Below are 53,089 nucleotides of genomic sequence, written 5' to 3'. Positions count from 1 at the left end.
GTCGGCATCCTGCACGACGGCGTCGTGGTCACCGTGCAGATCGTGGACGGCACGCGCGCGGTCCGGATGCATTCCGCCGTGGGCAAGCGCAGCCCCGCCCATGCCAGCGCGCTGGGCAAGGTGCTGATGGCCTATCTGCCGGACGGCGAGGTGGATGCCGTGATCGCTGCCCAGGGCATGGCGCGCTTCACCGAGCGCACCCTCACCACGCCCGGGGGGCTGCGCGAGGCGCTGCACCGCGCGCGGCTGGACGGCTACGCGCAGGACGAGGAGGAGATCGAGGCCGGGCTGCGCTGCCTCGCCGCGCCAATCACCGACCATTCGGGCCGGCCCACCGCCGCGCTCGCCATCTCCGCCCCCGCCTCCCGCATGGATCCCGCGCGCGTCGCCGCGCTCGTCCCGCAGGTGAAGGCGACGGCGCTGCGCATCTCGCGCATGCTCGGCAGCCCCTCCATGGCGGCCGCCTGAACCAAGACCATCAACGGGAGACGACACGTCCATGGACGGCAGCAACAAGCAGGCGCTGATGAACGGCGCCGACATCATTCTCGACCATCTGGTGAAGCAGAAGGTGCCCTATCTCTTCGGCCTCTGCGGCCATGGCATCACCGGCTTCATGGACGCCGCCTTCAAGGCGCAGAACCGCATCAGGACCATCTCCACGCATCACGAGCAGACGGCGGGCCACATGGCGGACGCCTACTACAAGGTGCGCGGCGAGCCGGTGGCGACCTTCACCTCCTGCGGGCCGGGCTCGGCGAATATCGTGATGGCCGTCGCGGCGGCGGCGGCGGATTCCTCGGCCTTCCTGGCCATCACCGGCAATGTGCCGACCGGCCAGTTCAACCGGGGACCGTTCCAGGAGACGGGCCGGCACTTCCAGGGCGATTTCCCCGCCGTCATGCGGCCCTACGTGAAGCGCTCCTTCCAGCCGACGCGGGCGGACATGGTGCCGCTGGCCGTGACCCAGGCCTGGGACCTGCTGACCTCGGGCCGGCCGGGGCCGGTCCATCTCGACGTGCCGCTCAATGTCTTCGTCGAGGAGACGGCGGTGCGCCCGGCCGCCGCGCCCAGCCGCGTGGTCAATGGCGCGCCCGGCAATCCGCGCGAGCTCTCGGCCGCGCTCGACCTGCTGCTGGGCGCGCGCCAGCCCGTGATCATCGCGGGGCAGGGGGTGATCCTCGGCGGCGCCTGCGACGAGCTGGTGTCCTTCGCCGAGCTGACCGGCATTCCGGTCGTCACCAGCCCCAACGGCAAGGGCGCGATCCCCGACCGCCACGCGCTGGCCTTCGGCGCGACCGGGCGCAACGGCGCCTATGCGGCCAATGACGCCACGAAGAACGCCGACGTCATCCTCGCCATCGGCTTCTCCTTCGACGACCGGGCGACCAGCGCCTGGCTCGACGGCTACACGCTCTCGGTCCCGCCCTCGCGGCTGATCCAGATCGACATCGACCCCAGCGAGATCGGCCGCAACTACCCGGCCGAATACGGCATCCTGGGCGATGCGAAGGCGAGCCTGGAATTCCTCATCGGGGCCGCCCGGCCGCGCCTGGACGACGGGCGCGACCTCGCGGGTTGGATCGCGCGGCTGGAGAAGGGCCGCACGGTCTGGCGCGAGTACCAGGACGGGCTGGCCGCGAGCGACCAGATGCCGCTGCGCCCCGAGCGGCTGATGCGGGCCCTGTCCCGCGCCATCCCCGAGAATGCGATCGTGGCCTCCGATGTGGGCGTGCACCACAACTGGATCGTCCAGCTCATGGACACCATGCGCCCGCGGCATCTGATCCACTCCTGGGGCTTCGCGGCGATGGGCTTCGCCACCTCGGGCATCCTGGGCGCCAAGCTCGCCGCGCCGGACCGGCCCTGCGTCGCGGTGGTCGGCGACGGCTCCTTCCTCATGACGCCGCATGCACTGGCGACGGCCGTGGAATACGACATCCCCGTGGTCTGGGTGGTCTGGAACAACAACGGCTTCTGCTCGATCCGCGACATTCAGCACGGCATGTTCGGCGGGCGCGAGCTGGCCACGGGCTTCGAGATCCAGCGCACCGGCGAGCTCTACAGCCCGGATTTCGCGATGCTGGCCAAGTCCTTCGGCGTGGCCTCGCACCGCGTGACCCATGCCGGCGAGGTGGAGGATGCGATCCAGGCTGCTATCCGCGCGAACCGCCCCTATCTGGTCGAGGTGCCGGTGGACCGGGACATCCGCCCGATCGGCACCGGCTCCTGGGATCTGCCGCCGCTGCCCCATCCCGAGCCGAACTTCCTCAAGGCAATGGCGGCACGCGGCCTGTCGATCTGAGCGCGGGGCGGGACCGCGCCCCGCTCGTTTCCCCGGCGATCGCTTTCGGCTAGACACGAGGGCGACGCAGAGAGGGCCCGCCGGCTATGGAAGCGCAGTATTTCGAGGACCTGTCGGTCGGCCAGACCGCCAGCTTCGCCAAGACGATCACCGAGGCCGACATCCTCCTCTTCTCGGCCGTGACGGGCGACACCAATCCGGTCCACATCAATGCCGAGTTCGCCGCCACCACCATGTTCAAGGAGCGCATCGCGCACGGGATGCTCTCGGCCGGGCTGATCTCCACCGTGCTCGGCACCAGGCTGCCCGGGCCGGGCTCCATCTATCTGGACCAGAGCCTGCGCTTCCGCGCGCCGGTGCGGATCGGCGCGACCGTCACGGCCACCGTCACCGTCACCGCGCTGGACCCGGAGAAGAAGCGCGCGACGCTGGCCACCGTCTGCACCGTCGCGGGCAAGAAGGTCGTGGAAGGCGAGGCGGTCATGCTCGTGCAGGGGCGCCCCGCATGAAGCGCGTCTGCGTCTTCTGCGGCGCCCAGCCCGGACACGACGAGGGGCACGCCCGGCTCGCCGACGCGCTCGGCACGGCCATCGCGAAGCGCGGCCTGGGCCTCGTCTATGGCGGCGGCAAGGTCGGGCTGATGGGCGTGGTCGCCGATGCGGCGATCCGCGGCGGAGCCGAGGTGATCGGCGTCATCCCGGAGGCGCTGATGGAGCGCGAGCTCGGCCATGGCGAAGTCACCGACCTGCGGGTGGTGCCCTCCATGCACGTCCGCAAGGCGATGATGAACGACCTCTCCGACGGCTTCATCGTGCTGCCGGGCGGCATCGGGACGCTGGAGGAGGCGGTGGAGATCCAGTCCTGGTCGCAGCTCGGCATCCATCGGAAGGGCCTCGTCTTCCTGGACACCCATGGCTACTGGGCGCCGTATTTCGCGCTGCTCGAGCGCATGGAGGGCGAGGGCTTCATCCGGCCGCAGCATGCCGGCCTCGCGCTGCAGGCGCGCAGGCCGGAGCAGGCGCTGGACATGCTGGCGAGCTGGGAGCCGCCCAAGGTCACGCGCTGGATGACGCAGACCGAGGCATGATGGCGTCCGGTGATCGGAGCGCCGACAGGCGCGGAGAGCTGAACCGGCCGCCCGGCGGTCGCGTGCAGGTCCATACCGATTGGCACGGCCTCCCCGAAGCCGCGCGGGGCGCCACGCTGGCGCTGGGCAATCTCGACGGCGTGCATCTCGGCCATCTCGCCGTGCTGGCCGCCGCGCATCAGGCGCGGCCGGACCTCACGCTGGGCGCGCTGACCTTCGAGCCGCATCCGCGCGAGCATTTCCGCCCCGACGATCCGCCGTTCCGGCTGGCCCTGCTGCCCGCCAAGGCCGCCATCCTCGGCGCCCATGGCGCCCGGCACGTCATCGCGCTGCCCTTCGGCGCCGAGCTCGCCGCCATGTCGGCCGAGGATTTCTGCCAGTCGGTGCTGGTGGAGGCGCTGGGCGTGCGCCACTTGGCCTGCGGGCCCGACTTCGCCTTCGGCCACCGCCGCGGCGGCGACGTGACCCTCCTCGGGCAGTTCGCCGAGGCGCATGGCATCGGCCTTTCCATCGTCCCGCATGTGAAGGACGCGCAGGGCGCCATCAGCTCCACCCGCATCCGCCGCCTGCTGCAGGACGGCTATCCCGAGCGCGCCGCCGCCATGCTGGGCCGGGACTTCGCGATCACCGGCGCCGTGACCCATGGCGACGCGCGAGGCCGCACCATCGGCTTCCCCACGGCCAATATCCCGCTCGGCCGGCATCTGGAGCCGGCGCGCGGGGTCTATGCCGTGCTGGTGACGCTCCCGGACGGGCGGGTGGTGAAGGGCGTCGCCAATCTCGGCCGCCGTCCGACGCTGGGGGGCGACCCCATCTCGCGGCTCGAGGCGCATCTCTTCGACTTCGCCGAGGACCTCTACGGCCAGGAACTCGGCGTGGCCCTGGTTCACTTCCTCCGCGAGGAACGGAAGTTCCCGGATTTCTCGGCGCTGGTCGCCCAGATCCAGGCCGATGCCGCCGAGGCGCGAACCCTCTTGGGTTGACGCAGCCGCACAAATTTCCTGCGCCCGCTGCATCCGGGGCCGCCCGCCGCGCGTTCCGCTTCTACAGCCCGGAGGCGAAGCGGATGAAAGTCTACGTAAGTCTCGAGGACGGCCTGGAGCTGGTCGGGCGCACCAGCCTGCGGGAGGAGATGGCCGACGACTACGTCGTGGACCTCGACATCCCCGGAACCGGCGCGGCCCTGCGCCTCACCTATGCCGTCCATTCGGTGCCCTGGCTGACGCCCCAACTGACCCTCGGCACGGAACGTGCCGTGGTCCTCTCCCTCGGCCAGACGCCCGATTTCCTGCCGGGCTGGCAGCGCGTGGACCCGGACGCCATCTGATCGTCAGGCCCGGGCCGGCCTGCCGCCGAGCTTGGCCCCGCAGGCCGGGCAGGCCTCCGCGATCACCGCCTCGCCTTCCGGCGAGGTCAGCACCAGCAGCCTGCTCGTCTGGCGCAGCCGCAGGTCGTCGAAGGTGCCGATCCGCGCCGCCGGCGTGGCCAGCAGCGCCCGCAGCCCGGCGCAGGGGCGCAGATCCCGCCCGAAGCTCCGATTGACCTGCATCACGCAGCTGCTCCCCTGTTCCGGCGCTTGACCGCCACCCCCCGACATCCGCATATCTCCCGCATGAGCGCGACCCGGACGTTCCGAGTTTCTGGCCGAATTCCCGGCCCGGCCTTCTCCTGAAGGCCGGGATCAGACCCGTACGTCCCCTATTCACGCGCCGCATTCTCCGAGAACCGGCCGCGCACGAGAACCCCGATGAACGACGCTCCCGTGGACGAGACCAAGACCGCAGCGCGCGATTACCGCAAGACGGTCTTCCTGCCCGCCACTGTCTTCCCCATGAAGGCCGACCTGCCGAAGCGCGAGCCCGCGCTGCTGAAGAAGTGGGCCGATTCCGACAGCTGGACCAGGCTCCGCGCCAAATCCGCCGGCAAGCCGAAATTCGTGCTGCATGATGGCCCGCCCTATGCGAACGGCCCGCTGCACATCGGCCACGCGCTCAACAAGATCCTGAAGGACGTCATCAACCGCGCCGCCCAGATGGCCGGCAAGGACGCCAACTACATCCCCGGCTGGGACTGCCACGGCCTGCCCATCGAATGGAAGGTCGAGGAGGAGTACCGCAACCCCAAGGGCAAGTATCAGGGCGGCCGCAAGAAGGACGACGTGCCGGTGCTGGAGTTCCGCGCCGAGTGCCGCGCCTATGCGGCCCATTGGCTCGGCGTTCAGCGCGAGGAGTTCGAGCGGCTCGGCGTCGCCGGCGACTGGCCCGACCGCTACGCCACCATGGATTTCCCCTCGGAAGCGGTCATCGCCGGGGAAATCGGCAAGTTCCTGATGAACGGCTCGCTCTATCGCGGGCTGCGGCCGGTGATGTGGAGCCCTGTCGAGAAGACCGCGCTGGCCGAGGCGGAGATCGAGTATCACGACCATGTGAGCCCGACGCTCTGGGCCCGCCTCCCGCTGGTCTCGGGCAAGTTCGCCGGCGCCTCCATCGTCATCTGGACGACGACGCCCTGGACCATCCCGGGCAATCGCGCGGTCGCCTACGGTCCCGAGATCGACTACGCGGTCGTGCACGTTGCCGATACCCGCGAGGGCAGCCACCTGAAGGTGGGCGAGACGGTGATCGTCGCGCTGCCGCTGCTGCCGAAATTTTCGGAGGATGCGGGCCTCGTCGCGCATGTCATCAAGCAGGTCGTGAAGGGCACGGCGCTGGAAGGCGCCATCGCGGCCCATCCGCTGCGCGGGCATGGCTACGACTTCGACGTTCCCGTCCTGGCCGGCGACTTCGTCACGACCGAGGCCGGCACGGGCTTCGTCCACATCGCGCCGGGTCATGGCGAGGACGACTTCAACCTCGGCCGCATCCACGGCCTGCCCATCCCCGAGACCGTGAACGACGACGGCACCTTCACCCATCACGCGCCGGGCTTCGAGGGGCTGCACGTCTTCAAGGCGCACGATGCCGTCTATGCGGCCGTCGAGGCGGCCGGCAACATGGTCGCCAAATCGAAGATGACGCACAGCTACCCGCATAGCTGGCGCTCCAAGAAGCCGGTGATCTTCCGCGCGACGCCGCAATGGTTCATCGCCATGGACGACAGCAACGAGATCCGCCGCAAGGCGCTGGACGCCATCGCCGCCACGCATTTCGTGCCCGATGCCGGCCGCAACCGCATCGGCAGCATGGTCGCCGGCCGGCCGGACTGGTGCATCTCGCGCCAGCGCGCCTGGGGCGTGCCGATCGCCGTCTTCGTGGACAGGAAGACGGGCGAGGTGCTGCGCGACCAGTCCGTGATGGACGGCATCGTCGAGGCTTTTCGGACCGAGGGCGCCGACGCCTGGTACCAGCCCGGCGCGGCCGCCCGCTTCCTGAATCCTGGTGCCGGCTCCGCGGGCGGGGGCAACCACCGCAACCCCGACGACTACGAGCAGGTGATGGACATCGTGGACGTGTGGTTCGAGAGCGGCAGCACGCACGCCTTCGTCCTGCCGCCGCGCGGCCTGCCTTTCCCGGCCGACCTCTACCTCGAAGGCTCCGACCAGCATCGCGGCTGGTTCCAGTCCTCGCTGCTGGAATCCGTGGGCAGCCGCGGCGTGGCGCCCTTCAAGGCCATCCTCACCCACGGCTTCGTCCTGGACGAGGGCGGCCGCAAGATGTCCAAATCGCTCGGCAACGTCACCGCGCCGCAGGAGGTGATCGCCAAGTACGGCGCCGACATCCTGCGCCTGTGGGTGATGAACTCCGACACGGCGGAAGATCTCCGCATCGGCAAGAACATCCTGGAGCAGCAGGCCGAGCTCTACCGCCGCATGCGCAACACGCTGCGCTGGCTGCTCGGCAACATCGCCGGCTTCGACGAGGCCGAGAAGGTCCCGGTGGCCGAGATGCCGGAACTGGAGCGCTGGGTCCTGCATCGCCTGACGGAGCTCGACGCGCGCATCCGCAAGGCCGTCGCCGATTACGACTGGAGCGGCGTGCTGCCGGAGATCCACGCCTTCTGCTCGACGGATCTGAGCGCCTTCTACTTCGACATCCGCAAGGACAGCCTCTATTGCGATGCGGCCTCCTCGCCGCGCCGCCGCGCCGCGCGCACGGTGATCGACCAGCTGCACCGCTGCCTCTGCGCCTGGCTCGCCCCCGTGCTGTGCTTCACGGCGGAGGAGGCCTGGCTGTCCCGCTTCGGAGAGGGCGCCGAGAGCGTCCACTTCCAGGAATTCCCGCAGCTTCCGGCCGAGTGGCGCGACGAGGCCGTGGCGGCGCGCTGGAACGACATCCGCCGCACCCGCCGCCTCGTCACGGCGAGCCTGGAGGACCAGCGGCGCGACGGCGCCATCGGCTCCTCGCTGCAGGCCGCCGTCTCGCTCACCGTGCCCGAGGGCGACGCCGCCGGGACGCTCGCCGCCGAGGACTGGGCGGAGATCCTCATCGTCTCCCAGGCCGCGATCGCCGCCGGACCCGAGGTCGCCCTCGAAGTATCCGCGGCGCCGGGCGCGAAATGCGAGCGCTGCTGGCGCGTGCTGCCGGAGGTGGGCCGGTCCGCCGCCCATCCGACCCTCTGCCTGCGCTGCGAATCCGTCGTGGAGGCCCTGCCGGCATGACGCCCGCGCTCAGGACCGGAATCCTCTTCGCCCTGCTGCTGCTGGCCGCCGACCAGGCGAGCAAGTGGTGGATCCTGGAGGTCGTGCGCCTGCCGGAAGTCCGCAACATCCCGGTCGTGATGCTGGGCCCGCTGGGGCTCGACCTGACCATGGTCTGGAACCGCGGCGTGACCTTCGGGCTCTTCTCGGGCGAGGGGAGCTGGAACCACCTGATCCTCGCGGCCCTGGCCCTGGTCGTGGCGGGCTTCCTCCTGCGCTGGCTGGCCCGGGCCGAGACCCGGCTCGTCACCTATGCTCTCGGCGCCGTCATCGGCGGGGCCGTCGCCAACGTGATCGACCGCGTGCGCTTCGGCGCCGTGGTGGACTTCGTGGACGCCCACGCCTGGGGCTGGCATTGGTACGTCTTCAACCTCGCCGACGCGGCCATCGTCTGCGGCGTCCTGGCCCTCGTGGCCGACGCCTTGATCCGGCCCGAAACCCAGCGCAAAGAGGCGCCATGATGAAGTCCCCAGCTCCGTTCGCGGCTCTTCCCCTGCTTGCCGCCGGCATCCTCCTGGTCGGCTGTGGGGGCGACACCATGCGCAGCTTCGGCCTGACCCGCGACGCTCCGGACGAGTTCCAGGTGACGACGCGCGCGCCGCTCTCCATGCCGCCGAGCCTGGGCAACCTGCCGACGCCGCGCCCGGGCGCGGCCCGCCCGCAGGAGATGACGACCCAGCAGCAGGCTGAATCGGCGCTGGTGCCGGGGGCCGTGACCGCCGGGCCGCGATCCGGGGGGCCGAGCTCGGGCGAGCAGGCGCTGCTCGCCCAGGGCGGGCGCTCCGTTCCGGACAATATCCGCAACCGGGTGGACGAGGAGAGCCTGCGCCTCGAGCGCACCGATCGCACCGTGGTGGACCGCGTGCTGTTCTGGCGCGACGCGCCGCCGCCGGGCACGCCGGTCGACCCCTCGCGCGAGGCCCAGCGCCTGCGCGAGAACGCGGCGCTCGGACGGCCGGTGTCGGAAGGGCAGACGCCGGTGATCCAGCCGCAGCGGCAGGGCTGGTTCACGGGCTGGCGTCTCTGGTAGCGGCCAGGGCTTCCGCCCGGTCATCGCCGAGAGGGCGCCGATCGCCGGCGCCGTCCTCGATGTCTTCGACCAGGAGCCGCCGCCTACCGACGATCCGGCGCTCAGGCTGCCCGACGTCGTCCTGACTCCGCTCACGCGGGCCAGCGCGTGGCGGGGGAGAAGCCGCTCCCGTCATCCCGGAGCCGTCGTTGGGCCAGGGAGCTCACCCGCTTCGGCCGGCGGCCCCCGGGCGGGCCCGATGATGACAGACGGGCCACCCCGATGATGACGCCTTCATCAGAAACCGGCGGAACGCTGGCGCCGGGCCGCATCCCGTCGCATCTTGCGGCCATGGACCCTGTCACCCGCCGTTGCGCCCTGAAAGGCGCCGCCGCCGCCACCCTCGCCGCGCCCGCGATCCCCGCTCCGGCCCCGGCCTTCGGGCAGACCCTCGCCCCGCCGCGCCGAATCGACCAGCCGCTCTTCGGCGCCGTCTCCTGGACGCTGGGGAACGGGCTGCGGGTGGTCCTCGCCGAGAACCGCCGCGCCCCCGTCGCCGCGCACTACCTCTTCGTCGCGGCCGGCGCCGGCGAGGATCCGGCCGGCAAGTCGGGCGTGGCGCATTTCCTCGAGCACATGATGTTCAAGGGCAGCCCGGACATCCCCTCGGGCGCCTTCAGCCGGACGGTCGCGCGCGAGGGCGGGCAGGACAACGCCTTCACCAGCCGCGACGTGACCGCCTATTACCAGATCGTCGAGGCCTCGCGCCTGCCGCTCATGATGCGGATGGAGGCCGACCGTCTGCGCGCGCCGCTGATCCCCGCCGACGAGGTGGAATCGGAGCGCGGCGTGGTGCTGGAGGAGCGCCGGTCCCGCACCGACGCCGTCCCCCGCGGCCGCTTCCGGGAGGCCTTCGACGCCGCCATGTGGGGCCCGCAGCATTGGCGCGGCCGTCCGCTGATCGGCTGGGAGGACGAGATCCGCGCCATCACCCGGCAGGACATCCTGGACTTCCACCGGCAGCACTACACGCCCTCCAACTCCGTGCTGATCGTGGCCGGGGACGTGCGCGAGGCCGATCTGCGCCGCTGGGCGGAGGAGTTCTACGCGCCCATTCCCGCCCGTGACGCCCCGCCGCGGAACCGCGCGCCGGTCCCCGCCGCCGCGCCCGAATCCCGGCTGGAACGGCGCGACCCGGCGGTGCGCGAATCGACCTTCCTCAAGACCTATGCCGCCCCCTCGGCCACCTGGGGCGAGACCGACCTCGCCGACCCCCTGGAGGTCTTCGCCCATCTGCTGGGCGGTGGCACCGGCTCCCGCCTGCACAAGGCGCTGGTCGAGACCGGCCTCGCGGTGAGCGCCGGGGCCGGCTACGACGGCGATACGGTGGGCGTCGGCAGCTTCGGCGTCTATGCCACGCCGCGCCCGGACATCGAGACGGCGCAGATCGAGACGGCGATCTCGGCCGTCCTGGCGGATCTCCTGCAGGAGGGCGCCTCCGAGGCGGAGGTGCGCCGCGCGGTGCGGCAGGAGACGGCGGGCTCCTTGCTGGCGCTGGACGGGCTGGGGGCCGCGCCGCGCATGCTGGGCGGCGCGCTCGCGATCGGCCTGCCCATCGAGTTCGTGGAGCACTGGCCGAAGCGCATGGCCGAGGTGACGCGCGACCAGGTGAACAAGGCCGCGCGCGCGGTGCTCGCCGAGCCGAGGATCGCCACCGCCGGCTGGCTGCTGCCGGCATGAGGATTTTTGTGCCTTCGAGCGCCGGGCGGCGGCTCCGCCGCCTGGGCTTCGCCGCGCCGCCGTCATGCCGGGCGGGAGAGTCGGTTGTACGGCGCCGGCCGCGGTCGCGGCCGGATTCACGTAGCGCCGACTGGATTTTGCCATGAGCAACAACACCCTGTTCGGCGTCGAGCTGCCGGCCCGCCGCGGCTTCTCCGTGCCCATCCAGATCGTCGAGCAGGGCGGCATCTCCGCCTGGCTGGTCGAGGACCATTCCGTCCCCGTCGTCTCGGTCGCCTGGGCCTGGCCGCAGGGTGCGGCGGCCGATCCGCGCGGCAAGGAGGGGCTCGCCAATATCTCGGCCGCCATGCTGAGCGAGGGCGCGGGCAACCTCTCCAATGTCGGCTTCGCCGATGCGCTGATGGATGCCGGCATCGGCCTCTCCTTCACCGGCGGGCGCGACAGCTTCGAGGGCAGCTTCCGCGCCCTGGCCGATGCGTTGCCCGAGGCCGTGCGCCTCGCGCGCCTCGCCATGACGCAGCCCCGCCTCGACGCCGAGGCCCTGTCCCGCGTGCGCGCCCGCGCGCTGGTGGCCTCGCGCCAGTCACTGGAGACGCCGGCCGGCCTCGCCCGCCGCGCCTTCTGGGAAGCGGGCTTCCCGAACTTCACCGCGGGCCGGCTCTCCACCCCGGAGAGCATCGCCGCCATCGGCCAGGACGACATCCGCGCCTGCCTGGGCGCCCAGCTCACCCGCGGGAACCTGCTGGTCGCGGCCTCGGGCGCGATCGACGTGGCCGGGCTGCGGGCGCTGCTGGCCGAGCTCTTCGGCGCGCTGCCCGGCCATCCCATCCCGGACACGCCCCCCTTGCCCAACCTCGCGGAGTTCGGCGTCGCGCTGCGGCCCAAGGCCGCGCCGCAATCCACCCTGGTCTTCGGCCAGGACGGCCTGCTCCCCACCGATCCGGACTGGGAGGCCTTCCAGGTCGCGCTGCGCATCCTGGCCGGCGGCGGCTTCACGAGCCGGCTGATGAAGTCCGTCCGCGAGGAGCGGGGGCTGACCTACGGCATCGGCGCGGGGCTCGACCTGCTCTTCGGCCGGGCCGTCATCATCGGCAACGTGCAGACCGCCAATGCCAGCGTGGGCGAGGTCTGGGGCCTGATCCGCAGCGCCTGGACGGAGATGGCGGTGGGCGGCCCGACCGAGGCGGAGGTGGCCGATGCGCTGGCCTTCCTCGGCGGCTCGCTGCCGCTGCAATTCACCGACAGCCGCCGCACGGCCAACCTGCTGCTGAACCTGCGGCAGGCGGGGCGCGCGCCGGACTGGCTGGCGGGCCGCCCGGCGCGCCTCGCGGCCATCGACCGGGCCCGCGTGGCCGGGGTGGCGGCGCGGGTGCTGAAGCCCGAGGGGTTGGGCCTGGCCGTGTCGGGCGAGCCGGTCGGGCTGTGACCGCCTCGCGGTCCGGATTTCGTGCCGCGGCCTGGGCCTGTTAACCTCCTTCCATCATCCGGATGGAAGCGGGCATGAGCGATTCGACGTTGGAGACCGCCTGGGCGCGGCTGGAGCGCCTGGCGGCCGCGCCGGGGGCGGAGGAGATCCGCCCGCTCTTCGCCGCCGATCCGGGGCGCTTCGCGGCCTTCTCGCAGCGCGGCGCGGGCCTTTTGCTCGACCGCTCCAAGACCTCGGTCTCGCCGGAGGTTCAGGCCGCGCTGCTCGACCTCGCCGTCGCGGCCGATGTCGAGGGCAAGCGCGAGGTCATGGCCTCGGGCGGCATCGCCAACCCGACCGAGGGGCGCGCCGCCCTGCATATGGCGTTGCGCAGCCAGTTGCCCGGGGCGCCGGCCGAATGCGCCGACGCCCAGGCCACGCTCGCGAGGATGCGCGAGTTCACCGCGACGGTGCATCGCGGCGAGATCCGCGGCGCCACCAACCAGCGCTTCGACACGGTGCTGAACATCGGCATCGGCGGCTCCGACCTGGGGCCGGTGATGGTGGGGCGGGCGCTCTGGCGCGCCGGCGACCCGATGCGGCCGATCCACCTGGGCAATGTGGACGGCCATGGCTGGGAGACGGTGCTGCCGCTGCTCGACGCGCGGCGGACCCTGGTGCTGGTCGCCTCCAAGACCTTCACCACGCAGGAGACCATGGCCAATGCGCGCCTGGTCAAGCAGTGGATGGAGGCGAGCGTGGGCCCGGCGGGCGCCTCGGCGCATTTCGCGGCGCTCTCGACCAATATGAAGGACACCGCCGCCTTCGGCATCGCGCCCGACCGCGTCTTCCCGTTCCAGGACTGGGTGGGCGGGCGGTTCTCGCTCTGGTCGTCGATCGGGCTGTCGCTGGCGCTCTCGCTGGGCTGGGACCGCTTTCAGGCGCTGCTCGACGGCGCGGCCGCCATGGACCGCCACTTCCTCGAGGCGCCGATGGAGGAGAACCTCCCCATCCTGCTGGCGCTGACCGAGATCTGGCACATCAACGGCCTCGGCCTGCGGCGCCGGGCCGTGCTGCCCTATGACGAGCGGCTGCGGCGGCTGCCGGCGCATCTGCAGCAGCTGGAGATGGAGAGCCTCGGCAAGCGGGTGACGGTCGCGGGCATGCCGGTGCGGCGCTCCACCGGCGCGGTGGTCTTCGGCGAGCCGGGCACCTCCGCGCAGCACAGCTTCATGCAGCTGGTCCATCAGGGGGCCAAGCCGGTGCCGGTGGACTTCATCCTGGTCGCGAAGCCCGACCATACCCATGCCGAGAACCACCGCATCCTGCTGGCCAATGGCCTCGCCCAGGCCGAGGCGCTGCTGGCCGGCCGCAACGCGGAGGAGGTGGCGGAGGACATGCGCCGGGCCGGCGCGGACGAGGCCACCATCGCGCGGCTGGTGCCGCACAAGGTCTTCCCGGGCGACCGGCCCTCGGTGACCATCCTGCTGCCGCGCCTCGATCCCTTCACCCTGGGTGCACTGATCGCGCTCTACGAGCACAAGGTGTTCACGCTGGGCGCGCTCTGGGGGATCAATCCCTTCGACCAATGGGGCGTGGAACTCGGCAAGGTGCTGGCCAATCCGCTGGTGCGCGAGCTGGAGGCCGGGGCGCGCGGCCCGACCGGGGAAGGGGGCCACGATGCCTCGACCGCCGGCCTGCTTGCCGAGGTGCTGCGGCTGCAGGCCCAGCCGTGACCGAACGGGAAAAGATGCTGGCGGGCCGGCTCTACAACGCGGCCGATCCCGAGCTGCAGGCCGAGCTCGCGGCGGCCGCCGCCTGGCTCGCCCGCTACAATGCCGCCGGCACCGAGGCCCCGGCCGCGCGCCTCGCCTTGCTGCGCGAGCGGCTGTCGGAGGTGGGAGATGGCGCGGCGATCCGGCCGCCCTTCCATTGCGACTACGGCTGGAACATCCGCCTGGGCGCGGGGGCCTTCCTCAACTTCAACTGCGTGATCCTGGACGTGGCCGAGGTCGCGATCGGCGATCGCGCGCAGATCGGGCCGGGCGTGCAGATCCTGACCGCCGACCATCCGCGCGACGCGGCCACGCGGGCGCTGGGGCTGGAGTCCGGCCGCCCGATCCGCATCGGTGCCGATGTCTGGATCGGCGGCGGCGCGCTGATCCTGCCGGGGGTGACCATCGGCGACGGCGCGGTGATCGGCGCGGGCGCGGTGGTGACGCGCGACGTGCCGGCGGGCGCGACGGCCATGGGCAATCCGGCCCGGGCGAGGGGTTGAGGAAGCCCGCGCCGTTTTCTGCTAGCCTCTGCCGGTGACCATCCGACTCCTCTCCGCCACCACCGCCAACCGCATCGCCGCGGGCGAGGTGGTCGAGCGTCCGGCCGCCGTGGTGAAGGAACTGGTGGAGAACGCGCTCGATGCCGGCGCACGCCACATCCGCGTGGCGCTGGAGGAGGGCGGCATCGGCCGCGTCCTCGTCGAGGATGACGGCCACGGAATCCCTGGGGTGGAGCTGGAACTGGCGGTCGAGCGCCACGCCACCTCCAAGCTGCCCGAGGAGGCGATGCTCTTCGCCATCGGAACCCTGGGCTTCCGGGGCGAGGCGCTGCCCTCCATCGGCGCGGTGGCGCGACTTTCGCTGACCTCGCGCGTCCCGGGCGGCGAGGCCCATCGCGTGACGGTCGAGGGCGGGCGGAAATCCGCGGTGCAGCCGGCCTCGGGCGCGCCCGGCACGCGGGTGGAGGTGCTGGACCTCTTCTTCGCCACGCCCGCCCGGCGGAAGTTCCTGCGCTCGCCCCGCGCCGAGGGCGATGCCGCCATCGACGCGCTGCGCCGCCTGGCGCTGGCCTGGCCAGAGGTGGGCTTCGAGGCGGCGCTGGACGGGCGGTCGCTGCTGAATCTCGCGCCCGCGCACCGCGACGCCCGAATCCGCGATCTGCTTGGCGCCGACTTTGCCGCGGCCGCGCTGCCGGTGGCGGGGGAGTGGGACGGGCTGTCCATCGCGGGCCTCGCGGGCGGTCCGGCCTTCACCCGGGCCAATGCGCTGGAGCAGCACCTCGTGGTGAACCGCCGCCCGGTGCGCGACCCGCTGCTGCGCACCGCCCTGCGCGTCGCCTATCGCGAGGTGATGGCGGCGGGCCGCCACCCCGCGGCCGCGCTCTTCCTGGAGCTGCCGCCGCATGAGGTGGACGTGAACGTGCACCCCATGAAGACGGAGCTGCGCTTCCGGGAGGCCGAGCGGGTGCGCGGCGGGGTGATCTCGGCGCTGCGGCGCGCTTTGGGCTTCGGAGTCGGCCAAGGGGGCGGGAATTCGTCGAGCCGGAGCATGGGCTATGCCGGGCCGGCCCGGCTTTCCTTCCCGCCGCCGCAGCCGCATCGGGGGCAAGGCTTCGCCGAGGCGCCCCTGCCGCTCGCCTTCTCCCCGCCCAGCCCGCTGGAGGCGCCCGCCACCCCCGTGCCGCCGGAGCATCCCCTGGGCCGCGCGCTCGCGCAGGTGCTGGAGACCTATATCCTCGCCGAGGCGCCCGACGGGTCGCTGGTCCTCGTGGACCAGCACGCGGCGCATGAACGCCTGACGCATGAGCGGCTCTCGGCCGAGATGCACGCGGGCGGCATCCGCGCGCAGCCCTTGCTGCTGCCGGCCGTGGTCGAGCTGCCGCAGGCGCACCGCCTGGCCGAGGCGGCCCCGGAGCTGGCCCGGCTCGGCCTGGAGCTGGAAGGCTTCGGCCCCGGCGCGGTGCTGGTGCGGGCCATGCCGGCGGTGCTCGGCGCCCCCGACCCGGCCCCGCTGCTGCGCGACCTGGCCGAGGAGCTGGAGGAGAGCGGCGAGGGCATCGCCCTGGCGCTGCGGCTCGACGCGGCCATCGCGCGGCTGGCCTGCCACGGCAGCATCCGGGCGGGGCGCCGGCTCGCCCCGGCCGAGATGGACGCGCTGCTGCGCGCCATGGAGCGCACGCCGCGCGCCGCCACCTGCAGCCATGGGCGGCCGACCTTCCTGAAACTCGGTCAGGCGGAATTCGCGCGGCTCTTCGGGCGGAGCTGAACCGCCTCCCAGACGACCTCGGCACCGGCGGCGGCGCGGAGGGTCAGGGTGAGGCCCTCGAGCTCCGCCAGGGGCTTCCGGCCGCGCAGCACGGCCAGCACGGGATCCAGGGGGGCGGACATCGGCAGGGGCGGCAGCGTGACCCGGGCCGAGGCGCCGGCGGCCAAGCGCAGCAGGGGGCGGGCGGCGCCGCCGGCCAGGGCGATCGTCGCGCCCTCGCCGAGGATCCGCGCCGCGCGCCAATGGGATTCCGGGATCAGGGGCTCGCCCGCGTCCCAGATGCGGCAGGCAAGGGGCAGCGGTCCTTCACCGAGCGTGCCCGAGAGGCGCAGCGGCATGCCCTCGGCGCGCAGGGCCGCGCCCGGGCCGGCCTGTCCCAGCAGCACCCAGCCGGCGGCCGGTGCCGTGACGCGCGTCGCGCCCAGGACCAGCGTGGAGGAGGGCGCCGCGGCGGGCAGATGCACCGCCGCCAGCCCCGCGACGGGCAGCCCCAGGCCGCGCGGCCGCTCGTCGAGCCAGAGCGAGGTCGTGCCCGGGCGGCGCTGGTGGAGCAGCCTCATCGCGCGGCCGCGACGGCGAGCAGCCAGGCGGTGCGGCGGATCATCGCGGCCTCGTCCCAGTCCGCGACCGCCGCGCGCGCCCGCGCCACCCGCGCCGCCGTGCCGGCCGGGTCGCTCAGCGTCGCGCGGAAGGCGCGCGCGATGTCGTGCGGATCGCGCCGGACGAGGCGCGCCACCTGCTCCGCCTCCGGCCAGGCCTCGAGCGCGGCGCGGGTCGCGAGGATGGGGCGCCCCGCCCAGGCCGCCTCCTGCAGGACGAGCGGCACCCCCTCGTGCTCCGAGGCCAGCAGCACGGCATCGGCGCAGGCCAGCAAAGCTGGGACGTCCTCCACCCAGCCGAGGAGATCCACGCCCGGCGCGCCGGCGAGGGAATCGGCCAGCGGGCCTTCCCCGGCCAGGACCATCCGCGCCGGCGCGATGCGCGCGGCGATGGGCCCCGCCAGATGCGCGCCCTTCCGCTCCTCGATCCGGCCGACCTGCACGAGGAGCGGCACGCCCCCGGGAAGGCCGAAGCGCGCGCGATTGGCCGGGACCGGCGCGCGGGGCGGGAGGCCGTTGGGAATGGCGGCGGCGCGGCCGAAAGGAAGGCCGAACAGCAGCTCCAGCCTCCGCGCCGAGGGTTCGGACACCGCGGCCCAGCCGGGGCTCAGCCCCGTGAGCCAGGCGCGCTCGCTCTCGGCGAGGCGCCAGTCGGTGCGCACGAGATGGGCGACGGCGAGGCACGGGACCGCCGCGTCGCGCAGGGCCCCCAGCGCGCCGAAGGCTTCGGTGGGAAGCGGGCAGCAGACCAGCGCCGCGTCGGGGCGCCAGGCGGCGAGGAAGGGGGCCAGCGCGGCGGCCTGGCACTGGTGCGCCGCCGTGAAGCCGAAGGTGGGCTCCGGAGTCAGGGGGAGGGGAATGCCGTGGCAGCTGCCGAGCCTGGCGCCGGCCGCTTCCAGCACGGCAGGCCCGGCCGCGACCGCGACTTCGGCGCCCATGCCGGCCAGCCCGCGCGCGACCTGGAGCGTCTGCAGCTCGGCGCCGCCGAGGAAGGGCGAGGGGATGACGGCCAGGATCCGCTCCGGCGCGATCATCCGCGCAGGACGAGCAGCCGTGCCTTGCCGTGGCTGCGGTCGGCCAGGAGCTCGAAGCGGGTCTCCGGGACCGGATCCTTGGCGCCGAGCTCGGTGCAGACCAGCGCGCCGGGGCCGATCCAGCCGGCGGCGTCGAGCGCCTCCAGCGCGGGGGCCAGCAGGCCGGAGCCGTAGGGCGGATCCAGGAAGACCAGGCCTGCGGGATGCAGCGGGCGAGGAGGCTTGCCGGCATCGCCCGCGATGACCTGCGTCGCGCCCTCGGCCTCGGCGCCGCAATTGGCGATATTGGCGCGCAGCGCGACCAGCGCGGCCCGGTCCTTCTCGATGAAGGCGGCCCGCGCCGCGCCGCGCGAGAGCGCCTCCAGCCCGAGCGCGCCCGTGCCGGCGAAGGCGTCGAGGACGGTCGCGCCGTCGACCAGCTCCCGGCCGGCCCAGGGCGCGTGCCAGAGCATGTCGAAGAGGGCCTGGCGCGCCCTGTCGGAGGTGGGGCGGGTGGCCTCGCCCGGCGGGGCGACGAGCTTCTTGCCCTTCCACCGGCCCGCGATGATCCTCATTGTTTTGTGTCCTCAGGCGCCGGGCGCGCGCTCTGCGCGCCTGGCTTCGCCGCGTGGCGGGCGTGCCGGGCCGGTAAGTCGGTTGGGCGGCGCCGGCCGCAGTCGCGGCCGGATTCCGGGAATGCGCGCTCGATGTTCATCAGCCGCGCTTCCTGGCCGGCGCAGCGAGGCCCAGCTGCTCGCGCAGCACCTTCGGGTTCACCTCGTCGACGGCGCCGCGCTCCAGCGTGCCGAGCTGGAATGGCCCATAGGCCACGCGCAGCAGCCGCGAGACCTCCAGGCCGAGATGCGCCATCACCCGGCGGACCTCGCGGTTCTTGCCCTCCTGCAGGGCCAGGGTCAGCCAGGCATTGTCGCCCTTGCGGCTGTCGAGCCCGGCCTCGATGCCGCCGTAGCGCACGCCCTGGATGGTGATCCCGTTCTTCAGCCCGGCGAGCACGGCCGGGTCGATATGGCCGAAGACCCGCACGCGGTAGCGCCGCACCCAGGCATTGCTCGGCAGCTCCAGCCGGCGCGCCAGGGCGCCGTCATTGGTGAGGAGCAGCAGGCCCTCGCTGCTGAGGTCGAGCCGGCCGACGGAGATGAGGCGCGGCAGCCCCTCCGGCAGCTTCTCGAAGACGGTGGGCCGTCCCTCCGGATCGCGATGCGTGGTGACCAGGCCGGCCGGCTTGTGGAAGCGGAAGAGCCGCGTGCGCTCGGGCTCGTTCACCGGCTTGCCGTCGACGGAGACGAGGTCGTCGGGCTGCACGAAGGTGGCGGGCTGGGTGACGAGCTTGCCCGAGAGCTTCACGCGTCCCTCGGCGATGATCTTCTCCGCATCGCGCCGGCTGGCGACGCCGGCGCGGGCCAGCCACTTGGCGATGCGCTCGCCGCGCTTGGAGCTGTCCTCCGCGGCCTCGCCGCCCGGCCGGTCCGGCTGTTCGGGCTTCGGCTTGCGGCTGTCCGCCCCGCGGCTGCCCACCCGGCGGCCGTCGCCTCGCCGATCGTCCGACGGGGCGTTCATGCGCAGGCCTCCACGAAGGCGCGCAGGATCAGCGGATCGGCGGCGTCCACCGCGTATTCCGGATGCCACTGCACGCCGAGGGCGAAGCGACGCCCCGGCGCCTCGATCCCCTCGATCAGCCCGTCGGGCGCCGTGGCGTTCACCACCATCCCCGGGCCGATCTGCTTCACCGCCTGGTGATGCGCCGAGTTCACCGCCATCCGCGCGCGGCCGGTGATGCGGGCGAGCAGCGTGCCCGGCGCGATCGCGACCTCGTGGCCCGGCTCGGTGCGCGGGTTGGGCTGCTCGTGCGCGATGTCGCTCGGCAGCTCGTCGGGAATGTGCTGGAGGAGCGTGGCGCCCAGCGCGACCGCGAGCAGCTGCTGCCCGCCGCAGATGCCCAGCACCGGCGCGTCGCGCTCCAGCGCGCCCCGCGTGACGGCGAGCTCGAAATCCGTGCGGCCGGGCTTCAGCGTGACCTTGGGATGCGGGGCCTCGTCGCCCCAGAGGGCGGGATCCACGTCGAAGGCGCCGCCGGTGACCAGCAGGCCGTCGATGGCGTCGAGGTAGTCGGCGGCGAGCTCCGGCGCATGGGGGAGCGCGACGGGCAGGCCGCCAGCGGCGATCACCGCGGAGAAATAATTCTGCCGGAGCGCGTACCAGGGCAGCTTCGACCAACCCCCGGCGGGCTCGGCGTCGAGGGTCAATCCGATGACGGGACGTTTCATGCGGGGTGTGAAGCAGCGTGGGGCCCCCGCGTCCAGATGAAGTTTGCGCGCGACAGGCCCGCCGGCCAAAAGACGTGCATGACTCCCATGGAGATCGCGCTGGAGGAAGCGCGCGCGGCCGCGCGGCGCGAGGAGGTGCCGGTCGGCGCCGCCGTCACCGATTCCGCGGGGAGGTTGCTGGCGCGCGCCGGCAACCGCGTGGAGGAGCGGCGCGACCCCTCGGCCCATGCCGAGATGCTGGCGCTGCGCGCGGCGGCGAGGGCGGCGGGCGACAAGCACCTCGCCGGCGCCACGCTCTGGGTGACGCTGGAGCCCTGCGCGATGTGCGCCCAGGCCGCGAGCCTCTTCCGCGTCGCCCGCGTGGTCTTCGGCGCCTATGATCCCAAGGGCGGCGGCACGGAGCATGGGGCACGGGTGTTCCGGCATCCGCAGTGTAACCACGCGCCCGAGGTCGTGGGGGGTGTGTGGGAAAGCGAGGCGGGCGCCCTGCTGCGCGACTTCTTCGCACGGCGGCGATAGCTGTCTGAGGTCGCCCCGGTGGCGCTGCCGCCTTGGCAAGGCCTGTCGCCATGGGTCCGACGTATGCCGGCCATGTGACATGGCGCGTCGCCGGAGGCGCCCGGCGCGTTATGTGTATATGCACGAGACGGCCTATCCCGACCGCCCGGTGACTTGGGAACAATCGTCATGAACCGCTCTCCTATCCTGGCCGGCCTCTTCGCCGCCTTCGTCGTTCACCACGCCTCCGCCCCGTCGAACCCCCTCGATCAGCCGCCGAGCCCGACCGTCGTCCATGGCGAGCTGGTCACGGTCGGCGGCGAAAGGATGGAGGACGGCACGGACCGCCGCGGGCATGTCGAGATCCCGGCCCCGGGCTGACCGGCTTTCCCGGCCGCGATTTCCGACCGGCCGGACGCGGCCCCGGCGTCAGCCGCCGAGCCGCAGCCCCAGCTCGCGCACCGTCTCGATCTCCTGCGCGTTCACGAGCCGTGAATCGTCGGCATAGCCCTCGGGGTCGAGGTAGCGCACCGGCATGTCGAAGCGCGCCAGCACGGCGAGGTGCTGCGGGTCGTGTACCGCCAGCTTGAAGGCGTCGTGGATGGCGAGGACCACCTCCGTCGGCGTGCCGCGAGGGGCGGCAATGCCGTAGCTGCTCTCGGCCACGTAGTCGTAGCCGAGCTCGCGCAGGGTCGGCACGCCGGGGAAGCGGGCGGCGCGCTGCGAGGTCCAGACGGCCAGCGGCCGGATGCGGCCCTCCAGCGCCATGTCGGCCCAGGCCGAGGTCTCGGCCGAGAAGTCGATCTGCCGGCCCAGCGTCGCCTGGAGGTTGGGCGCGGCGCCGCGGAAGGCGACGGCCGTCCAGTCGATGCCGGCCTGCCGCGCGACGCGGCGCAGCACGATGTCCGTCGTATTGGCGCCGGGCGTGCCGTAGAAGACCTTCCCCGGATGGGCGCGGGCGTGGTCGATCAGCTCCGGCATGGTCCGCCAGGGCGCGTCCGGCCGGACCACGACGCCGCCCATGTAGCCGACCATGCGGATGATCCAGGCGAATTCCGCGAGAGGGTCGAAGGGCGGCGCCATGCCGGCCGCCCGCATGAGCGCGGGCATGCGGAAGGTGGAGTTGGGCATCTGGCTCAGCGTGTAGCCATCGGGCTTCGCGTCGCGCAGCGCCTGGGGCCCGAGCGTGCCGGAGGCGCCGGGCCGGTTCTCGACCACGATGGGCTGCCCGAGATGGCGCGAGGCGATCTCGCAGACCGTGCGCATCTGGATGTCCGTGGCGCCGCCCGGCGTCCAGGGAACGAAGACGCGCAGCGGCTTCTCCGGGTAGCGGCCCTGGGCGCGAAGGCGGGACGGGGAGAAGGACGGCGCGGCCAGGACAGCACCGAGGACGGCGCGGCGGGTGCAAGGGGACATGGGCTTCCTCCGTTGCCGGCAAGTCTGGTGACTTCGCGGCCGCCTCCGCAACCGGCAGCTTCGCGTCTGCGAGATCACAACCCGTGGCTGTCTTCACATGTTCGTGGCATCCGGAGGTTGCGTGGGTTATCGTTGCGGCGGCAACACTGCCCGGAGATGGCGGCGAGCCCATGGAGGAGAGACAGATGGATATCCCCCGCCGAACCCTTCTCGGCGCAGGTGCCGCGCTTGCGTCCGCGCCCTTCCTGCCACGGCTGGCAGAGGCCGCCGCCCCCTTCCGCAACGAGCTCCCGCCCGCCTGGCACCGCTTCCGCATCGGCGAGTTCGAGGCCACGATCGTGTCGGATGGACGCCTGCCGCTGGGCGAGCCGGCGCCGGCCTTCCCCGCCTCGCCGCCGCAGGAGATCGCGGCGCTGATGCGGGCGAACTTCCTGCCGGTGAACGCCGCCAACCTCGAGCAGAACGCGCTCATCGTGAACACCGGCCGGCAGCTCGTGCTCTTCGACACGGGCATGGGCGACAGCATGGGCCCGGCCAGCCAGATGTTCGGCCCCACCACCGGCCGCCTGCTGCGCAACATGCGCGCGGCCGGCATCGAGCCCTCGCAGATCGACATGGTGATCCTGACGCATGCCCATTGCGACCATTGCTGGGCGCTGGTGGACGCGCAGGGCAACCGCAACTTCCCCAACGCCCAGGTCGCCGTGACGGAGGCCGACCTGCGCTTCTGGACCGATCCGGCCAACAAGCGCGGGCCGGAGTTCATGACGGCCTTCATCGACGGCGCGACGAAGAACCTCAACGCCTATCGCGACCGGCTGGTGATGGTGCGCGACGGGGCGGAGGTGGTCCCTGGCATCCAGGCCATCGCCGCGCCGGGCCACACCGTCGGCCATACCATCTATGCCGTGACCTCGGGCAACCGGACGGTGGTGAACACCGGCGACCTGGCGCATCACCAGGTGCTGCTGCTCCGCCGACCGCTCTGGGAGTTTTCCTTCGACACCGATCCGAAGCAGTCGGCGCAGACCCGGGCTAGGGCGCTGGAGCGCTTCGCCACCGACCGGACGGCGATCCTGTCCTACCACTTCTCCTGGCCGGGGCTCGGCCATGTCGCCAAGGAGCAGGAAGGCTATGCGTGGATTCCCACGCCCATGGACGTGACGGCGCTGGAGTGAGCCGAAGCCGCGCGAGCGGGCCACGCCCCTGCGCGCTTACGCGGGATCAGTCGTCGCGGTGGACCTTCTCCATCCTCTCGTGGCGCTCCTGCGCCTCGATGGAGAGGGTGGCGATGGGGCGTGCCTCGAGCCGGCGCAGGCCGATCGGCTCGAAGGTCTCCTCGCAGAAGCCGTAGGCGCCGTTGGAGATCCGGTCGAGCGCCTGGTCGATCTTGCTGATGAGCTTGCGGGCCCGGTCCCGCGTGCGAAGCTCCAGGGCGCGGTCGGTCTCGACGCTGGCCCTGTCGGTGAGGTCCGGCTCGGAGATGCCGCCGGCGGAGAGGGAGTTGAGGGTGACGCCGGCCTCGCGGAGCAATTCGCCGCGCCATCTCAGGAGCTTCTGGCGGAAGTATTCCTGCTGCAAGGCATTCATGAACTCTTCGTCTTCCGAGGGACGGTAGTCGGGCGGAAGAGTGACGACCATGAGCCTTGACCCTCCCCACGTGGAGCGACCGGCCCGGCGCCGACCGCGATCCCGGGGCGGCCGGACCATATTCAAGTGTTAATCGGCCGCCAAGAGGCGATTTGGCTTCAAGTGCATGGTGCGGAAGCGATTTCATGCATCTGTCCCAGGCTACCGGCGGAGTTTGCCCGAAGATCGCGCAGCCGGCGCCCCGGGCGCCCTGTCCCGCTCATGCCGGTGCCGTGGGAAGCCGTTCGAGCTCGATCCGGGCCCGCAGCGAGATGGCGCGCAGGAGGTCACGCAGCGCCGGATCCGCGCCGGATTCGCCCCCGGCCAGTTGCGCCAGCCGCGAGAGCCGGCCGGGATCGATGCGGCCCGTGAGCAACGCCAGCTGCAGCCCCTCCAATTCCTCGAGCAGCGCCTTGCCCCGGCGTTGCGCCGCGCCGTCGCGCTCGGTGTCGGACAGGCCCTCCTGCAGCCCGATCAGGCCCGGATGGCTGGCGACGGGCGCCGCGGCGGCCGGTTCCTGCCCGCGCTCGGCCTCCGGCAGGGCGAAGCCGCGGCCCGGGCGCCGCGCGGCCCCTCCTCGCCCGATCGCCGTGTAGCCCCGGATTGGCGTCAGCATCGGCAAATCTCCTCTCCAGGGCGGCGCATTCTGCCGCCCCTCGATCCCGGAGCGGCAAGCCCGCCCCATCCCCGGCACGATCTGCCCAGCCGGAGGCCCCCAGGGCTGGCACGGCGGTTGCCCTGTCCATCCCGAGGCCGTCGCGAGCGGCCAGTCATCGCGGAGTGCTGGCGAGAGTGCGAAAAAATCCTTTCCGCCTGGTGAAGACGCTCGCGGCGGCCCTCCTTCTGCTGGGGGCCGACGCAGCCGCGTCCCAGCCGGTCCGCATCAAGGACATTGCCGATGTCGAGGGCGTGCGCGACAACCAGCTCGTCGGCTACGGGCTGGTCGTTGGCCTGCCCGGCACCGGCGACCGGCTGCGCACCGCGATCTTCACGCGGCAATCCCTGGTCGGCATGCTGGAGCGGCTCGGCGTCAACACGCGCGACAACGAGGCGCGGCTGGACACGCGCAACGTCGCGGCGGTGATGGTCACGGCCAACCTGCCGGCCTTCGCGCAGCCGGGGAGCCGGATCGACGTGGCCGTCTCCTCGCTCGGCGACGCGCAGAACCTCACCGGCGGCACGCTGCTGGTCACCCCGCTGCTGGGCGCGGACGGCGCGGTCTATGCCGTGGCGCAGGGCGCCGTCGCGACGGGGGCGATCGCGGCCCGCGGGGCGGCCGCCTCGGTCTCGCGCGGCGTGCCGACCTCGGCGCGGATCTCGGCCGGCGGCATCGTCGAGCGCGCCATCCCCTATACCATGGCCGGGCGCGACCACGTCCGGCTCTCGCTGCGCAACCCGGATTTCACCACGGCCCAGCGCATCGCGGCCGCGATCAACCGCGCCCAAGGCGGGGGAGGCCAAGGCGGGGGAGGCCACGGCGGGGGAGGTCAGGGCGGAGTGGCCCGCGCGACCGATCCCCGCACCGTGCTGCTGACGCTCGGCGGCCGCGATCCCATGGGCTTCCTCACCCAGATCGAGCAGCTGCGCGTGGAGCCGGACCAGGTGGCGCGGGTGATCATCGAGGAGGCCTCCGGCACCATCGTCATGGGTTCGAACGTGCGGGTCTCCACGGTGGCGATCGCGCAGGGCAACCTGACGATCCGCATCACCGAGGCGCCGCAGGCGAGCCAGCCCAACCCGCTGGCCGGCGGCGAAACCGTGGTGGTGCCGCGGACGCAGATCGAGCTGGACGACCAGAGCGAGCGCCGGATGGGCGTGCTGCGCGGCGGCATCACCCTGTCCGAGCTGGTGCGAGGGCTGAACAGCCTCGGCGTCGGCCCGCGCGACCTCATCACCATCCTGCAGAGCATCAGGGCCGCCGGTGCGCTGCAGGCCGAGCTGGAGGTCCGCTGATGGGGAAGTCCCGAAACCTGCAGCGCCTTTCCTTGCCGCGGGTTCGCCCCGCGGGCAGGGCCGAGCTGGAGGTGCGCTGATGCTGGCCCCCGCCCAACGCGCCGCCATGGCCCAGACGCCGGAGCGCATGCGCGAAGTCGCGCAGCGGTTCGAGGCGCAGGTCTTTGCGCAGCTGCTCCAGCCCGCCTTTGAAAGCCTCGGCCAGGGGAGCTTCGGCGGTGGCGCTGCCGAAGCCCAGTGGCGGCCCATGCTCGTCGAGGGCTTCGCCGCCGGCTCCGCCCGCGCCGGGCGCGGCATCGGAATCCAGGACATGGTGCTGCGGCACATGATCCGGATGCAGGAAATGTCCCAACAGACTTAGGAGACCCACCCATGATGGACGCCGTGATCGCCGCCGGGGAGCGGCTCGCCGAGGCTTTGCGCGCCGAGAACGAGGCGCTCGCCGCCCTTGACATGACGCGCGCCGCCGCCATGGCCACGCGTAAGATGCAGGCGACCGATGCCTTCGCCGCAGCCACGGCCGCGGCCACGAGCACCCGCGCGCGCGCCGAGGGCGAGACGCGCGCGGCGGCCGAGAGGATGGCGCTCTCCCTGGCCGATCTCGGCCGGGAGAACCGGCAGCTGCTGGAGACGGCGATCGCGCTGCAATCGCGCGTGATCGAGACCATCGCCGGCGCCGCCAAGCCGCTCTCGGCAGCGCCGGGCTATGGCCGCGGCGGGCTACGGCGCCCACCCCACCAGGCGCCCGCCCTGGCCGTCACCACACGGGCCTGAGGGCCTTCCGGGCGACAGACGCGACACAAAACCCCTCCCGGCGCGACGAAGCGGCGACGGGACTGCGCTACTGGAATCCAACCGGAGCAGGTCCTCCAGCAACTGCACGCCTGCGGAGGTCTTCCCTCGCCGGAACCCGTTTCCCAGGGAGGCAGGATGATGTCGAAAACGCTGATGCCCTCTCCAGCGATGCCGAACCAGCCGTTGGGGAACCAGGGCGGAATTCCCTTCGGCCACAGCGGCCGCTCGGCCACCTCGTCGGACGGCATGGTCGGGCGAAGGATCAAGGCCCTGCGCCTGCGGAACGGGCTGACGCAGAAGCAGGTCGCCGCGCGCGTCGGAGTGACCGGCGCCCAGTTCCACCGCTACGAGGTGGGAACCACCCGCGTCGCCGCGAGCCGGTTGCTCGACATCGCAACCGTCCTCGGCGTTCGTGCGGAGGCCTTGATGAACGACGACGCGCCGCGCGAAGCGACACGGCACCAGCCCGGGCCGGCTGCTTCGAATGATCTGTTGGAGCTGGTGGAGATGTTCTCCTCGATCGCCGACCAACGCCGGAGATGCGCCCTCGTGAGCTTCGCCCGCTGCCTGGCGGCCCAATCCGCGGCGACGCCGGATTCCTCCCCGGCGGAAGCGGCCTAGCCGCCCCTCCGGCGGAAGCCGCGAAGCAGGCGCCGCGCTGCCCCCTCGCGGTGGCGGCGCGGTTCCGGCATAACCGCGCCGCATGGATGGCGCGCAGGATGAACCCGAATGGCAGGCGCTCCTCGCGGGGCGCCCGGAGCGCGCCGGCGCGCTGGCCGCGCTGTTCGCGCCCCTCCTGGCTCCCCCCTCCGCCGCGGATGGCTGCGTCGTCGTGGGGCGGCTGGCGCAGACGCTGGACGGGCGGATCGCGACGCGGCTCGGCCATAGCCAATGGATCGGCGGGCCGGGCGACATCCGCCACACCCATCGGCTGCGCGCGCTCTGCGACGCGGTGGTGGTCGGCGCCGGGACCGTGCGCGCGGACGACCCCAGGCTGACGACGCGCCACGTGGCTGGCCCCTCGCCGGTGCGCGTGGTGATCGACCCCGACCGGCGGCTGGGCGCGGATTACGGCCTGTTCCGGGACGGGCCGCCGACGCTGCTGGTCACCTCCTGCGGCGGGCCGCCGCGGCACGGGGATGCCGAGACCCTGCGCATCGGCCGCGACGCGGGCGGCGGCCTCGATCTCCCGGCCCTGCTCCGCGCCCTCGCCGCGCGCGGGCTGACGAAGATCTTCGTCGAGGGGGGAGGGCAGACCGTCTCACGCTTCCTCGTCGCCGGCTGCCTGGACCGGCTGCACGTCACGGTGGCGCCCATGATCCTCGGCTCCGGCCGCCCGGCCTTCGACCTGCCGGAGGTGGCCCGCATCTCCGAGGGGATGCGCTTGACCTGGACCTGCCATCCGATCGAGCCCGACATGCTCTTCGACATCGCCCTGGACCGCCGCGCCGCATGAGCGGGAAGCGCGGAAGCATGGCGACGGCCCTCTGGCACGTCGCCCCCGGCCGCTGCGAGCTGCGCGAGGAGCGGCTGCGCATCCCGCGCGAGGACGATCTGCAGATCCGCGCCATCGCCTCCGGCGTCTCCCGGGGAACCGAGCGGCTGGTGCATCGCGGACGCGTGCCGGAATCGCAGCATGCCGCCATGCGTTGCCCGATGCAGGAGGGCGAGCTCTCCTTTCCGGTGAAGTACGGCTATGCGGCGGTGGGCCTCGTCGAGGAGGGGCCGGCGGAGTGGATCGGCCGCCGCGTCTTCGTCCTGCATCCCCATCAGACGCGCTTCGTGGCGCCCATCGCGATGTGCGCGCGCATCCCCGACGCGATCCCCGACCGGCGCGCCGTGCTCGCCGCCAATATGGAGACGGCGCTGAACGTGGTCTGGGATGCGGCGCCGCGCCTGGGCGAGCGGGCCATGGTGATCGGCGCCGGCGTGGTCGGGCTGCTCTGCGCCTGGCTGCTCGCGCGCATCCCGGGCCTGCGGGTTTGCGTGGTGGATCGCGATCCGGCCCGCGCGAAGCTCGCGGCATCGCTCGGCGGCGAGTTCTTCGCGCCGGAGGCCGCCCCGGCCGAACAGGAGCTGATCGTCCATGCCAGCGCCAGCGAGGCCGGGCTTCGCCTGGCGCTCGACCGTGCCGGCTTCGAGGCGCGCCTCCTGGAGGCGAGCTGGTTCGGCGATGCCGAGCCGGCCCTGCCGCTCGGCGCCGCCTTCCACCAGAAGCGCCTGCAGCTGATCTCCACCCAGGTGGGCAGCGTTTCGCCCGCCATGCGCGGCCGCCGGGCCTATGCCGATCGCATGGCCCTGGCGCTCTCCTTCCTCGACGACCCGCGCCTGGACGCGCTGGTCGGCCCCGCCGTTCCCTTCGCGGAGCTGCCGTCCTCCATGTCCGCGCTGCTGGACCCGCCGGCTGGCGCGCCGCAGCCGCTCTGCCCCATCATCCTGTACGATTAGCCGAGGCCTCCGATGACCGAAGCGCCGCAGGCGTGTAGGTCTGAATCGGATGCCCAAGACCAAGGATTTCCCGCAAATGTTCAGCCTGACGGTCGTCGACCACATCATGGTCGCGCATTCCTTCCGCGGCGCCGAGTTCGGCCCGGCCCAGCGGCTGCACGGCGCCACCTTCGTGGTGGAAGCGGAGTTCCGCGCGCCGAAGCTCGACGACCTGCACCTGCTGATCGACATCGGCCTGGCCAAGGACGAGCTGCGAAAAATCCTTGCCGCGCTGGACTACCGCAACCTCGACGAGGTGCCGGAATTCGCGGCGAAGAACACGACGACCGAATTCCTCTGCCTGCACATCCACGGCCTTCTCGCCGCCGCCTGCCGCGACGGGCGGATGGGCCCGGGCGGCGACGGCGTGACCGGCATCAAGGTGCTGCTGCGCGAGAGCCACGTGGCCTGGGCGGCCTTCGAAGGTCCGCTCGAATGAGGATCGCGCTCTTCGTCCCCACCCCCTTCGACACGGTCTCGGGGGGCTATCTCTACGACCGCCGGCTGGTCGACGGCCTGCGCGCCCTCGGCCACGAGGTCCGTGTCGTGGAGCTCGACGGCCGCTTCCCCATGCCCGACGAGGCGACAGAGGCCTCGGCCCGCGCCGCCTTCGCGGGTCTCGCGGGCGACGAGATTCCGCTCATCGACGGGCTCGCCTTGCCCGCCTTCGCGAGCCTCACGAACGAGCTGGCCGCGCGAAGCGCCGTGGGCCTCATCCATCACCCCACCTCGCTCGAGCCGGGCCCGCACCAGCAGGCCCTGGCCGAGCGCGAGCGCGCCCTCTTCGCCGCCTGCGGGCGCCTGGTCGTGACCTCGCCCTACACCGCGAAGGGCCTGCCGCCGCTCGGCGCCGACCCCTCGCGGATCGGGGTGGTGGAGCCCGGGACCGATCCCGCTACACGCGCCATCGGCTCCGGCGGGCCCGGGGCGCGCATCCTCTCGGTGGGATCGCTCATCCCGCGCAAGGGGCATGACGTGCTGCTGCGCGCGCTGGCCCGACTCACCGACCTCGAATGGACGCTCCGCGTCGCCGGCCCGCCGGCCGATCCGGTGCATGCGGAGGGTCTCGCGGCCTTGGCCGAGGAGCTGGGGCTGGCCTCGCGCGTCACCTTCCTGGGCGCCGTCGACAACGGCACGCTGGAGCAGGAATACGCGACGGCCGATCTCTTCGCGCTCGCCACGCATTTCGAGGGCTTTGGCATGGCCGCGGCCGAGGCGCAGGCGCGCGGCCTGCCGCTGGCGCTTTGCACCGGCGGCGCGATCGCCGATCTCGTCGGCCCGGGGGCGGCGATCCTCGCCGCGCCGGGCGATGCGAACAGCCTCTCGCGCGGCATGCGGCGGCCGCTCTTCGACACGGCGCTGCGCGCACAGATGGCCGAGGCGAGCTGGGCCGCCGGCCAGGCCCTGCCCCGCTGGGAGGACCGCGCGACCCGCTTCGTCGCCGAGCTGGAGGCCGCCGGCCATGGTTGAGCAGAATGGGACTGAACCGGACGGGGCGGAGGAATTCGACGGCGACTGGCTCGACCTGCGCGAGCCCTTCGACGCCGCCGCCCGCGACCCGGGCCTGGCCGAGCGGCTGATGCAGCATGTGGACGAGAAGGCGCGCCCGTGCTTCCTCGACCTCGGCGCCGGCACCGGCAGCCTGACGCGCTGGCTCGGCCATTTCGTCGCCCGGCCGCATAGGTGGATCCTCGCGGACGCCGATGCCGAGCTGATGTCCCGCGCGTTCGACACCATGATGGACGCGGCGGAGGATGTCGGCTGGAAGGCCACCTGGCCGCAGAAGAAGGCCTTGCTGGTGCACTCGCCACAGGGCGCCTGGCGCATCGAGGGCATCCTCACGAACCTCGCGGATGCGCCGGCCGGCCTGCCGCTGGATTCCGTGGATGTGGTGACCTGCTCCGCGCTCTGCGACCTCGTCTCCGAGCGCTGGCTGATCCGTCTCGCGGCGGCGCTGGCCCGGCGGAAGCTGCCCTTCTACGCGGCGCTGAACGTCTCGGGCCGCGAGCGTTTCACGCCGCCGCTGCCGGGGGACGCCCTGGTGGCGCGCGGCTTCCTGCGGGACCAGCGGCGCGACAAGGGCTTTTCCGGCATTGCCCTCGGACCGGAAGCGCCCGCCGTGATCGCGCGGGTCTTCGCGGCCCATGGCTACAAGGTGCACCGCGCGCCCAGCCCCTGGATCGTGCGGCGCCAGTCGCGCGAGATGGCCTATGAGCTGGCGCTCGGCCATGCGGAGGCCGCGCTGCGGCATGAGCGGCGCGGCGCGGCGCAGATCCGCGCCTGGGCGGAGGCGCGGGGCGGCCAGGCCGATGACGGGCAGCTCGCCGTCCGGGTGGAGCACCAGGACCTGCTCTGCCTGCCCTGAGGGGATTCAAAGTCGGGGGGCAGGGGTCAGGGCGCTGCCCATTCCGGCGGCGGATCGCGCAGCGCGCCCAGGCCGGCGGGCAGCTCCGGCGCGGCAGGCGCCAGCAGCGCCGCATCGTTCTCCGATACCCGGCCCACGCGGGCCCCGACCGGCCAGAAGGCGAGAAGCGAATCCGCCGCCGGCCGCATCAGGCCCCGCAGTTCCTCCTCGCGCGCCGGCGCCTCGGCGAGCCAGCTGGCCCAGGCCTCGCGCGGCAGGATCACGGGCATGCGCGCATGCATCAGCGCCTGGCGACCCGCCGATGCCGTCGTGATCACCGAATAGCTCCGCAGCCAGGTGCCGTCGGGCCGCCGCCATCCCTCCCAGAGACCCGCGACGGCCATGGGCGCGCCGTCCCGGAGCGCGACGGCGAAGGGCTGCCTCGCCTTCGCCTCGGCATGCCATTCATAGAAGCCGTCCATGGGGACGAGGCAGCGGCGCCTCGAAAACGCCTCGCGGAAGCTCGGCTTCTCGAGGATCGTCTCGGAACGCGCGTTGATCAGCCGCGCGGCGCCCGCCGCGTCCTTCGCCCAGCGCGGCACCAGCCCCCATCGGAGGATGTCGATGTGCCGCGCACCGGTCTGCGGATGCCGGCGGACGACCAGCCCCTCCTGCGTGGGCGCGAGATTCCAGGAGGCGGCGAAGTTGGGCGCGGGGGAAGGCGTCTCGAAATAGGTCGCCAGTCCCGCCGGATCACGCTGGAGGATGTAGCGGCCGCACATATCCGCCCCGAAGCATGTTCAGCGCGCGGTCTTCGTCCAGGCATCGGCGGTCGCCTCCAGCCGGCGCGCCGAGGCGCGGGCCGCATCGAGCTCGCGAACCGTGCCGGCGAGCGCGCCGCGATAGCCCTGTACGCTGCCCTCCAGCCCGGAAACGGCGCCGCCCAGCGAAGCCAGATTGGCGCGGAGCGCTCCAAAGGCCTCCTTCTGCTCGGCCAGGGCCGCCTCCAGACTGCGCAGCGCGGCGCGCAGCCGGTCATCCGGCGTCCGGGGGAAGGCGAGGATCTGGGCCATGGTCCAACTCCGGCTTGGGCGTTCATCTCTTGCTGAAGCGCTAACACGTCTCAATTTTGATAACAAGCGGCGTTGATTGATGAAGGATCGGTTGGCGTCGTGGCCGTCCTGCGCAGCCATGGGCCTCCTCGCCATGCGCGGCATTCATTCGGGATCGGCTTTGCGCTATGCAGGATCATGGGTGTCAGCTTTGAAATCGTCTTCGTCCTGCTTCTCACCTTGCTGAACGGCGTCTTTGCCATGAGCGAGCTGGCGGTGGTCTCGTCGCGCAAGGGGCGCCTGCTCGCCATGGAGCGGGCCGGGAGCCTGGGGGCCTCGGCTGCCCTGGAGCTGCAGGAGAATCCGCAGCGCTTCCTGCCCACCGTCCAGGTCGGCATCACGCTGGTCGGCATCCTGGCCGGCGTGTTCGGCGGCGCCGCCATCGCCGGCCCCTTCGGGACCTTCCTGTCGCAGTTTCCCGTCCTGGCCCGCTTCGGCCACGAGATCGCCTTCGCGCTCGTCGTGCTCGCCATCACCTATGTGAACCTGATCCTGGGCGAGCTGGTTCCCAAGCAGCTCGCCTTGCGCAATCCGGAGAAGGTCGCCTCCACCCTCGCGCGGCCGCTGGCGGCGCTGGCCCGGTTCACCTCGCCCTTCATCTGGTTCATGTCGCAATCCTCCGCGCTGATCCTCCGCCTCTTCGGCGCCCATGTGCCGACCGACCAGAGCGTGACGGAAGAGGAGGTGAAGGCCGTGGTGGCCGAGGGCGCGCATGCCGGCGCGCTGGACCACAGCGAGCGACAGATGATCGAGCGCGTGCTGCGCCTCGCTGACCGGCCCGTGCGCGCGCTGATGACGCCGCGGCCGGAGGTCGCCTGGCTCGACGGCAATGCCAGGCCGCAGGACATCGCCGCCGCGCTGCGCGCCGAATCGGTCACGCGCTTCATCGTCTCGGACGGGCGGGTCGACAACGTTCTCGGCGTCGTCGTCGCCAAGGACCTGCTGGACCAGATGCTGGAGGGCGCGCCGCTCGACCTCTCGCGCGTGCTGCGCCAGCCCATCGCCATGCCGGACGGGCTTTCGGCGCTGGCCGCGTTGGAGCGGCTGCGGGCGGACCCGCTGGGCCTCGCGCTGGTGCTCGACGAGTACGGCAGCTTCGAGGGCGTGGTGACCGCCTCCGACCTGCTGGAGGCGATCGTGGGCGAGCTCGGCCCCGCGCCCCAGTCGGAGAAGCCCTCGATGGTGGAGCGCTTCGACGGCTCCATGCTGCTGGACGGCATGATGGCGCTGGACGAGCTGAACGAGCGGCTCCTGGGCTTCGAGCCGCCGCCGCAGTCCAGCGCCTACCACACGGTCGCGGGGCTGATGCTGGCGCTGCTGGAGCGGGTGCCGCGGGAGGGCGACCGGATCGTGCATTCCGGCTGGCGCTTCGAGATCGTGGACATGGACGGGCGCCGCGTGGACAAGATCCTGGTGTCGCGCGAGGAGCCGGCGACGGCGCCCTGATCCCGCATGCCTCGCGGCGCTGGGCCGTGAACGAAGCAGCCCGGCGTTTGAGGCCTGCTCAGCCCCGCCGGTGGCAGAGGATCGCCGCCAGCATCAGCCCGCCGATGACGGAGATGTGCTCCACGGCAAAGAACATCTCCATCATCGCCCGCTCGCCCTCAAGCGCCCAGAAGTTGTGCGCGATGGGGATGGTCAGCGCGGTGAAGATGCCCAGCGCGCCGGCGCCGAGCCAGGCGTGGCGACCCGAGATCACCAGCGCCGAGCCGGTGAGCTGCGTGATAATGGTCGCGATCGCGAAGGCCGCCGGGGGATTCAGGCCGAACATCGCCATCTCGCGGGTGGCGAAGCCGAAATCGGCGAGCTTGGCGAAGCCGCTCATCCAGAAGGGCAGGGTCAGCAGTACGCGCGCGGCGACGCGGAAGGCGGCGGATTCGAGCAGCAGGGCGACGGGTCCGCGGGTCGCTGCGGGGAGGGAGGTGGCGGCGCTCATGGCGAGGTCTCCGGTAGGGGATGGCGAGGCCGCGCGATAAAGACGCCGAGGCCCGACCACAACCGGAGGTTTGTCGCATGTGTCGCTAGCGCGGCGCGGACTTCGCGATGGGGGCGACGAACTGCGCCTCGGTGTCCCAGGGGAAGAGGATCCAGGTGTCCTGGCTGACCTCCGTCACGAAGGTGTCGACCAGGGGCTTGCCGGCAGGCTTGGCATAGATCGTCGCGAAATGCGCGCCGGGCAGGGTCTGGCGCACCAGCCGCGCGGTGGTGCCGGTGTCGACGAGATCGTCGACCAGCAGCCAGCCGGAGCCGTCGCCGGCGGCCGTGGGCGGCTTGACCATCTGCGGCTCGCCGCGCTCCTCCTCGTCATAGGTGACGACGCTGACCGTCTCGATCACCCGGCAGTCCAGCTCGCGGGCGACGATGGCGGCCGGGATCAGCCCGCCCCGGGTGATGGCCACCACGCCCAGCCAGGGCCCGCGCTCCAGCAGCCGCCAGGCAAGCGCCTTGCTGTCGCGATGCAGCTGGTCCCAGGTGACGGTGAAATAGCGCGGCGCTGATGTCAGGACAGCCTGTGTCTGCACAGGAGGCATCAGAACATCCGGCCGCCGTCAGGGACCGCGAAGTCGGGCCGGAGCAGGACCACGGCGCCGTTCTCGTCCGGCACGCCGAGCACCAGGACCTCGCTGAGGAAGGGGCCGATCTGGCGGGGCGGGAAGTTCGTCACCGCCACGACCTGGCGACCGATCAGCCTGTCCGGCGTGTAATGCGCGGTCAGCTGCGCGGAGCTCTTCCTGACGCCCAGAGGCGCGCCGAAATCCACCCAGAGCTGGATGGCCGGCTTGCGGGCCTCGGGAAAGGGCTTCGCGTCGACGATGGTGCCGACCCGGATTTCCGCCCGCTCGAAATCCTCGAAGGTGATGGTGTCCGCCATGTCTCCGGGCTTAGCCGAAGCGGCCCGGCCGCGCCACGCCCTTCGCGAGGAGGGCGGCCTGCCCTCGAAATCTCCCGAGATTGCCGGGCCGGCATTCTGGGCTATTCTCCCGGCTCGCCAGAGCCATAGCGGGAGTCCTTAACATGAATGTCATTCCGTCCCTGGCGAGCCGCCCGGCTTTCCTCCAGGACCACGGCTACCGCGATTTCCACGCGCCCGGCCGCAGCCCCGCCGTCTCCATGCGCGGCATGGCGGCGACCTCCATGCCGGCGGCGACGCTGACCGCGCTCGACATCCTGCGCTCGGGCGGCAATGCCATGGACGCCGCCATCGCCGCGGTCGCGGTGCTCGGCGTGATCGAGCCGCAGAGCACCGGCATCGGCGGCGACTGCTTCTGCCTCTACGTCCCCGCCGGCAGCGGCAAGGTCTATGCGATGAACGGCTCGGGCCGCGCCGCCGCGGCCTCGACGTCCGAGAAGCTGCGCTCGCTGGGCGTGACCCAGCTGGTCGATACCAGCGCGCATGTCGTCACCATCCCCGGCGCCATCTCGGCCTGGGAGGCGCTGAATGCCGCCCATGGGCGTAAGGGCCTCGATGCGCTGCTGCAGCCCGCCATCAAATGCGCCGAGGAGGGCTTCCCCGTGTCGCCGCGCGTGGCGCTGGACTGGGCCGATGCCGCCTCCAAGCTCGCGTCCAACGAGGCGGCCGCGCGCCACTACCTGAAGAACGGCCAGGCCCCGCAGGTCGGCGACATCATGCGCTTCCCCGCGCTGGGCGCCACGCTGCGCAAGATCGCGGCGCAGGGCGCCCGCGGCTTCTACGAGGGCGAGGTCGCGGCCGATATCGTGAAGCACCTGCGCGCGCTCGGCGGCGTGCACACCGAGGAGGATTTCGCCAACGCCCTGCGCGGGGCGGAGTTCGTCGAGCCGATCAAGCGCGCCTGGCGCGACATGGAGATCTACGAATGCCCGCCGAACGGCTCGGGCATCGTGACGCTCATGATGCTCGGCATGCTCGAGACTTTCCAGGTGCCGGGCCAACCCATCTCGGCCGAGCGCTTCCATCGCCACATCGAGGCCGCCCGCCTCGCCTATCGCGACCGCGACGCCTTCATCGCCGACCCGTCGGTGGTGGAGGTGCCGACCGAGACGCTGCTCTCGGACGGGTATCTGCACGGCATGGCGAAGCAGATCACGGATTCGCATGCCATGGTGGTGCCGCCGGCGCCCGACACGCTCCTGCCCAAGCACCGGGACACCGTCTATCTCTGCGTGGTGGACGAGGACGGCAACGCCTGCTCCTTCATCAACTCGCTCTTCAAGAGCTACGGCTCGGGCATCCTCGCCGAGGGCTCGGGCGTGATGCTGCAGAATCGCGGCTTCGGCTTCCGCCTTCAGGAAGGGCATCCCAATTGCATCGCGCCGGGCAAGCGGCCGATGCACACCATCATCCCCGGCATGGCGATGAAGGACGGCAAGGCGGTCATGCCCTTTGGCGTCATGGGCGGCCACTTCCAGCCGATGGGCCAGTCGCTGCTGCTGTCCAACATGTTCGAATACGGCATGGACCCGCAGGCGGCGCTCGACGCGCCGCGCGTCTTCCCCGAGGACGGGAAGGTGCAGGTCGAGACGAGCGTGCCGAAGGAGGTCGTGGCGAAGCTCGACGCGCTGGGCCACAGCTGCACGACCATCGCGAAGCCGCATGGCGGCGGGCAGGCGATCTACATCGACCACTCGCGCGGCGTGCTGGTCGGCGGCAGCGATCCGCGCAAGGATGGCTGCGCGATGGGCTACTAGCCGGGCGAGGGCGCGCCGGTTCCCGGCGTCGCCCGCCCCATCTGCATCCCGGGGCCGCATCCCGGGGCCGCATCCCGGGGGCGCATCCCAGGGCCCCGAACCTCGTGCTTCGCGCCCCCCCGCGCCTCGGCTAGGAGGCGCGGATGGACAACAGCACCGCCACCAAGCCGCGCAGCCCCTTGAAGGGCGATCCCTATCGCGCCTTCGAGGAGCTGCCGGTCGAGGTGCGCCGCGCGCTGCAGGAATCCCTCGTGGACTGGTGCCCGCTGCGGGCCCGGGAATGGCTTCTCCATCTCGTCCGCAAGGAGCGGCTCCGTCCGGCCAAGGCCGCGGCCATGCTCGTCCGGACCATTCGCAGGATGGATCATGCCGAGGTGGCGGCCTTCGCCCGGACCTGGCCGAAGGGGGCGAAGGCCTATCCGCACCTGGCCGCCGGCGCGACCCTCCAGCGGTATGCGGGCAGGGGCGGTTTTCCCGCGGCGTGACCTCCCGCTAAAGTCCTTCGCGACGGCGGGCGAACAGCTCCCCTGCCGCGAAGGAGGTGCGCCTTGACGGAACCGCGAACCCGGATCGTCTTCGGTGCGGAAGGGATCGAGATCCTGCTGCGCGAGGAGAGTGGGGCGATCCGCGCCATCCCCCTCGATGTCGCCGCCGCGCCCTGGGCGCCCGAGGCTCTGGGCGACCCGGCGGTGACGGCGGCCCTGGACGAATGGGCCTTCTCCAACGTGATGCCCGGAGCGATCGACTGGCATTACCTCCAGGCGATCCTGATCCGCTGCGAGGTCGACGTGGATCGGCTGGCGGCGGAGCATCCGCCGCGGGGCTGATCGCGCGCGACGCGCCCGAGAGAACCCGGCGAGCGGCCCGCCGGCGTCTTGCGCAAGCTCCGGAAGCGGCGATGATCCTCGGAACGCTGGAGATTCCAAGATGACCGAGCCCTGTGACCTGACCGCGCTGGAGGCACGCCGCCTGATCGGCGCGAAGAAGCTCTCCTCGACCGAGCTGCTGGACTCCTGCCTCGGCCGCATCGGCCGGGTGAACCACGCGGTCAACGCCATGACGGCGATGGACGAGGAGGCCGCCCGCGCCACGGCCAGGGCCGCCGACGAGACGACCATGAAGGGCGGCCCGCTGCCGCTGCTGCACGGCCTGCCGCTGGGCATCAAGGACCTTGAGGAGACCAAGGGGCTGCGCACCACCTGGGGCAGCCCGATCTTCGCCAACCACGTCCCCGAGAAGGACGAGCACATGGTGGCCCATCTGCGCGCGCAGGGCGGCGTCGTGGTGGGCAAGACCAACGTGCCGGAATTCGGGCTGGGCGCGAACAGCCGCAACACCGTCTGGGGCGCGACGGGCAATGCCTTCGATCCCGAGTTCAACGCGGCCGGCTCCTCGGGCGGCTCGGCCGTGGCGCTGGCGACGAACATGATCCCGCTGGCCTCGGGCAGCGACACGGGGGGCTCGCTGCGCAACCCTGCCGCCTTCAACGGCATCATCGGCTATCGCCCGTCCTCGGGCCTTGTGCCGAGCTCGCGCCGGCCGCACGGCTGGTCGCCGCTGCCCATGCTGGGGCCGATGGCGCGCAACGTGCCCGACCTCGCGCTGATGATGTCGGCCATGGCCAGCGACGATGCCGTGGATCCGCTCGCCTACAGCTTCCACGGGAGGAAGATGCGCGAGGTGCCGGAATTCTATCATCCGGTCGCGCCGGCCGACCTCTCCTCGCTCAGGCTCGCCTTCACCGAGGATTTCGGGCAGGCCCCCACGGAGAGCATCGTCCGCCGCGCCTTCCGCAAGGTCGTGGCCGCGCTGGCGCCGATGTTCGCCCGCGCGGTCGAGGCCCATCCCGACGTCGCGGGCGGCGACGAGGCCTTCGAGGTGCTGCGCTCCACCGGCGTGCTGACCTCCCATGTCGAGAAGGTGCGGAACCGGCCGCAGGATTGCGGGCCGAACCTGCATGCCAATGTCGAGGAGGCGCTCGGCTACTCGCTGCAGGACCAGGCCAATGCGCTGGTCCGGCAGACGCAGATCTACCGCGGCTTCCAGACCTTCTTCGAGGAGCACTCGATCCTGGTCAGCCCGGCGATCTGCACGAGCCCGCGGCCCTGGCTGGAGCTCTATCCGGCGGTGATCGACGGCAAGCCGGTGCGGACCTACTTCCACTGGCTCAGCCTGGCCTATTACGTGACGCTCACCGGCCATCCGGCGATGAGCTTCCCCGTGGGCCTGGACGAGAAGGGCTTCCCCTTCGGCCTGCAGATCGTGGGCCCGCGCGGCGGCGACGTGCTGCTGCTGCAGGTGGCGGTGGCGATCGAGGCGGCCTTCGCGGGCGATGCCGAGTTCGGCCGGCCGCTGCCGGACCTGGCGGCGCTGGAGAAGGCGCCGCCCATGTCGTCCCGGCCCGGGTTCAAGACCTGGGATCAGGTGCCCTACACCCAGGCCTGATTACCCCCCTTCGGGAGCAGTGAGGCGGAATCTCAGGTTCCGCATCGGAGGGAGTTTCGTGACCCTCTGGGCCGGAATGTGATCCCGGCTCATGGCGCGCTCACGGTCTCTTCAGGGCGCGTGCCGGCGGAATTGCGCCGGGCGCGGCGTCGCCGCGGCCGAATCGAGGCACGCGGATGCGGCAAGGAGCGCGCGACGAAAGGCCCGGACGCCTGCGCGGCCGGGCCCGTTCGGGCGATCGATGGGGGACTACCAGCCCCGGCGGCCGTAGCCGTAGGAGGGGCGGGCATGGGCGTAGCGCGGCCCGCCATAGCCGTAGCCGCGACCGTGATAGCGCGGCCCGCTGTTCGAGGCGGCGATGGCCAGGCCCGTCGCGGCGAGCACGCCGGCGCCGAGCAGTCCGGTCGCGACCGGATCGACATTGCCATAGGGGTCCGTGCAGGCGGTGAAGCCGAGCAGGCCCGAGAGGGCGAGGGCAGGGAGAAGCTTGCGCATCGGACTGGCTCCTTCGGGAGCATCCGGTCCGGCGTTTCCGGCGCCGGGCCAGCGAGGGGGTTTCTTGCATCCTCTGGGAACGCAATCTGAACTCCGCCCATGGCGCGAAGAGGGTGTCTCCAAGGCGCGCGCCGGCGGAATTGCGGCGCCCGCCCTCTTCCAGTGTCAGGATTGCGGCGGAGCTAGCCCCGCCCGCCGGAGAAGGCGTTGAAGGTCTGCAGCGTGTAGGTGTCCTTCACGCCAGGCACGCTCTGCACCTTCTCGACCACGAAGAGTCCGATATCCTGGTCCGGCTCCAGGTAGAACTTCCCGAGGAGATCGTACTGGCCCGAGGTCGAGTGCATTTCCGACAGCTCCGCGATCGTGTCGGCCATCTCGCGGGCCACGCGATAGGCCTGTCCCATCTCGCACTTCACCATGACGAAGATCGCGCGCATGCCGGCTGCTCCTATATGGGGGCAAGATGGCTTCGTGGGCCGCCGACGTAAACCCGCCGCTCTTGGCATCCCGGGGACCAGGGTCCACCTTGTGACGGTTTTGTTGCAGCGGAGGCTGGCCCATGGGCTCCGAGATTCTGCTGCTGCTCCTCGGCAGCGTGGCTCTTCTTCTCTGGGGCGTGCGGATGGTGCGCACGGGCATGCTGCGCGCCCATGGCACGCTGCTGCGCCGCGCGCTCGGCGCCGCCGCCCGCAAGCGCCTGAAGGCCTTCCTGGGCGGGATCGCCGGCGCCTTCGCGCTGCAATCCTCCACGGCCGTGGCCGTCATCATCGGCGCCTTCGCGGGGCAGGGGCTGGTCTCCACCTCGGCGGCGCTGGCGGTGATGCTGGGCGCCGATCTCGGCACCAGCTTCGCGGCGCAGCTGCTGGCGCTCGACGTGAAATGGCTCTGGTCCGTGCTGCTGGCCGCCGGCGTGCCGCTGTTCCTCACGGCGCAGACCGACCAGCGGAAGGGCACGGCGCGGCTCGCCATCGGCCTCGGCCTCATCCTGCTCGCGCTCACCCAGATGGACCATGCCATCGCGCTGCTGCGCGATTCGCCCGTCATGGCGATGATCCTGCAGACGCTCGCGGCGGAGAAGCTGCTGGCCTTCCTGCTCGGCGCCGTCCTCACGGTGATGCTGCATTCCAGCCTCGCCTTCGTGATGCTGACCTTGTCGCTGGCCGGCTCCGGCCTGGTGGGGCCGGAGCTCGCGGTGGCGCTGGTGCTCGGCGCCAATGCCGGGGGCGCGATCGCGCCCGTGCTGTCGCTCGCCCATTCGAGCGCGGCGGCCCGGCGCGCGGCCTGGGGGCACCTCGCCATCCGCGGCGGCACGGCGGTGATCCTGATCCCCTTCGCCTGGTATCTGGGCGAGGCGCTGCACGCCGTCTTCTCCAGCCCGGCGGTGTTGGTCGCCATGGCGCATACCGGCTTCAACCTCTGCGGCTCCTTCGTCGGCCTGCCGCTGATCGACCCGATCGGCCGGCTGCTGGAGCGCCTGATTCCCGATGCCGAGCTGAGCGCCGATTCCGGCGCGCCGCGCCACCTGGACCCCGCGGTCCTCGACAACCCCGCCGAGGCGCTGGCCTGCGCCACCCGCGAGACCATCGGCCTCGGCGAGCGGGTGAGCGCCATGCTGGCCGAATCCTGGGCCGCCATCGAGACGGGCGACCCGCTGCGCATCAAGGCCGTCGAGCACGCGGACGATGCGGTGGACCGGCTGCACGAGGCCATCAAGCTCTACATCGTGCAGGCCTCGCGCGCCGAGATGAACGGCGAGGAGAGCGCCCGCGCGGTCGAGATCCTGGGCTTCGTCATGAATCTCGAGCATGTGGGCGACATCCTCGACAAGAGCCTCATGGAGCTGGCGGAGAAGCGCGGGAAGCTCGGCCTGTCCTTCTCGCCCCAGGGGCTGACGGAGCTGCGCGCCTTCCATGCGCGGATCATGGAGACGATGCGGCTCTCGCTGAACGTCTTCACCACGCGCGACATGGGGCTGGCGCGGCGGCTCTTCGCCGACAAGTCCGGCCTGCGCGCGGCCGAGCGCGACGCGGCGCAGCTGCACTTCTCCCGTCTGCGCGAGGGGGTGGCCGAATCGCTGGAGACCAGCGCCATCCATCTCGACATGATCCGCGACCTCAAGCGCATCCACGGCCACCTGACCTCGGTGGCCTACCCTATCCTGGAGGCGGCCGGCGAGCTGGCCGAGAGCCGGCTGCGCGAGCGGGAAGCCGGCCTGCGCCCGCCGGGGCGCGACCCCGGAGTGGCGCCCGCAAGGGCTTGAGCCGCCGCGCCCTGCCCAGGATTGCGGCAAAGCCGCGCGGCGCCTGGATCGGGGTGTCGTAAATCGCTGCGACCTCGGCCCGTGACCGGCTATCCTGCCGGGATGGAAGCGATCGAAGACCGCGGCGGCCCCGCGCAGCCCCTGCTCGCCGTGAAGGGGCTGCAGAAGCATTTCCCCATCAAGGGTGGGCTGCTCGGGCGCACCCAGGCTGTCGTGCGGGCGGTGGACGGCGTGGAATTCGACGTCCTCAAGGGCGAGACGCTGGGCATCGTGGGGGAATCCGGCTGCGGCAAGTCCACCACCGCGCGGCTGCTCATGCGGCTCATGGATCCGGACGTGGGCAGCATGGTCTTCGACGGCGAGGCCGTGGGCGAGAACGAGCAGGCGGGCGGGCTGCCGCTGCGGGACTACCGGCGCCAGGTGCAGATGGTCTTCCAGGACAGCTACGCCTCGCTGAACCCGCGCCTGACGATCGAGGAGACCATCGCCTTCGCCCCCCGCATCCACGGCCTCTCGGGCGAGGAGGCGGTGACGCGGGCGCGCGAGCTGCTGGCGGCCGTGGGCCTCGCGCCGGCCAATTTCGCCCGCCGCTACCCGCACGAGCTCTCGGGCGGGCAGCGGCAGCGCATCAACATCGCGCGCGCGCTGGCGCTGCGGCCGAAGCTGGTGATCCTGGACGAGCCCGTCTCGGCGCTCGACAAGTCGGTCGAGGCCCAGGTGCTGAACCTGCTGGTGGACCTCAAGGCCGAGTTCGGGCTGACCTATGTCTTCATCAGCCACGACCTGAACGTGGTGCAGTACATCAGCGACCGCGTGCTGGTGATGTATCTCGGCGAGGTCGTCGAGATGGGGCCGGTGGACGCGATCTACGAGCGCGCGGGCCACCCCTACACGCGCGCGCTGCTGGACAGCCGGCCCTCGATGGACCCGGCGTTCCGCCGCACCAGGCCGCCGCTGACGGGCGATCCCCCGAACCCGGTGAACCCGCCCTCCGGCTGCCGCTTTCGCACGCGCTGCCCCTATGCGGAAGGCGTCTGCGCGGAGCGGAAGCCGGTGATGGCCGGTCTGGGCGAGGGGCACATCGTCTCCTGCCACATGGCCTCGGCCGACAGCGGGCACAGCAAGGCCGGCCGGCTCTACGAGGTGCCGCCGCCGCGCGCGGAGATGGTGGCATGAGCGCCGTGCTCAAGCCGGCCCAGGCGCCCCTGGTGAAGCTGCGGGACCTGAACGTGACCTTCGTCACGCGCGACCGCACGGTGCATGCGGTGAACGGCGTGGACCTGGACGTGGCGCCCGGCGAGGTGCTGTGCATCCTGGGCGAGAGCGGTTCCGGCAAATCGGTCACGCTGCGCGCGTTGATGAAGCTGCTGCCGAAATTCGCGCGCATCTCCGGCACGATCGAGGTCGCCGGCAAGGACGTGACGAAGATGAGCGAGCGGCAGCTCGCCAACTTCCGCGGCACCGACGTCGCCATGATCTTCCAGGAGCCCATGACGGCGCTCGACCCCGTCTTCACCATCGGCCGCCAGATCGCCGAGACGGTGCAGCGGCACGAGGGCGTCTCGCGGGCCGCGGCCAATGCGCGGGCGCTCGAGCTGCTGGAGCTCGTGCAGATTCCCTCCGCGAAGCGCCGGCTGGACGCCTATCCGCACGAGCTGTCCGGCGGCCTGCGCCAGCGCGCGATGATCGCCGTCGCGCTCGCCTGCCGCCCCAAGCTGCTGCTGGCCGACGAGCCGACCACCGCGCTCGACGCCACCGTGCAGATCCAGGTGCTGCTGCTGCTGCGCGAGTTGCAGGAGCGGCTGGACATGGGCGTGATCTTCGTGACGCACGATCTCGGCGTGGCGGGCGAGATCGCGGATCGCGTGGCCGTGATGTATGCGGGCCGCGTGGTGGAGGAGGGGCCCGTCGCCGGCCTCATGGCCGGGCCGCTGCATCCCTATGCGCAGGGCCTGCTGGGGGCCACGGTGCATGCGGGCCTGCGCGGCCAGCGGCTGACGACCATCCCCGGCGCGCCACCGACGCTCGATGTGGCGCCGACGAACTGTGCCTTCTCGCCGCGCTGCCAGTTCGTGCGCGGCGAGTGCGTGGAGCGCGTGCCCTCCCTGCGCTCGCCCTCGCCGGAGCGGCAGGCCCGCTGCGTCCTTGTGCAGGACCGGGCCTGACGGCTCAGAACCGGAAGGCGACGCCGATCGAGCCGTATTGCGAGTTGCCCCGCTGGGTCTCGAACTCGCGGCTGCGGATCGTATAGGTCGCGGTGAGCCTGGCGCGCCGGTACATGATCGCGAAGCCGACGCTCGCATCGCCGACCAGCGGCTCCCGGTCCACGCGCGGGCCGTCGCGCCAGGTGTTGCCGTCGAGGAAGATGTTGCGCGCCACGGCCCGGCCCTCGACGCCGGCGAAGACATACCAGCCGAAGCCGCTCCCCTCGGGCTGGAAGAAGGCCGAGCCCGACTGCGCCGGCCTCGTGCGCGGCGGCCCGAAATCGGCGTTCAGGTTGCTGCCGAACCGCACCAGCATGCCGCCGCTGGCATAGGTATAGACATTGCCGAGGCTGGCATTGACGCTCGGCACGAAGCCGTATTGCAGCCCGTCGATCCCCGTCTCGTAATTCCAGCGCCATTGCCGGCCGACGATCAGGTTGATGCCGAACTCGTCCTTGAGCTGGTGGTTCCAGCCCTCGGCGCGGTCGAAGTTGCGCAGCCGGTGCACGCCGTTCTGGAACTGCTCGCCCAGCGCGCCGGGCCCGACGATGCCCATCTGCAGCTCGACGCTGCCATAGGAGGTCGCGGTGTAGGAGGCCAGCGAGAGCGAGCCGAAGAGCCAGCCGGCATAGGGCCGGTCCCGCGGGTCCGGGTTGCGGCGCGCCGTGTCCTCGGGCGTGAAGATGTTCTGGCCGAAGGAGACGCCCCATCGCGGGGTGCCGCCCTCGGGGAAGATCAGGCTCATGCGGCCGGTGACCGCCGAGATCCAGCGCGGCGGGTCGTAGGAGGGCGAGCGCCAGTCGAACTGGAAGCCGCTGGTGTAGTTCTTGTCGGTGCCGGCGAAGAGGTCGTTGTCCAGCAGGAAGGAGAAGGTGCCGCGCGGGTCCGGGATCTGCACCTCGGGCAGGGGATCGCCCAGGCTAGGGCCTCCGGCCGTCTGCGCCTGGGCGGCCGCGGTGCCGAGGATCAGGACGGTGCCGAGAATTCCGAGAATGCGCATGTGGATCCTGAACTTGGGAGGAGTCGTGGCGGCATGCGCCGGGCCCGGGGCGGGCGCAGGTCGTTGCCGAAGCTCTAATGGGCCAGGACGGCTGCGGTTGCGACCGGCCCTGCCGTAAAAAAGATCCGGCGCGGCCTGTCGGGAGCCGGCGGGCCGGATCGTCCTGGGAAGGAGGCCGCTGAAGGCCTCGAGGATCGGAGGAGAGCGCGATGCGCGTGATGGTTCTAGTGAAGGCGACGGCGGAGAGCGAGACCGGCGGGATGCCATCGACCGAGTTGCTGACGGCAATGGGTAAATTTAACGAGTCGCTGGTCGAGGCCGGGGTGATGCAGGCGGGCGAAGGGCTGCATCCCTCCTCGAAGGGCAAGCGGATCGCCTTCGACGGGCCCGGCCGCCGGGTCATCGACGGTCCCTTTGCCGCGACGGGCGAGCTCGTCGCCGGCTTCTGGATCTGGCAGGTGAAGGACATGGACGAGGCGGTCGCGTGGGTGAAGCGCTGCCCCAATCCGATGACCGGCCCGAGCGAGATCGAGATCCGGCCCATTTTCGAGGCGGCGGATTTCGGCGAGGCGATGACGCCGGAGCTCCAGCAGATGGAGCAGCGGATGCGGGACAGCACGGCCGGCCGTTGAGACGGGGGCCTTCGCCCCTCCTCAGCTACCCTCGACCTCCCGGGCGAGCGACTCCAGCAGCCCGCGCGATCGATAGCCAGGTTAAGACTAAAGTTTTGCCGTACCCTGGCCGCGCTCGCGCGCTCCGGTATCAAAGGCGCATGACCGCCGCGCCCATGTCCTACCGACTGCTCCTGGCCGCCGCCGGCCTCCGCCCGCTGCTGGCGGCGACGCTGCTGTCGCGGCTCGCCTCGCGCATGTTCATGCTGACCATCGTCCTCTATGCGCTGGGCCGTTTCGATTCCCCGGCGATGGCGGGCTGGCTGGGCTTCGCGGCCATGGCGCCGGGCCTCGCGGTCAGCCCCATCGCGGGCGCGCTGCTGGACCGCATGGGCCCGGCCTGGGCCGTCGCGCTGGACATGGCGGTCAGCGGGGCGCTGGTGCTTGCCCTCGTCGCGCTGGACGTGGCGGGGCTGGCCTCCGCGCCGCTGGTGATCGCGCTGGTGGCGCTCTACTCGCTGACCAGCCCGCTGGGCACGGCGGGCGTCCGTACCTTGCTGCCGCGCCTCGTGCCGCCAGGCGGGCTGGAGCGCGCCAATGCGCTGGACACGTCGATCCACGCGCTGGTGAACGTGGCGGGGCCGGCCCTCGCGGGTGCGCTGGTGGGCCTCGCCGGCGCGCATGCGGCGCTGGCCGTGGTGGGGCTGACCTATGCCGCCGCGGCGCTGTGCATCGGCCTGGTCCGCGAGCCGCCCCGGCCGCCCTCCGCGAGCGGCCCCCTGCTGCTCCAGGCGCTCCAGGGCGTGGTGCGCGTCCTGCGGCAGCCGACGCTGCGCGGCCTCGCCGTCTGCTACGCACTTTATCAGATGAGCTGGGGCATCCTGGTCGTGGCGGTGCCCGTCTTTGCCACCCGGAATTTCTCGCCCAGCACCGCCGATTTCGTCTCCGGCCTGCTCTGGGCCTGCATCGGCGTGGCCGGCGGCCTCGGCGCGCTTCTCATGGGGCGCGTGCGGATGGCCGGGCGCGAGCGGCTGTTCATTGCGGGCGGCATGCTGGCGGCGGGCCTCGCGATCTGCCCGGTGGCGAGCTTCTTCGGCCTCGCGGGGCTGGTGCTGGGGCTGATGGCGGTGGGCGCGCTGGCAGGCCCGATCGACGTCGGCCTGCTGACCCTGCGCCAGCGCCGGACGGATCCGGCGGAGCTCGGCCGCGTGCTCTCCGTCTCGATGAGCCTGAACTTCGCCGGCTTCCCGATCGGCACGGCGGTGGCCGGGTGGCTGCTGAGCGGGTCGGTGACGCTGGCCTTCGTGGTGGCGGGGCTCGCCGCGATGCTGGGCGCCGCGATGGCCCTGGCGATGATTCCCGCGGCCGACGATCGCGATCAGTACACGTCGCGGCGGTAGAGCCCTTCCTCGGCCAGGCGCTCCAGCGTCTCGTGGGCGAGCGCTTCGGTCAGCGCCGCATGCACGCCGGCCGACATGCCCTCCAGGCTGCCGCAGACATAGATCGCGGCGCCGTCGTCCACCCATTCGCGCAGGCCGTCCGCCGCGTCGCGCAGCCGGTCCTGCACGTAGAGGCGCGCCGCCTGGTCGCGCGAGAAGGCGAGGTCCAGCCGCGCCAGGACGCCCGCCGCGACCCAGCCCTCGATCTCCTCGCGGTACAGAAAATCCCTTTCGCGGCTGCGCTCGCCGAAAACGAGCCAGTTGCGCCGCCGCCCCGCCGCCTCGCGCGCCTTGAGATGCGCGCGCAATCCGGCGATGCCCGTGCCGTTGCCGACGAGGATCATCGGCCGGTCCTCCTCCGGCGCGTGGAAGCTGCGGTTGCTGCGGACGCGAAGGGCGATGGGGCTGCCCATGGGCGCATGCTCCGTCAGCCAGCCGGAGCCGAGGCCGAGCCGCCCGTCCGGATGCCGGGCTTGGCGCACCACCAGCTCCAGCCGTCCCTCGCTGGCGAGCGAGGCGATGGAGTATTCGCGATGGGGCAGAGGCTTCTGCCGCTCCCGCGCCTGCTCGGGCGAGAGGCCCTCCAGCTCGGACGGATCGTCGGGCAGAATCCGGTCGCGCAGGGCTTCGAGGAAATAGGGCGGGAAGCGGTCCAGCGCCGCGCGGGCGTTGCGCGGGCCGATCTCGGCGATGTCGCCGGCCTGCCATTGCGCCGCGCCTTCCGGCGGCTCGAGCGCGAGGTGAAAGGCCGGCCCGCCGGGGCTGCCGGGGTTGAGCAGCCGCCGCTCGACCAGCCGCCATTCGGCGAAGCGCGCCGGCGCCCAGTCGGGGGTCTCGCTGGTGCCGGCGATCTTGCCGAGGTGATATTGCCAGTGACGCAGCGCGCCGCCATCGGCGTCGTCCACCTCGACGCGGTCGAAGAGCGGCGTGGCGCCCTGGATCTGCAGCCAGGCGTCGAGCTGCCGGCCGAAGGCGCAGTAGCGCGCATAGGAGCTGTCGCCGAGCGCGAGCAGCCCGTAGTCCAGGCCCGACAGCGCGGCCTTGCGCCCCATCACGCGGCGGACGAAGCGGGCGGCGTGGTCCGGCGCGTCCCCCTCGCCGGTGGTGCTGACGACGAAGACGGCGCGGCCGGCGACGGCCAGCGTGTCGGCATCCAGCGTCTCCAGCGGCGCGAGACGGGCGGGGACGCCGCCCTCCTGCAGGGCTTCCGCGCTGCGCCGGGCGATCTCCCCGGCGAAGCCGGTCTGGCTGGCATAGGCGACGAGCACTGGTTCCTGACGGCCCGCGATCGCGGCGAGCCCGGGGGCGCGCCGCCGCCGGCGGCGCCAGGCGACGAAGCCGCAGAAGCCGGCATAGGCCAGCAGCACCGCGCCGGCGGTCAGGTAGCGCTCGATCTCGGGCGACAAGGGTCAGTCCAGCATGGCGGCGAAGACGGGGGACATGTGCTCGGCGAGGCGGCCCTCCTCGCGCGTGACGAAGAGCGCGCCGATTCCCTGGCGCGTGGCCAGCTCCAGCCCGTCCCGCACGCCGAGCACGGAGAGCGCCGTGGCCCAGGCGTCGGCCCGCATGCAGCTGGGGTGCAGCACCGTGACGGAGGCGACCTCGTTCGCGACGGGCCAGCCCGTGCGCGGATCCAGCGTATGGCCGTAGCGGCGGCCGTCCCGCTCGAAGAAGCGGCGGTAGTCGCCCGAGGTCGCGACGGAGAGCCCGTGCAGCGCCACGACGAAATCTTCCCCGGGGGCCGCGGCGCCCGGCACGGATTCCAGCGCTACCCACCAGGGCGAGCCGTCCGGCTTCATGCCCTGGCCGCGCAGCTCGCCGCCGATCTCGACCAGGAAGGAGGCGATCCCGAGCGACGCGAGATGCATGGCGACCAGATCCACCGCATGGCCCTTGGCGATGCCGGAGAAGTCCAGCCCCATTCCCCCGGGCTGCAGCACTCGGCTCTGGGCGAAAGGCAGCTTTCGCCAACCGACGTGCGCCATCGCCTGCGCGATGTCCTGGGCCTCCGGCATGGCGCGGGCGGCGGGCGGTGGCCCGAAGCCCCAGAGATTCACCAGCGGCGCCACGGTGGGGTCGAAGGCGCCGTCGCTGGCTTCCGCGATCTCCAGCGCGCAGGCCAGCACCGTCGCGAATTCCGCCGGATGCGCATGGCGCGACCCAGCCGGGGCCGCGTTGAAGCGGCAGAGGTCGGAATCCGGCCGCCAGCCGCTCATCTGCGCGATCACCCTTTCCAGCACCGCCTCGATGCCGGGGCGCAGCGCGGAGGTCTCCGCGCCGCCCGGATAGCGCACCGACCAGGTGGTCCCCATGGTCGCGCCGCCCAGGCTCCGCAGCTCGCCCGGGCGGGGCGGGGCCAGCGGCGCCGTTAGCTCCGGGACGAGAACCCGGTTCAGGGAAGGACCTCGAGCGTCGCGGCGTAGCCGGCATTGCGCTGCACGCCGGGAATGCCGGAGTTGGCGTCGCGCACCGAGGCGCCGATCCAGTGCATGCCGGGCCCGGCCCAGCGGATCTCGAACACGCCGTCCTCGCCGGTCTTCACCTTCTGGTCGTTTACCGCGTCGCGGTAGCGGTTGCCGCCGGGCACCACCTCGACATCGACGCCGGCGGCCGGGCGGCCGTCGAGCAGCAGGCGGAAGCGCGCGGGCTCGCCGGCGACCAGGTCGTTGGGATGCGTCACGGGGACCATCTCCAGCCCCTCGTTCAGCGGCTGCAGCACGCGGTCATTGGGCGCGCCGCGGGTGACGAAGAACTCGACGCGGCGCTGGCTCAGCGTTACGCGGAGGTTCTCCGCGTTCTGCGGCACCTCGCGGGCGAAGGCCTCGCGCGTGCCGCGCCAGCGCTTCTGCTGCCCGCCCTCGCGCCAGCTGGCGGAAAGGCCGCCGCCGGCCACGGAGGCGCGGTAGGTGCCGGCCTGAGTCAGCCGGAAATCGAAGGTGCTGCGGTAGCGGCCGCGCGACTGGTTCTCGGCGGTCACCTGGCTGCCGTCGGGCGCCATGATGGCCAGCCCGTCGAGCTGCATCGGGAAGTGCTCGAAGTAGAAGAGGTCGTTGGAGACGGCGGCGTCCACCGTCACCCAGGGGTCGTTGCCCGAGAGCACCGTGGCCGAGGGCATCATCCAGGAGCGGTGTGCCTGCGCCGTGCCGATCGGCAGGGCGACCATGGCGGCCAGGAGGAGCCGCCGGAGAGGGAAGCTTTTCATCACTTCTGGCCTTTCAGGGTTGGGTGGAGACGGAGAAGGTGCCGAGCTCGGTCGAGCCCTGTGCCGAAGCCGTGGGGGCGGAGCCGGTCTGCGAGGCCGCGGGCGGCCACTGGAAGGGCACGCGCAGCAGCTCGCGGCCGCCCACCTCGCGCGCGGCCTCGACCACGAGGTTGTATTGGCCGGCCGGCAGGCCGGCGAGCGGGCCGCTCGCCCCGTCGAAGCGCAGCGTGTGGCGGCCCGGGGCGCGGGTCGCGCCGCTCACGCCGTCGATCGGGAAGCGCAGCTCGCGGCCCGTGCGGCGCCACCATTGCCGCATGTCCTTCAGCCACTTCTCGCCCTCGTTGTCGCGCAGGCGGATCGCGTACCAGACCGCGAGGTTGGCGGCCGCGGACTGGTCGGGCCGCTCCACCCAGAGGGCCACATAGGGCCGGTGGTACTCGGCCACGGTGAGCGCCGGGATCTCGATGGTGACGTTCAGCTCGGCGGCGCCGGCCGCGGCTGGAAGGACGGCGGCGCTGGCGGCGAGGGCGGGTAGAAGACGCATGGAACCTCTCAATGGATGAACAGGATGGCGAGGAGGACCGGCACCACGAGCCCGAGCCCGACCATCGGCCAGGTCGTGGGCCGGCCGCCGGCATGCATGTGCAGCAGGAACAGCCCGGTGAGGCAGAAGACGAGGCAGGCGACGGCGAAGACATCGAGGAACCAGCTCCAGGCCGTGCCGGTGTTGCGGCCCTTGTGCAGGTCGTTGAGGTAGGAGACCCAGCCGCGCGTGGTGACCTCGTGGCGGGCCTCGCCGGATTCGCGGTCGATGTTGATCCAGGCGTCGCCGCCGGGGCGGGGCAGGGGGAGGTAGATTTCGTCGGCGGACCATTCGGCCTCGCGCTCGCCGGCGGTGACGCCGAATTCGCGGCTGATCCAGTCGCGGACCGGTTGGGGCAGGGCGCGCTTCACCTCGCCCTGGGTGGGCGGCAGGGCTTCCAGCAAAGCGGCGGGCATGGTCGCCGTGCGCGCCGTAGTACGCGGCGAGGCCTCGATCTGGCCGGCATGGTTCAGCGTGATCCCCGTCACCGCGAAGAGCAGCATGCCGATCAGGCAGATGGCCGAGCTGATCCAGTGCCACTGATGCAGCTGCTTCAGCCAGAAGGATCGGTTGCCGGCCACGAGCGGTGGCCTGGCCGTGCCGGACTTGCTCGGGGTCATGGGGCCTCGTTGCGAATGGTTCGCAAATAACCGGTCTCCGGCCCGCGTGCAAATGTCGTAACGTAACGGCGGCCGAACGCGTGCCGCCCGTGCCTGTCGCCGCGCTCTTGACGGCGGCGGGTTCCCCCGCGGATGCTGCCGGCGTGATCCCGAGCCGCTCCAAGCCCGCGACGTCCAAAAACTGCCCCGCGAGGGGCATCACGGATCTGCGCGCGCCGTAGGAGCGGCGACTCAGGATCACGTTGGCCCCGCCGGTTGGACGGGGTCGCTGGTCAGGACTCGTCTCCGGCATCGAGGAGACGAACCACGTGCATGTAAACCACCCGATTCCTGGCGGCCTCTGGCTGCCGCTCGTCACGCCGTTTCGCGACGGCGCCCTGGACGAGGCCTCGCTACGCCGCATGACGCGGCACTATGCCCGCGAGCCGCTCGAAGGCCTGATCGTAGCCGCGACGACCGGCGAGGGTCTCACGCTCGAGGACGGGGAGACGGAGCAACTCGTCCACCTCGTGGCCGCCGAGCTGGACGCCGCCGGCCGGCGCCTGCCGCTCTTCCTCGGCCTTTCCGGCAGCGACACGCGCAGGATGGCCAAGGCCCTGGACCGGACCGCGCCCTGGCCGCTGGACGGCTATCTGATCACCTGCCCCTACTACACGCGACCCTCGCAGGACGGCATGGTCCGCCACTTCTCCGTCCTGGCCGAAGGCACCGGCCGGCCGATCCTGATCTACAACATCCCGTATCGGACGGGCGTCAATCTCGGCAACGCGGCCCTGCTGGATCTCGCCGCGCGGCACGCCAACATCGTCGGCGTCAAGGACTGCGCGGCCGAGATGGGCCAGTCCTTCGACCTGCTGCGCCGCAAGCCGCAGGGCTTCACGGTGCTCACCGGCGAGGACGCCTTCTACCATCCGATGCTGACGCAGGGCGCGGAGGGCGGGATCATCGCCTCGGCGCATGTGGAGACGCGCGCCTTCGCCGCTATCCGCGAGAGGCTGCAGGCGGGGGACGCGGCGGCTGCGCTGGCGGCGTGGCGCGCCATCTCCGACCTGCCGCGGCTGCTCTTCGCCGAGCCGAGTCCGGCGCCGATCAAGCACTGGCTGTGGCGCGCGGGCCTGATCGACAGTCCGGAGCTTCGATTGCCGATGATGCCGGTGAGCGACGGGCTCGCTTCGCGGATCGACGAGGAAGTCGACCGGCGCGGCA

The 53,089-nt window shown here is 72.1% G+C and carries 60 protein-coding genes (2 of these 60 only partly in view); 38 read left to right on the top strand and 22 right to left on the bottom strand.

What is annotated here, in order from left to right; genetic code table 11:
* The 6 genes from EJV46_RS07760 to EJV46_RS07735 all read left to right on the top strand — a co-directional run.
* Nucleotides 1-468, top strand: the 3' portion of a protein-coding gene (locus EJV46_RS07760) for an IclR family transcriptional regulator (RefSeq protein WP_165585397.1). 336 nt of this gene lie to the left of the window's left edge; only the last 468 of its 804 coding nucleotides appear in the window; its start codon lies beyond the left edge, outside the window; it ends in the stop codon at nt 466-468.
* Between the two features lie 31 nt (nt 469-499).
* The gene (locus EJV46_RS07755; RefSeq protein WP_131547969.1) at nt 500-2,305 is read left to right on the top strand and encodes a thiamine pyrophosphate-binding protein; all 1,806 of its coding nucleotides are present in this window, start codon (nt 500-502) and stop codon (nt 2,303-2,305) included.
* A gap of 86 nt (nt 2,306-2,391) precedes the next feature.
* The gene (locus tag EJV46_RS07750; RefSeq protein WP_131547968.1) at nt 2,392-2,814 is read left to right on the top strand and encodes a MaoC family dehydratase; all 423 of its coding nucleotides are present in this window, start codon (nt 2,392-2,394) and stop codon (nt 2,812-2,814) included.
* Nucleotides 2,811-3,392: a TIGR00730 family Rossman fold protein gene (locus EJV46_RS07745; RefSeq protein ID WP_131547967.1), complete on the top strand. Its 582-nt coding sequence runs from the start codon at nt 2,811-2,813 to the stop codon at nt 3,390-3,392. The genes EJV46_RS07750 and EJV46_RS07745 overlap by 4 nt, the downstream gene beginning before the upstream one ends.
* A 62-nt stretch (nt 3,393-3,454) precedes the next feature.
* Nucleotides 3,455-4,375 carry a bifunctional riboflavin kinase/FAD synthetase gene (locus EJV46_RS07740; protein WP_240782438.1) on the top strand — a complete coding sequence of 307 codons (921 nt, stop codon included), beginning with the start codon at nt 3,455-3,457 and terminating at the stop codon, nt 4,373-4,375.
* Nucleotides 4,376-4,458: 83 nt separating this feature from the next.
* Nucleotides 4,459-4,719: a hypothetical protein gene (locus EJV46_RS07735; RefSeq protein WP_131547965.1), complete on the top strand. Its 261-nt coding sequence runs from the start codon at nt 4,459-4,461 to the stop codon at nt 4,717-4,719.
* 3 nt (nt 4,720-4,722) lie between these two features.
* Here the strand turns inward: EJV46_RS07735 and EJV46_RS07730 are convergent, their stop codons facing one another.
* Nucleotides 4,723-4,944, bottom strand: coding sequence for a hypothetical protein (locus EJV46_RS07730; RefSeq protein ID WP_131547964.1), 222 nt, complete (start codon nt 4,942-4,944; stop codon nt 4,723-4,725).
* Between the two features lie 195 nt (nt 4,945-5,139).
* Here EJV46_RS07730 and ileS point away from each other — a divergent pair, with 195 nt between their 5' ends.
* The 9 genes from ileS (at nt 5,140) to mutL (ending at nt 16,225) form a co-directional block, all read left to right on the top strand.
* Nucleotides 5,140-7,989, top strand: a complete 2,850-nt coding sequence (ileS, locus tag EJV46_RS07725) for an isoleucine--tRNA ligase (RefSeq protein WP_131547963.1) — start codon at nt 5,140-5,142, stop codon at nt 7,987-7,989.
* The gene (gene lspA, locus EJV46_RS07720; RefSeq protein WP_131547962.1) at nt 7,986-8,489 is read left to right on the top strand and encodes a signal peptidase II; all 504 of its coding nucleotides are present in this window, start codon (nt 7,986-7,988) and stop codon (nt 8,487-8,489) included. Before ileS ends, lspA begins: the two co-directional genes overlap by 4 nt.
* Nucleotides 8,486-9,058, top strand: coding sequence for a DUF3035 domain-containing protein (locus EJV46_RS07715; protein WP_131547961.1), 573 nt, complete (start codon nt 8,486-8,488; stop codon nt 9,056-9,058). Before lspA ends, EJV46_RS07715 begins: the two co-directional genes overlap by 4 nt.
* 22 nt (nt 9,059-9,080) lie before the next feature.
* The gene (locus tag EJV46_RS23405) at nt 9,081-9,323 is read left to right on the top strand and encodes an NAD(P)-dependent oxidoreductase (protein ID WP_165585408.1); all 243 of its coding nucleotides are present in this window, start codon (nt 9,081-9,083) and stop codon (nt 9,321-9,323) included.
* 65 nt (nt 9,324-9,388) lie between these two features.
* Nucleotides 9,389-10,777 carry a pitrilysin family protein gene (locus tag EJV46_RS07705; RefSeq protein WP_131547960.1) on the top strand — a complete coding sequence of 463 codons (1,389 nt, stop codon included), beginning with the start codon at nt 9,389-9,391 and terminating at the stop codon, nt 10,775-10,777.
* A gap of 142 nt (nt 10,778-10,919) precedes the next feature.
* On the top strand, nt 10,920-12,203 hold the full coding sequence (locus EJV46_RS07700) for a pitrilysin family protein (RefSeq protein WP_131547959.1): 1,284 nt from the start codon (nt 10,920-10,922) through the stop codon (nt 12,201-12,203).
* A 74-nt stretch (nt 12,204-12,277) separates the two neighbouring features.
* Nucleotides 12,278-13,918, top strand: coding sequence for a glucose-6-phosphate isomerase (gene pgi / locus EJV46_RS07695; protein WP_131547958.1), 1,641 nt, complete (start codon nt 12,278-12,280; stop codon nt 13,916-13,918).
* A 14-nt stretch (nt 13,919-13,932) separates the two neighbouring features.
* Entirely contained in the window at nt 13,933-14,460 is a 528-nt protein-coding gene (locus EJV46_RS07690; protein ID WP_165585407.1) for a sugar O-acetyltransferase, read from the top strand.
* Nucleotides 14,461-14,494: 34 nt separating this feature from the next.
* Nucleotides 14,495-16,225: a DNA mismatch repair endonuclease MutL gene (gene mutL / locus EJV46_RS07685; RefSeq protein WP_131547956.1), complete on the top strand. Its 1,731-nt coding sequence runs from the start codon at nt 14,495-14,497 to the stop codon at nt 16,223-16,225.
* Here mutL and EJV46_RS07680 read toward each other — a convergent pair.
* The 5 genes from EJV46_RS07680 to EJV46_RS07660 form a co-directional block, all read right to left on the bottom strand.
* Nucleotides 16,189-16,785 carry a hypothetical protein gene (locus EJV46_RS07680; RefSeq protein ID WP_131547955.1) on the bottom strand — a complete coding sequence of 199 codons (597 nt, stop codon included), beginning with the start codon at nt 16,783-16,785 and terminating at the stop codon, nt 16,189-16,191. The genes mutL and EJV46_RS07680 overlap by 37 nt on opposite strands.
* Nucleotides 16,782-17,858 carry a glycosyltransferase family 4 protein gene (locus EJV46_RS07675; protein ID WP_131547954.1) on the bottom strand — a complete coding sequence of 359 codons (1,077 nt, stop codon included), beginning with the start codon at nt 17,856-17,858 and terminating at the stop codon, nt 16,782-16,784. Before EJV46_RS07675 ends, EJV46_RS07680 begins: the two co-directional genes overlap by 4 nt.
* Nucleotides 17,855-18,412, bottom strand: coding sequence for a 16S rRNA (guanine(966)-N(2))-methyltransferase RsmD (rsmD, locus tag EJV46_RS07670; RefSeq protein ID WP_131547953.1), 558 nt, complete (start codon nt 18,410-18,412; stop codon nt 17,855-17,857). The genes EJV46_RS07675 and rsmD overlap by 4 nt, the downstream gene beginning before the upstream one ends.
* A 139-nt stretch (nt 18,413-18,551) precedes the next feature.
* Complete coding sequence (locus tag EJV46_RS07665) at nt 18,552-19,415, bottom strand: pseudouridine synthase (RefSeq protein ID WP_131547952.1); 864 nt, start codon at nt 19,413-19,415, stop codon at nt 18,552-18,554.
* Nucleotides 19,412-20,122 (bottom strand): gamma-glutamyl-gamma-aminobutyrate hydrolase family protein, encoded by a 711-nt coding sequence (locus EJV46_RS07660; protein WP_131547951.1) that lies wholly within the window; start codon nt 20,120-20,122, stop codon nt 19,412-19,414. Before EJV46_RS07660 ends, EJV46_RS07665 begins: the two co-directional genes overlap by 4 nt.
* A 78-nt stretch (nt 20,123-20,200) precedes the next feature.
* Between EJV46_RS07660 and EJV46_RS07655 the strand changes: the two genes are divergently transcribed.
* Nucleotides 20,201-20,641 (top strand): nucleoside deaminase, encoded by a 441-nt coding sequence (locus tag EJV46_RS07655; protein ID WP_131547950.1) that lies wholly within the window; start codon nt 20,201-20,203, stop codon nt 20,639-20,641.
* Between the two features lie 168 nt (nt 20,642-20,809).
* Nucleotides 20,810-21,001, top strand: a complete 192-nt coding sequence (locus tag EJV46_RS07650; RefSeq protein WP_131547949.1) for a hypothetical protein — start codon at nt 20,810-20,812, stop codon at nt 20,999-21,001.
* Between the two features lie 48 nt (nt 21,002-21,049).
* On the opposite strand, the gene EJV46_RS07645 is transcribed toward EJV46_RS07650, so the two are convergent.
* Nucleotides 21,050-22,036 carry a tripartite tricarboxylate transporter substrate binding protein gene (locus tag EJV46_RS07645; protein WP_131547948.1) on the bottom strand — a complete coding sequence of 329 codons (987 nt, stop codon included), beginning with the start codon at nt 22,034-22,036 and terminating at the stop codon, nt 21,050-21,052.
* Between the two features lie 185 nt (nt 22,037-22,221).
* Here EJV46_RS07645 and EJV46_RS07640 point away from each other — a divergent pair, with 185 nt between their 5' ends.
* Entirely contained in the window at nt 22,222-23,214 is a 993-nt protein-coding gene (locus EJV46_RS07640) for an MBL fold metallo-hydrolase (RefSeq protein ID WP_206020729.1), read from the top strand.
* Nucleotides 23,215-23,260: 46 nt separating this feature from the next.
* Here the strand turns inward: EJV46_RS07640 and dksA are convergent, their stop codons facing one another.
* Together dksA and EJV46_RS07630 are read right to left on the bottom strand one after the other, a co-directional pair.
* Nucleotides 23,261-23,677: an RNA polymerase-binding protein DksA gene (gene dksA, locus EJV46_RS07635; RefSeq protein WP_131547946.1), complete on the bottom strand. Its 417-nt coding sequence runs from the start codon at nt 23,675-23,677 to the stop codon at nt 23,261-23,263.
* A 208-nt stretch (nt 23,678-23,885) separates the two neighbouring features.
* On the bottom strand, nt 23,886-24,281 hold the full coding sequence (locus EJV46_RS07630; protein ID WP_165585396.1) for a flagellar assembly protein FliX: 396 nt from the start codon (nt 24,279-24,281) through the stop codon (nt 23,886-23,888).
* A 176-nt stretch (nt 24,282-24,457) separates the two neighbouring features.
* On the opposite strand from EJV46_RS07630, the gene EJV46_RS07625 reads away from it, so the two are divergent.
* The 9 genes from EJV46_RS07625 to EJV46_RS07585 all read left to right on the top strand — a co-directional run bounded on the left by EJV46_RS07625 (nt 24,458) and on the right by EJV46_RS07585 (nt 31,265).
* Nucleotides 24,458-25,618, top strand: a complete 1,161-nt coding sequence (locus EJV46_RS07625) for a flagellar basal body P-ring protein FlgI (RefSeq protein WP_240782437.1) — start codon at nt 24,458-24,460, stop codon at nt 25,616-25,618.
* A gap of 79 nt (nt 25,619-25,697) precedes the next feature.
* On the top strand, nt 25,698-25,979 hold the full coding sequence (locus tag EJV46_RS07620; protein ID WP_131547944.1) for a rod-binding protein: 282 nt from the start codon (nt 25,698-25,700) through the stop codon (nt 25,977-25,979).
* An 11-nt stretch (nt 25,980-25,990) separates the two neighbouring features.
* Complete coding sequence (locus EJV46_RS07615; RefSeq protein WP_131547943.1) at nt 25,991-26,392, top strand: hypothetical protein; 402 nt, start codon at nt 25,991-25,993, stop codon at nt 26,390-26,392.
* A 159-nt stretch (nt 26,393-26,551) separates the two neighbouring features.
* Complete coding sequence (locus EJV46_RS07610; RefSeq protein WP_165585395.1) at nt 26,552-27,034, top strand: helix-turn-helix domain-containing protein; 483 nt, start codon at nt 26,552-26,554, stop codon at nt 27,032-27,034.
* Nucleotides 27,035-27,116: 82 nt separating this feature from the next.
* A complete protein-coding gene (locus EJV46_RS07605) occupies nt 27,117-27,869 on the top strand; it encodes a RibD family protein (protein WP_131547941.1) in 753 nt (250 codons plus the stop codon).
* 17 nt (nt 27,870-27,886) lie between these two features.
* The gene (locus EJV46_RS07600; protein ID WP_165585394.1) at nt 27,887-28,861 is read left to right on the top strand and encodes a zinc-binding alcohol dehydrogenase; all 975 of its coding nucleotides are present in this window, start codon (nt 27,887-27,889) and stop codon (nt 28,859-28,861) included.
* Nucleotides 28,862-28,937: 76 nt separating this feature from the next.
* On the top strand, nt 28,938-29,339 hold the full coding sequence (locus EJV46_RS07595) for a 6-carboxytetrahydropterin synthase (RefSeq protein ID WP_131547939.1): 402 nt from the start codon (nt 28,938-28,940) through the stop codon (nt 29,337-29,339).
* Nucleotides 29,336-30,370 (top strand): glycosyltransferase family 4 protein, encoded by a 1,035-nt coding sequence (locus EJV46_RS07590; protein WP_131547938.1) that lies wholly within the window; start codon nt 29,336-29,338, stop codon nt 30,368-30,370. The genes EJV46_RS07595 and EJV46_RS07590 overlap by 4 nt, the downstream gene beginning before the upstream one ends.
* Complete coding sequence (locus tag EJV46_RS07585; protein ID WP_131547937.1) at nt 30,363-31,265, top strand: class I SAM-dependent methyltransferase; 903 nt, start codon at nt 30,363-30,365, stop codon at nt 31,263-31,265. Before EJV46_RS07590 ends, EJV46_RS07585 begins: the two co-directional genes overlap by 8 nt.
* Before the next feature lie 26 nt (nt 31,266-31,291).
* Here EJV46_RS07585 and EJV46_RS07580 read toward each other — a convergent pair whose 3' ends face one another.
* Both EJV46_RS07580 and EJV46_RS07575 read right to left on the bottom strand, forming a co-directional pair.
* Complete coding sequence (locus EJV46_RS07580) at nt 31,292-32,026, bottom strand: SOS response-associated peptidase (RefSeq protein ID WP_131547936.1); 735 nt, start codon at nt 32,024-32,026, stop codon at nt 31,292-31,294.
* 18 nt (nt 32,027-32,044) lie between these two features.
* A complete protein-coding gene (locus EJV46_RS07575) occupies nt 32,045-32,317 on the bottom strand; it encodes a hypothetical protein (protein WP_131547935.1) in 273 nt (90 codons plus the stop codon).
* 177 nt (nt 32,318-32,494) lie between these two features.
* Between EJV46_RS07575 and EJV46_RS07570 the strand changes: the two genes are divergently transcribed.
* Nucleotides 32,495-33,802 carry a hemolysin family protein gene (locus EJV46_RS07570; protein ID WP_131547934.1) on the top strand — a complete coding sequence of 436 codons (1,308 nt, stop codon included), beginning with the start codon at nt 32,495-32,497 and terminating at the stop codon, nt 33,800-33,802.
* A 58-nt stretch (nt 33,803-33,860) separates the two neighbouring features.
* On the opposite strand, the gene EJV46_RS07565 is transcribed toward EJV46_RS07570, so the two are convergent.
* The 3 genes from EJV46_RS07565 to EJV46_RS07555 form a co-directional block, all read right to left on the bottom strand.
* Nucleotides 33,861-34,292, bottom strand: a complete 432-nt coding sequence (locus tag EJV46_RS07565) for a DoxX family protein (RefSeq protein ID WP_131547933.1) — start codon at nt 34,290-34,292, stop codon at nt 33,861-33,863.
* An 85-nt stretch (nt 34,293-34,377) separates the two neighbouring features.
* The gene (gpt, locus tag EJV46_RS07560) at nt 34,378-34,887 is read right to left on the bottom strand and encodes a xanthine phosphoribosyltransferase (protein WP_131547932.1); all 510 of its coding nucleotides are present in this window, start codon (nt 34,885-34,887) and stop codon (nt 34,378-34,380) included.
* The gene (locus EJV46_RS07555) at nt 34,887-35,228 is read right to left on the bottom strand and encodes a tRNA-binding protein (protein WP_131547931.1); all 342 of its coding nucleotides are present in this window, start codon (nt 35,226-35,228) and stop codon (nt 34,887-34,889) included. The genes gpt and EJV46_RS07555 overlap by 1 nt, the downstream gene beginning before the upstream one ends.
* Nucleotides 35,229-35,371: 143 nt before the next feature.
* Between EJV46_RS07555 and EJV46_RS07550 the strand changes: the two genes are divergently transcribed.
* The 4 genes from EJV46_RS07550 to EJV46_RS07535 all read left to right on the top strand — a co-directional run bounded on the left by EJV46_RS07550 (nt 35,372) and on the right by EJV46_RS07535 (nt 39,469).
* A complete protein-coding gene (locus EJV46_RS07550; protein WP_240782436.1) occupies nt 35,372-37,024 on the top strand; it encodes a gamma-glutamyltransferase family protein in 1,653 nt (550 codons plus the stop codon).
* Between the two features lie 143 nt (nt 37,025-37,167).
* The gene (locus EJV46_RS07545) at nt 37,168-37,509 is read left to right on the top strand and encodes a DUF6525 family protein (protein WP_131547930.1); all 342 of its coding nucleotides are present in this window, start codon (nt 37,168-37,170) and stop codon (nt 37,507-37,509) included.
* 63 nt (nt 37,510-37,572) lie between these two features.
* A complete protein-coding gene (locus EJV46_RS07540; RefSeq protein WP_131547929.1) occupies nt 37,573-37,851 on the top strand; it encodes a hypothetical protein in 279 nt (92 codons plus the stop codon).
* A gap of 100 nt (nt 37,852-37,951) precedes the next feature.
* Nucleotides 37,952-39,469 (top strand): amidase, encoded by a 1,518-nt coding sequence (locus EJV46_RS07535; RefSeq protein ID WP_131547928.1) that lies wholly within the window; start codon nt 37,952-37,954, stop codon nt 39,467-39,469.
* A 249-nt stretch (nt 39,470-39,718) separates the two neighbouring features.
* Here the strand turns inward: EJV46_RS07535 and EJV46_RS07530 are convergent, their stop codons facing one another.
* Together EJV46_RS07530 and EJV46_RS07525 are read right to left on the bottom strand one after the other, a co-directional pair.
* Entirely contained in the window at nt 39,719-39,964 is a 246-nt protein-coding gene (locus EJV46_RS07530) for a hypothetical protein (protein ID WP_131547927.1), read from the bottom strand.
* A gap of 182 nt (nt 39,965-40,146) precedes the next feature.
* Complete coding sequence (locus tag EJV46_RS07525) at nt 40,147-40,401, bottom strand: Lrp/AsnC ligand binding domain-containing protein (RefSeq protein WP_131547926.1); 255 nt, start codon at nt 40,399-40,401, stop codon at nt 40,147-40,149.
* Nucleotides 40,402-40,523: 122 nt separating this feature from the next.
* Between EJV46_RS07525 and EJV46_RS07520 the strand changes: the two genes are divergently transcribed.
* The 3 genes from EJV46_RS07520 to EJV46_RS07510 all read left to right on the top strand — a co-directional run bounded on the left by EJV46_RS07520 (nt 40,524) and on the right by EJV46_RS07510 (nt 44,389).
* Nucleotides 40,524-42,224, top strand: coding sequence for a Na/Pi cotransporter family protein (locus tag EJV46_RS07520; protein ID WP_131547925.1), 1,701 nt, complete (start codon nt 40,524-40,526; stop codon nt 42,222-42,224).
* 102 nt (nt 42,225-42,326) lie between these two features.
* Nucleotides 42,327-43,400 carry an ABC transporter ATP-binding protein gene (locus EJV46_RS07515; protein ID WP_131547924.1) on the top strand — a complete coding sequence of 358 codons (1,074 nt, stop codon included), beginning with the start codon at nt 42,327-42,329 and terminating at the stop codon, nt 43,398-43,400.
* Nucleotides 43,397-44,389 (top strand): ABC transporter ATP-binding protein, encoded by a 993-nt coding sequence (locus EJV46_RS07510; protein ID WP_131547923.1) that lies wholly within the window; start codon nt 43,397-43,399, stop codon nt 44,387-44,389. Before EJV46_RS07515 ends, EJV46_RS07510 begins: the two co-directional genes overlap by 4 nt.
* A 4-nt stretch (nt 44,390-44,393) precedes the next feature.
* Here EJV46_RS07510 and EJV46_RS07505 read toward each other — a convergent pair whose 3' ends face one another.
* Entirely contained in the window at nt 44,394-45,428 is a 1,035-nt protein-coding gene (locus EJV46_RS07505) for a lipid A deacylase LpxR family protein (protein WP_131547922.1), read from the bottom strand.
* Between the two features lie 218 nt (nt 45,429-45,646).
* On the opposite strand from EJV46_RS07505, the gene EJV46_RS07500 reads away from it, so the two are divergent.
* Nucleotides 45,647-46,060, top strand: a complete 414-nt coding sequence (locus EJV46_RS07500) for a YciI family protein (RefSeq protein WP_240782435.1) — start codon at nt 45,647-45,649, stop codon at nt 46,058-46,060.
* A 140-nt stretch (nt 46,061-46,200) separates the two neighbouring features.
* Nucleotides 46,201-47,439, top strand: coding sequence for an MFS transporter (locus EJV46_RS07495; protein WP_206020728.1), 1,239 nt, complete (start codon nt 46,201-46,203; stop codon nt 47,437-47,439).
* Here the strand turns inward: EJV46_RS07495 and EJV46_RS22715 are convergent.
* The 5 genes from EJV46_RS22715 to EJV46_RS07475 all read right to left on the bottom strand — a co-directional run bounded on the left by EJV46_RS22715 (nt 47,418) and on the right by EJV46_RS07475 (nt 51,883).
* Nucleotides 47,418-48,884 (bottom strand): sulfite reductase flavoprotein subunit alpha, encoded by a 1,467-nt coding sequence (locus EJV46_RS22715; RefSeq protein WP_165585393.1) that lies wholly within the window; start codon nt 48,882-48,884, stop codon nt 47,418-47,420. The genes EJV46_RS07495 and EJV46_RS22715 overlap by 22 nt on opposite strands.
* Nucleotides 48,885-48,887: 3 nt before the next feature.
* Nucleotides 48,888-49,790: an FAD:protein FMN transferase gene (locus EJV46_RS22710; RefSeq protein ID WP_165585392.1), complete on the bottom strand. Its 903-nt coding sequence runs from the start codon at nt 49,788-49,790 to the stop codon at nt 48,888-48,890.
* A gap of 80 nt (nt 49,791-49,870) precedes the next feature.
* Nucleotides 49,871-50,680 (bottom strand): DUF4198 domain-containing protein, encoded by an 810-nt coding sequence (locus EJV46_RS07485; RefSeq protein ID WP_131547919.1) that lies wholly within the window; start codon nt 50,678-50,680, stop codon nt 49,871-49,873.
* Nucleotides 50,681-50,693: 13 nt separating this feature from the next.
* Nucleotides 50,694-51,224 carry a DUF2271 domain-containing protein gene (locus EJV46_RS07480; protein WP_131547918.1) on the bottom strand — a complete coding sequence of 177 codons (531 nt, stop codon included), beginning with the start codon at nt 51,222-51,224 and terminating at the stop codon, nt 50,694-50,696.
* An 8-nt stretch (nt 51,225-51,232) separates the two neighbouring features.
* Nucleotides 51,233-51,883 carry a PepSY-associated TM helix domain-containing protein gene (locus EJV46_RS07475; protein WP_131547917.1) on the bottom strand — a complete coding sequence of 217 codons (651 nt, stop codon included), beginning with the start codon at nt 51,881-51,883 and terminating at the stop codon, nt 51,233-51,235.
* Between the two features lie 308 nt (nt 51,884-52,191).
* Here EJV46_RS07475 and EJV46_RS07470 point away from each other — a divergent pair, with 308 nt between their 5' ends.
* On the top strand, nt 52,192-53,089 hold the 5' portion of the coding sequence (locus EJV46_RS07470; RefSeq protein WP_131547916.1) for a 4-hydroxy-tetrahydrodipicolinate synthase. 38 nt of this gene lie beyond the right edge of the window; only the first 898 of its 936 coding nucleotides appear in the window; its start codon is at nt 52,192-52,194; the stop codon falls past the right edge of the window.

The organism is Roseococcus sp. SYP-B2431, from assembly GCF_004336745.1.
Lineage (GTDB): Bacteria > Pseudomonadota > Alphaproteobacteria > Acetobacterales > Acetobacteraceae > Roseococcus.
This window is presented reverse-complemented; position numbering and strand designations above follow the sequence as displayed.

Coding starts and splice junctions, on each gene's coding strand:
- EJV46_RS07755 (WP_131547969.1), top strand. CDS start 500: ATGGACGGCAGCAACAAGCAGGCGCTGATGAACGGCGCCGACATCATT.
- EJV46_RS07750 (WP_131547968.1), top strand. CDS start 2,392: ATGGAAGCGCAGTATTTCGAGGACCTGTCGGTCGGCCAGACCGCCAGC.
- EJV46_RS07745 (WP_131547967.1), top strand. CDS start 2,811: ATGAAGCGCGTCTGCGTCTTCTGCGGCGCCCAGCCCGGACACGACGAG.
- EJV46_RS07735 (WP_131547965.1), top strand. CDS start 4,459: ATGAAAGTCTACGTAAGTCTCGAGGACGGCCTGGAGCTGGTCGGGCGC.
- ileS (WP_131547963.1), top strand. CDS start 5,140: ATGAACGACGCTCCCGTGGACGAGACCAAGACCGCAGCGCGCGATTAC.
- lspA (WP_131547962.1), top strand. CDS start 7,986: ATGACGCCCGCGCTCAGGACCGGAATCCTCTTCGCCCTGCTGCTGCTG.
- EJV46_RS07715 (WP_131547961.1), top strand. CDS start 8,486: ATGATGAAGTCCCCAGCTCCGTTCGCGGCTCTTCCCCTGCTTGCCGCC.
- EJV46_RS07705 (WP_131547960.1), top strand. CDS start 9,389: ATGGACCCTGTCACCCGCCGTTGCGCCCTGAAAGGCGCCGCCGCCGCC.
- EJV46_RS07700 (WP_131547959.1), top strand. CDS start 10,920: ATGAGCAACAACACCCTGTTCGGCGTCGAGCTGCCGGCCCGCCGCGGC.
- pgi (WP_131547958.1), top strand. CDS start 12,278: ATGAGCGATTCGACGTTGGAGACCGCCTGGGCGCGGCTGGAGCGCCTG.
- EJV46_RS07690 (WP_165585407.1), top strand. CDS start 13,933: ATGCTGGCGGGCCGGCTCTACAACGCGGCCGATCCCGAGCTGCAGGCC.
- EJV46_RS07680 (WP_131547955.1), bottom strand. CDS start 16,785: ATGAGGCTGCTCCACCAGCGCCGCCCGGGCACGACCTCGCTCTGGCTC.
- EJV46_RS07675 (WP_131547954.1), bottom strand. CDS start 17,858: ATGATCGCGCCGGAGCGGATCCTGGCCGTCATCCCCTCGCCCTTCCTC.
- rsmD (WP_131547953.1), bottom strand. CDS start 18,412: ATGAGGATCATCGCGGGCCGGTGGAAGGGCAAGAAGCTCGTCGCCCCG.
- EJV46_RS07665 (WP_131547952.1), bottom strand. CDS start 19,415: ATGAACGCCCCGTCGGACGATCGGCGAGGCGACGGCCGCCGGGTGGGC.
- EJV46_RS07660 (WP_131547951.1), bottom strand. CDS start 20,122: ATGAAACGTCCCGTCATCGGATTGACCCTCGACGCCGAGCCCGCCGGG.
- EJV46_RS07655 (WP_131547950.1), top strand. CDS start 20,201: ATGACTCCCATGGAGATCGCGCTGGAGGAAGCGCGCGCGGCCGCGCGG.
- EJV46_RS07650 (WP_131547949.1), top strand. CDS start 20,810: ATGAACCGCTCTCCTATCCTGGCCGGCCTCTTCGCCGCCTTCGTCGTT.
- EJV46_RS07645 (WP_131547948.1), bottom strand. CDS start 22,036: ATGTCCCCTTGCACCCGCCGCGCCGTCCTCGGTGCTGTCCTGGCCGCG.
- EJV46_RS07640 (WP_206020729.1), top strand. CDS start 22,222: ATGGATATCCCCCGCCGAACCCTTCTCGGCGCAGGTGCCGCGCTTGCG.
- dksA (WP_131547946.1), bottom strand. CDS start 23,677: ATGGTCGTCACTCTTCCGCCCGACTACCGTCCCTCGGAAGACGAAGAG.
- EJV46_RS07630 (WP_165585396.1), bottom strand. CDS start 24,281: ATGCTGACGCCAATCCGGGGCTACACGGCGATCGGGCGAGGAGGGGCC.
- EJV46_RS07620 (WP_131547944.1), top strand. CDS start 25,698: ATGCTGGCCCCCGCCCAACGCGCCGCCATGGCCCAGACGCCGGAGCGC.
- EJV46_RS07615 (WP_131547943.1), top strand. CDS start 25,991: ATGATGGACGCCGTGATCGCCGCCGGGGAGCGGCTCGCCGAGGCTTTG.
- EJV46_RS07610 (WP_165585395.1), top strand. CDS start 26,552: ATGTCGAAAACGCTGATGCCCTCTCCAGCGATGCCGAACCAGCCGTTG.
- EJV46_RS07605 (WP_131547941.1), top strand. CDS start 27,117: ATGGATGGCGCGCAGGATGAACCCGAATGGCAGGCGCTCCTCGCGGGG.
- EJV46_RS07600 (WP_165585394.1), top strand. CDS start 27,887: ATGGCGACGGCCCTCTGGCACGTCGCCCCCGGCCGCTGCGAGCTGCGC.
- EJV46_RS07595 (WP_131547939.1), top strand. CDS start 28,938: ATGTTCAGCCTGACGGTCGTCGACCACATCATGGTCGCGCATTCCTTC.
- EJV46_RS07590 (WP_131547938.1), top strand. CDS start 29,336: ATGAGGATCGCGCTCTTCGTCCCCACCCCCTTCGACACGGTCTCGGGG.
- EJV46_RS07585 (WP_131547937.1), top strand. CDS start 30,363: ATGGTTGAGCAGAATGGGACTGAACCGGACGGGGCGGAGGAATTCGAC.
- EJV46_RS07580 (WP_131547936.1), bottom strand. CDS start 32,026: ATGTGCGGCCGCTACATCCTCCAGCGTGATCCGGCGGGACTGGCGACC.
- EJV46_RS07575 (WP_131547935.1), bottom strand. CDS start 32,317: ATGGCCCAGATCCTCGCCTTCCCCCGGACGCCGGATGACCGGCTGCGC.
- EJV46_RS07570 (WP_131547934.1), top strand. CDS start 32,495: ATGGGTGTCAGCTTTGAAATCGTCTTCGTCCTGCTTCTCACCTTGCTG.
- EJV46_RS07565 (WP_131547933.1), bottom strand. CDS start 34,292: ATGAGCGCCGCCACCTCCCTCCCCGCAGCGACCCGCGGACCCGTCGCC.
- gpt (WP_131547932.1), bottom strand. CDS start 34,887: ATGCCTCCTGTGCAGACACAGGCTGTCCTGACATCAGCGCCGCGCTAT.
- EJV46_RS07555 (WP_131547931.1), bottom strand. CDS start 35,228: ATGGCGGACACCATCACCTTCGAGGATTTCGAGCGGGCGGAAATCCGG.
- EJV46_RS07550 (WP_240782436.1), top strand. CDS start 35,372: ATGAATGTCATTCCGTCCCTGGCGAGCCGCCCGGCTTTCCTCCAGGAC.
- EJV46_RS07545 (WP_131547930.1), top strand. CDS start 37,168: ATGGACAACAGCACCGCCACCAAGCCGCGCAGCCCCTTGAAGGGCGAT.
- EJV46_RS07535 (WP_131547928.1), top strand. CDS start 37,952: ATGACCGAGCCCTGTGACCTGACCGCGCTGGAGGCACGCCGCCTGATC.
- EJV46_RS07530 (WP_131547927.1), bottom strand. CDS start 39,964: ATGCGCAAGCTTCTCCCTGCCCTCGCCCTCTCGGGCCTGCTCGGCTTC.
- EJV46_RS07525 (WP_131547926.1), bottom strand. CDS start 40,401: ATGCGCGCGATCTTCGTCATGGTGAAGTGCGAGATGGGACAGGCCTAT.
- EJV46_RS07520 (WP_131547925.1), top strand. CDS start 40,524: ATGGGCTCCGAGATTCTGCTGCTGCTCCTCGGCAGCGTGGCTCTTCTT.
- EJV46_RS07515 (WP_131547924.1), top strand. CDS start 42,327: ATGGAAGCGATCGAAGACCGCGGCGGCCCCGCGCAGCCCCTGCTCGCC.
- EJV46_RS07510 (WP_131547923.1), top strand. CDS start 43,397: ATGAGCGCCGTGCTCAAGCCGGCCCAGGCGCCCCTGGTGAAGCTGCGG.
- EJV46_RS07505 (WP_131547922.1), bottom strand. CDS start 45,428: ATGCGCATTCTCGGAATTCTCGGCACCGTCCTGATCCTCGGCACCGCG.
- EJV46_RS07500 (WP_240782435.1), top strand. CDS start 45,647: ATGGTTCTAGTGAAGGCGACGGCGGAGAGCGAGACCGGCGGGATGCCA.
- EJV46_RS07495 (WP_206020728.1), top strand. CDS start 46,201: ATGACCGCCGCGCCCATGTCCTACCGACTGCTCCTGGCCGCCGCCGGC.
- EJV46_RS22710 (WP_165585392.1), bottom strand. CDS start 49,790: ATGGGGACCACCTGGTCGGTGCGCTATCCGGGCGGCGCGGAGACCTCC.
- EJV46_RS07485 (WP_131547919.1), bottom strand. CDS start 50,680: ATGAAAAGCTTCCCTCTCCGGCGGCTCCTCCTGGCCGCCATGGTCGCC.
- EJV46_RS07480 (WP_131547918.1), bottom strand. CDS start 51,224: ATGCGTCTTCTACCCGCCCTCGCCGCCAGCGCCGCCGTCCTTCCAGCC.
- EJV46_RS07475 (WP_131547917.1), bottom strand. CDS start 51,883: ATGACCCCGAGCAAGTCCGGCACGGCCAGGCCACCGCTCGTGGCCGGC.